This is a genomic window from Pseudoalteromonas sp. G5_S1_14_S5 (assembly GCF_054968605.1).
Window position 1 is genome coordinate 1 of record NZ_JBQKUM010000014.1, and the last position, 57,671, is coordinate 57,671.

A 57,671-nucleotide genomic window follows, 5' to 3' on the forward strand; every position below is an offset into this window, starting at 1 on the left:
TAAAACCTTCACAGGTTGAATTCTTACCCGTGGCATTTTCTAGCTCGAAAATGCCCCTTTATGATTTAGAGTCGAAGCTCATACACTTCCTGTTAATGTGCATTTGCCCTACTAAATGTTATGCGATGGCGTAAATTTTTGCTTGACCTCAAGTTAAGTTGAGGTATTAAGCTAATTTGTGTTGATACTTTAGATCATTGATAAAAAGGATACTTGAATATGACAAGGATCGAGCACTTAAATATTACAGTTCCAGATATTGACGCTGCATTGGCATTTTTAGTTATTGTAGCTCCGGACTTTAATGTACGAAAAGATGTTAAATCTCCAGATAGACATCGTTGGGTTCATGTGGGCAACAAACAAAGCTATTTTGCACTTCAAGAGCCTCATCTAGACTCACTTGTTCCCCAAAGTTTTCAAAGAACGTATAAAAACTATGGTCTAAACCATATTGGCTTGGTTGTGGATGATCTTGAAGCTACAGAGGAGCGGCTGATTGAACAAGGCTATGATAGGGGTATTTTGGCTCCCGAAGAGACATATCGTAAAAGGGCATACTTTTTCGACAAAGCTGGCTTCGAGTGGGAACTAACAGAGTTTTTGTCTGACGTAGAAGATGAAATGTACCTATATGAGTAAGTTGCGAAAATCGCATAAATGTACGAGAGTAAACAAGTCTCATATTGAGTATTAAAGTGTCATACTAAGGATTAAAGTATCATACTCAAAAGGCAGCGAAGATTTGATCTCGCTGCCTTTTTGCTGCTTTCTCTAGCACATTTTTGCCCCGAAATGCGTTAGACCAAATACTCTACGAAATAAAGGGCCGTGCGTTTTCCCTACCAAATCTAATCCGATGAAAGAGAGTCAGACCGAGCTTATTTTAGGCGTATGTAGGTTGAAAATCGTATTGCTCCGAAGCCGCCGGAGTTATACGGAAACTTTCGGCAATTTCTGAAGTTCACATCCTAGACGCTAGGCAATACGGGCATTAGATTGAGCGAGAGTATAATTAGCGTTAATATTGGTTGCATATGATTTCGGAATAAATCCGTCTAATAAGCGTTATATGCTGAAGAGGTAAATATATACAATGGGTCGATACCTAAGAGATGAATCAATAAAGAATGTAACGATTGACGAAGGTGTACTCAAAGACATTAGCGATGAGTTTTTATCAAGAGCTTTAAAAATCAATGAGACCATACCCGAAAGTGAAAGGGCTACATCACCGAAAACTCAACTGGTAAGTTACGTAATACGATTTGACCGAAAAGGTTATCGTTTTTATAGCATTGAAGAATTATTGAAATTCTATAAGAGTGCGGGCCAAGTAGAGAGAGTTATTATTTGTATGGAGTCTCAGGAGAGTAGGCATACTAATAGAGAATTTGGCTGTCATAGTGAGCTCAGGTTCGATTCCAATGATCCCCAAAATTGCTGGCTATCCGTATCGAATGAAGAGAAAGACTGGGTTGAATCAACGTACTCAGCATATCGAGACATCATTTCAGCCATTAAGAATAAAAACGGGCTAATACGTACATCTTGGACACCATTGGTAGTACAAGTTGGGGGAGTTATAGTAGGGTTTTTGCTTAGTTTGGTAATTGCTGAAAACGTAAGTCTTTTGCTGTCAGTCGATAGCCCTTTTGTGGTTAGCTTTTTATTTGTATTGTTAATATATTCGAACCTATGGATGTATCTGAACCAATTAGTACTGAAAGGTATTGATTTCTCATTCCCTAATGTTAGGTTTCAGCGAAAGAATTCGTATGTTTTACACTGGACAGTCCAAGCAGTCGTAGGCGGTGTAATTGCTGCTTTTATTCTGTATATAATAGGTCTCGGAATGGAACAGGTTGCTGATATCTTGAAGTCTCTGCTAGTGGAGCGCATATAACGAATAAGGATTGAGCTTTGCGTAACCAACGTTAAATCCCAATTGTTGAACAAGCCGAGCCTCTACTCTATATAAGTAAACTGTGTGATTTGCTCTCGAAGGGGGGCAGCGTCAGTTTTTCATCAGGTTGGCTCAGCCATTGCAAGCAATGAGTACAGAGCGTTTTTAGCTAATCGCTGCCCCATTCCAAACTAGAACTGTTCTGTACCTCATCACGATAAGAGGTTGTTTGACCAACTTTTTCTTATGCATGTAATCTATCTGCACTCAGCAAACGATAAGGATTGATTAATGGGAATCTTTGACATTATCTTTGGTAAAAAAAAATCTACAGAGCAAGTTAAAAACGATGAAACTAACAAAGTTTCATCAGAGGTAAAGCAAGCCCCTGAGCAATATAAAACATTAGCCCCACAGAATGCAGACTTAATAGAGGGAATGCAGTTTCATGCAACATGCCAACTGCGCACTCCTATAGCTGTATTAGAAAGGCATGGAGAAGTCTATTTAGGTGAAGGTGAGCCTCCAAAATATGGCAGTCCTCAAGATGGAGTATGGATTGCAAAGTTAGATAGTGCTTATGACTTTCTTGCCGAAAGCAGGACTTGTTCGTCAGATGCAGGGGAAGTAAAAGCTGAAGAATATATAGCTTATGCTATCGGGCTTCTGCGTATTTTTGAATCAGATAAAACCATTTCAGAAAAAATGGCTGAAGCAGTATCTTATGCTGAAAATAGCGAAGAAAAAAAACAGATAGAACAAGGTATTTTGACGTGTTATCGGGAGTCAAGCATCGTTGATGTGATGGCCCGTTATATCACGGAGTCAGAACGTTTTGAATATTATCTAGATAAGCCTGAAAAACTTACTCTTGTAAACGGAGTTAACGATAAAATTGCATCCTCTTTAAAAGAGTCAGGCATCCAAACAATCAAAGAGCTATCGTACCTTACAGAAGATGACTTGATTAACATCAAGGGTATTGGAAGAGTAAGAGCACAGAAAATCATAGCACAGTTTAGTCGAGTGCGTTGAACGTCTACGAATATGAGGTACTTATGACAAAAAGTTGGCCCCCATGTGGGAGAATTGCACACCTTGCAGGTGGTCTGACTGCTCAAGTCGAACCTATGAGCGACCAAGTTATCTTGTGGCCCCAAAGTATCGATGGCAAAGAGGTACAAATATCGATCCCGACTTTTGGACGATTATATTATGCGCTGGAGAAATACGACCTTTGTATCGTTGGTGTTGAGTTTATGACTGATCAAAGTGAGTATTTAGGAGAGGCTCCTACACAGTTTCGAGGTTATGCTAAGCAGCAGAAAATCTGGCCAAATTGGGATGCATTTCAGTTATGGCGCAGCCTAGCACTTTCTTCTTTTGAGGCCAAAGATGGACTTGGTTACGACTTATCAAATCGCATTTCATATCAATTAAATGCCCTCAACGATAAGCTTAAGAATCTATCAATTAAGTATCGAGATCAGCTTAATGCAATTGTCTTAAAGAATGACTTTATCGATGGACAAAGATTCCATGATGGCTTTACCAATCTTGTGTATCAAGAGTTCCATTCATTCCTGTTTGAAGCAGGAATATTAAGAGATTACCTGTGCGAGTATGTTTACAATTTTTCTTCAACCGCTGGTTTAAAATTGACGCATAAGAACTCTGACAAAATAAAAGAGATTACAACTGCAAACGGTTTGCTGAAAGCGTTAAATAATGCCCCTGAACTGTCAGAGTTGGAAGAGCAACTTAAGGTAAGTATGGCACCTGATGGGTGGTTATTCGAGCTAGGAATATACAGGGATCTAGTCATGCATACTGCTCCCATTAGCATTGCCAGCCATCAGTTGTATGCTATTCAAATTGTGCACGAGTTTCCTGATGGAAAGCAGCTCCCCTCGGTAAGGTTTCCTCTACCAGATAACATTGAATCGGTTTACAAAGATCGGTGTCGTAGAGGGGACTTTCGCAAGTACATTGAACAGTTTGATGCGCTATGTGAAAAGTCGCTTGATGAATATGGGAAATATGATTGCCTAGAATATGCAAACAAAATACATGGTTTGCTATCTAATTTAGCCCTTTCAATTGGGGGATTGTCTCCAAATGAACCCAAACGAATGGTATTTACTAAAACTCATGAAGGTACAAATGCTCGGACTAAGTTTATGGGAACAACTGATGAATTTTAGACGGCTGACTTCTCAAGTTTAACTAATATAAACAAATGATTCAGAGTGAGTGTCCTAAAACACTTTGTCCAAACTCGTGTCAAGCCACCAGTTTGTCTAGCACCACCAGTTCTAGCACGAGCTTGCCCCGAAATCACTTAGACCAAATGCTCTACAAAATTTAGGGGCGTGCGTTTGTCCTACTAAATCTAATCAGACGAAAGAAGATAAGTCCATGCTCATTTGGAGTGCAATCAGGGTGAAAATTGTATTGCTCGGAGTCCGCCGGAGTTATACGGAAACTTTCGGCAATTTCTGAAGTTCACATCCTAGACGCTAGGCAATATGGGGGTGAGATTGAACGTGAGTATAATTAGCGTTACTATCGGTTACATATAATTACGGAAAAAATCCGTCTAATAAGCGTTATGCCTCTTTCCTTGAGGCATCTTTAATCAAGACATCTTGTCCTTGAAATAGTATCCAATAATGAATCCAAGTGATGTACCGAAGCTGTTAATTATCAAGGATAGGACACTCTCAAGCTCTAAGGGTTTGACCATCCCTTCTTTAATCTCAATTCCACTGTACTTTAGAGTTAGTAGCCATTGCATTGATAAGTGGTTGTAATATAAAACAAAAACCCCAGCTAGAATCAACAATAGAAACAGCCCAACAAGAAAGTATGTTGTGAGGTTACTACGAGTTTTAATATCGTTTTGTTTCTTCAGTGCTTCGACGAGCTTTTCTTCTGCTTGGCTAACAGATGATTGACTTGAAGAAGATTGATTTTCCTTTTTTACCTCATTGTACTGTTTTACTAGCTCATCAATGTTCAAATCATCAGCCATTAGTATCTCCCTCGGAGAGAATATCTATTACTGAGGCATACTCCTGACTATGCTTACGCATTCTTGGCAGTGTCTTATTTGTGAGGGTACTAATGTGGTCAATAAATGTTTTGGTTGATGTTCGGACATCACCACTTTTTTTCATGTTTGGATCAAGTTCAATCATCAAATCCACCATCTTCTGAATCATATCGAGCGCGGAAGAAATTGCTTCATCGAGTTCTTCTCTAGAAGTCTCTGTGTCGCTTTCAATTTTTTTCAGGTGAGTAAAAACATCACTAATTTGCGATTTTGAATACTTCATGGCTTACCATTTAGGAACAACGTATGTCGTAAATTATAAAGCAATATGAGCGTTGTGGAAGAGGTTTGTATGTGAAAACAAGCGGCATAACAAATAAGGATTAAGCGTTGCGTAGCCAACGTTAAATCCCAAGTGTTGAACAAGCCCGAGCCTCTATATAAGTAAATTGTGCGATCTGCTCTAGAAGGGTGGCGGCCTTGATGCTTTTCTCAAGGAGAGCGCGGTCTCCGAAGGGCAGAGGTTTCGATACGTAATCTGATACGACCTGCACGTCAGTTTTCCTATTTGCCATACCTGTAGTTATTCATGACTTGCTAATGTTCGATTTTACGAAACTGATTTTTGTCCAAAAATCAGTTTTACAGGCTGGTTTTTCACCCGTGATATTCTTATCTAGGATTATTCTAGTTGACGCATATGAAAAAACTTATTAGATTAAGTTTATCGGACTGTAGCGCAGCTTGGTAGCGCACCGTCATGGGGTGTCGGAGGTCGCTGGTTCAAATCCAGTCAGTCCGACCAAAAACCTTTGAGATAAAGTGGGAAGTTCCTAAGAACTTTCCCCTTTCAAGTTGCTCAGCAACATCCGCAGAGTTCTAACAGTCATGATATGTACCTGAACTTATCGCTATCAAACTCCCTGCTTGTGATCTCGTTTAATTTTTTCTGAAGTTGCCTCTATTGATACCCAACATTCTTGCCGCCTTAGATTGGTTACCGCGAGTGTGCGTTATCAACTCGGAAAATAATACATCAAGTACCGTCTTGTGATTATTCGTAGTTTTCTAATTTAGCAAAAACGCTGGCACATTTGTGTCCATCAACGAGTCAGTAGAGCTGTGCTGACTCTGTGATGAGTTGTAACACACCTTTGCCCCAAAACGTCATGTCAGCACCGCTTCTTACTTGGGTTTGAATTCGAGAGTTTTGTAATATTTGTACTAATGACAGGCAAAAAGCAAGACCTGAACTTGATTTAGGGCGACCAGTTCACCACTCTACTAGATAAGTTTATAGAACAACTTATCTAGTAGAGAACAGCAAAAAGTCACTCGGGTTAGTAGCTTTCTTTAACTAATTAATCGCCTAATCTTTCTGATTTTACTTGAGATAAAACGCTAATTACTTCAGTTTGAAACTGTTCGATTGAGCATTCGAAATGATGGAACTCATCATAGCACCGGTTGAATGCCCGGCCCTGAAAGCTTTTATACCAACTGATATCGGTTAACCTATATTCTTCGATATGAGGTTGTATTACATCTATACAGTTCATTTGGAGTAGCATCAAAGATAGTTTTTCTAGAATCATAGAACCAAAGAAATGTTTGGATATATAAGCTTTAAGTTCTTTCTCATCCATTTTATTTACGTAAATGATATGTTCTTCAACTAACCGGTCATAAATCTCGATATATTTTGATTCTGAGTAACACTCAAGTAGTGCTGTAGACTCAGCGATTTGTTCTCTAGTTAAATACCCAAAGAGTTTCTCTCTTAATTCAGCTCGTTTTTGTATCTCATGTTTCATTTTATCGAAGTCGGGTTTATATACTCTGATTTCAGTTTTGGTTTCAGCTCGTTTATAGTCCGTTCGATATTCATCTACAGGTTTATAGTCAAAATATACTTCAAATATAACGCCGATAGCTTCCGCACTTAGATGCTTTGGTTCATTAATCATATTGAGACTATGGTTTAAGTAGGGATTGCATTTGATAGCGGAAATCGTTTTGCTATATATGCCGCCTGATAATCCATATTTATCTCTAACTACTTCTTTTGCTTGTGCTGCTATTGGTTCACCTTCTTTATCTTCATACTCAGCCAACACCAACGATATTGATTGTAGATCGTGGTATGAAAGTTGATTTGGTGTGTTAACCCAAGAGTACTCATATTTCATTTCCTGAGTTATTTGATCCTGAAAATCAAAAAGCTTAAACAACATAGTAAATCTGAGTTCAAGTATTCTGATGTTAATAAGCGGTGTTTCAGCTAAGTGAACTTGGCTATCGTTGCTGGCTGGGTATCTGAAAGTTTGGCCTGTAGGATCAATATCGGCAATATCTTGGATGTAAGGGTCTAACAATGGAATGAGCTTGCTGAAACGCGAGTCTATTACTGATGCATATTCGGTTACCAGATTCCACAGTTTAGATAGATCGTGTGTGGATGCCTCATCTATTGTAGGAAAGGGGTCTAGCTTTCCCCTTAATGAACGATCTTTTGCAACTTTGGCGTCTCTATGCTGTTTTAGCTTAACCTCTCTTTTTGAGGCTAACATTCCTAAGTCTTTCCACCATTTTTTCAGCCGTAATTCCACAGCATGTCTCATGTTGAAACAAATAGGATAAACCAAAAAGTCGAGGTGAGTTCTAAACTCAGAAGATTCTTTCGCTGATCTAATCAGTTCGAGTGCGGCGCTTGAAAAACCAAGAGCATAATCTGTATTTGAACGGGCTTCTCCTTCCGGAGCAAAGCTGCCATTATTACCAACAGTTGCATTCAGGTGAGTCGTTTCACCTCCCGAGAAAGTATCGTTTTCAATTCTTTGGTTCATTATTATATCCTGCAATATGGCCAACATACCATTCAATGAATAGCATATTACCACGATTGGTAATTAGATGATATTTAAATGAAATATGCGTTGGCTTGTGAACCAATGGGGGCAGGTCTTGCTTTTTGTTAGTTAATTTTTGCCATACGCTAACTAATCCGACTTTTACTAAATAAGCAAAACTACTAACTTACTTTTGTCCAGAGGCTTGTTAGACCTGAGGTTTTACTCATGGCACTTTTCTAAAAAGTGCCAGCTAACCCAGATCTGCCCCATTCCTCGTTAGCACAACAGAATAGTGATATTCCTTAGCAGAAAGTTGCGCGATTTTTCTAATGGTTGACCATGTAGAATCGATGTATGGTTTCCCCTGCTCACATAGGTGGTGATTTTTTTTCCATGAAATCGGTTCGGCCAACTGATAAATTGAGTCCATAGAACAAAAAACGCAAAAAAAGAAATAGCCATGATGGCATTTTTCTAAGTCAATAAGATGTGAATAATATGGTGAAGTTGGTCAAGTTTATTTCTCAATTTTCATTTAGTGATGCTTTGTTTAAGGTTGTGCTTGGGAGCGGGCATGAGAGGATATCAGATAAAAGAACTCTCGATAACATGCAAAAATATTACGCAGGTGAAGAAGGCCAACTCGAAACTGTAGTCCAGATTTTACTTGGTAATAGCAATAGTGAAGAGGTGATCTCGGATCTAATTAAGGGCTTTCAAGTTATAAATATTCTATTACAGGAATTGAGTAGCGAAGAGTACCGTACAAAGGCTACTTTTGAGGTTGGACAATGGTCTTTTATCTCAAATATCATGATCCCTCAGTCTACTTGTTTGTACTCAGAGTTCATTGATAGAGTGAACAAATCCTCACCTTTAGCACATTTTGATGCTTATTTACCGTCCATGGTACGTGGATTTACACCATCTCAAATTTTAAAACAATATATGATGGGTAAATGCCATAATAAACTAGATCTAAAGGAAGAAGTTAATGCTATTAAGCCAAACTCTGCACTAACACATAAAAGCATAAAGAAATTATTGAAACAGGTAAAAGAACAATGTGAATTGACAGGGCACAGTGTTGAGTCGATATTCCTGTTAACCATTGAAGAATTAGAAGCATTCATAAACTGCTCAAGATATTTACAATGTGTACATAATGAATGGTCTAAAGAGTTCAGCAACGAGCAAGTATCAGAGTTATATCAATATATAATTCAATGCTATGATTACGCAAAAATAGTCTCATGCGAAGAAAGTTATAAAGATATAAATTCCGTAGGTATCTCTTTATATCCGAGAATGTTTATACACTTCCATAAAAAGCTATTTAATTTTCTATATTTTATCAATGATGACAAGCTAATTTCTGGTTCGGTTTCAAATATAGGATTATATAAAGCCATTAGAGATTCCTTGAGAAGTAATTTATATAATAACCCCGCTCATATTTTGCCCGTAGACCTAATCAATCCGTTTGGGTGTGTTATTGAAGAAATATTTAACAATTGGAATAGTAAAGAATGGAATAGAACTGAGTTCCCTTCAACTAAATCAGGAAGAGTATTAAAGTATCTTAGTCTAAATCTAAATTTCGAATCGATAAACTGTAATTTGCCAGAACTGCTAAATGATGAAGATCATATCTATCATAAACATGAAATTCTTTACTATCAGTCTTTGCATTTTCTTATGACAAGAGAATATGAAAAATCACTAGAGATAGCTCGTAAAAGCCTTGAGTTATGCCAGTCGATAACAGCAGGGAAGATCTCGATTCAATGCGTTGAATTAATCATTATGTTGCAACTGCTACAAAATAAACCTCTTAATGGTGGCTGGTATCAGAAATACATGAAACCACTGATGTTTAGTGTTCCGAATGAAACATATTTCGTTATTAATAACAGTGAAGAAGTAGACCATAAAATCGATAATATGTATATTGAATATCATATGTTGTACTCCATAGTAAATAAATTCAACCAGATGAATATTTGTGATTGCAATGGAGATATTATTAAATATAACCCACTTGAAAAGTTTAATAACTTAGTTGATGATATTTATCAAAAAATAGACGGAGATAATTCAGAATCAAGTATTGTTCATGCTATAAAACAGAGTGTCAAAGGTTCTGATTTATCACGCTATATTTCTCAACCAATCCCATTCACATTCGAAATGGGGATTAGCGGATTTATGTTTATACTCGCTATATTTAATATCAACCACGAAAATGCTTCTGATGGAATGAAATGGCTACTAAACAGAAAGGCTGATGAATTAGATTTTATAGCCGATACATTATCTAATTTACGAACTGAAAAACAGCGTATAGAACATGAAAAAAACAGCAGAGTTGACTTATTTAGATTAGCTCAGCTTGTTCGAATGGACAATCTCGAACTTTGATATAACCAAAACAATCAACCAGCCAGAAACAAGGAGGGCATATATGCCAAGATCAGCTTATACAAGTATTGATGAGGGCGGAGATTACGTCACTGTGGCTCCAAGAAGTCAGAGAGAAGTGGAATTATTAAATCGACAACTAAGGAGAATTCAATCATTTATTCCTGACCAGAAACACAGAGTCACACCAACAAAATTGGCGAAGCGCTTGATATTAGAACAAGCAGAGAGAGATGCCTAGAATGAAAAAAGCTGAATACCAAAAAGTCTTTGCATTGAATGCTGAGATTACCTTTAAGCCCAATTGTCGTCAAAAAAAACTACTAATTAAGGTCGCTAAAAAAAACGAAACAAGTGTAAATGAATACTCTTGTAACGCTTTGACCAAAAGCCTGATAGAAGAAGATGACTCTTGATTGCACACACCTTCAAAACACGGCCAATCCAAATACAAATGTGTGTGGATTAGTCGTGTAATGGACTAGCAAATTTAGCCAGAGCAAAGGACGCTCCCCATAGAAATAGTAATTCATAAGCATCTAATTTAGCAAAATCATTGACATATCTCTGCCCCATTATGGCTCAGACTAAATACCCCACACAGTCTAGGGAGCGTACATTTCCCCTACCAAATCTAGTCCGATTGATTTGATAACTATTCACTCCTGCCATTAGGCCACATCTTTCAGTCTAATTTCCCTTCATGTGGCGTAATTTATTGATTATCAGTTGAGTTAATATAAAAATGACTGCATTTTGAAGGATGAAAAACGACTATTTTTCGTTTAATAAGCGTTGTAACGCTTAAGGAGTACTGAGTGAAAATCGGCATTGTTCAGATGCAAATGAGATGGACTGTTGCACAAAACCTTTCGACAATATCTGGGTGCATTAAAAGGCTAGGTGCACTAGATGTCCTAATTTTCCCTGAACTCGCATTAAGTGGTTTTCATAGAAATATACAAGCTGAGTGTAAAGAACTCTTAATTCAAAATGCCGTAGTCGAACTACAGAATTTAGCGAAAAAGTACCGAACAAGTCTGTTTTTTGGTGCACCTAAAGTAGTTGGGTCAAAAGTGTTCAATAGTTATTTTTGCATCAGTAAAACTGGTCAGGTCATAGCACAATGGGACAAGACTGGATTAACTGAAAGTGAGTCCAAGTTTTTTTCTAAAGGTGATAATAGAAGTGTATTTGATCTTGATGGCGCTCGCTGTACCACGGTAATTTGTAGAGAGGTCGAGGATACCGACTGGTTTATCTCTCAAGTTCGTTCCTGCTCTCCAGAAATCATAGTTTGGCCTAGCTATATCAGGCAGAATGGCAATGACAAGACCTTAACGGGCTATTTTTCAGCGGCTTCTGAAATAGCTAAGGAACTCAATGCGTTGGTTTTACAGTGCAACTGGCCACAAGCACTCAACGATCAGAACATTCGTGGATTAGGTGGTAGCCGTATATTCGGAACCGATGGTAAATGTCTTTTTACCATGCCTATAGACCAACTTGCGATAAGTATCTTGGAGTTTTCTAACGGGGCGTTGAGGTCAGTTGAGACTATGAGTACACTGAAAACCGCGTAATAACAGATAAGGATTAAGAGTTGCATAGCCAACGTTAAATCCCAAGAGTTGAACAAGCCCGAGCGTCTACATAAGTAAATTGTACGATCTGTTCTAGAGGGGTGGCGACCTTGATACTTTTCTAAAGGCGAATGCGGTCTTCGTAAAGCTGAGGTTTCGACACATCATCCTGTGAGTCCTACACGTCAGTTTTGCTATTTGCCATACCTGTATTTATTCATCGTTTGCTAATATTCGATTTCCCGAAACTGATTTTTGTCCAGAGACGTGCTAGGTCTCTATTGTGGCAGCACACATTGGGACAAGAGCGCCTTAGTGCGACTGCTCTAAAACACTTCTACCCCAAAATTGGTTTCGCTAAAAAGTCCAGAATCACAGTTGATTGGTTTTTGACCTAAAAGAACTAGTCTGAAACCCCAACTCATAAAGAACTAAAAATGGGTATCAGAGTGCAGTTCTTAGTTCAAAGAAACTCAATGACTTTTGCTCTACAAACTACTCTTAAACAGTTTGATTCTCTTTTTTAGTCACAAGTTGCTTAAACCTTTATGCTCTTTTCTGAGACTGTTAACCATTAAACCAAAAACCTCAGGTATTTCAGTGATCTCTATATAAGGCGCGATATAGGTTGTCCGGCTATTGCCTAAAGCAAACTTAGATACATTTTCATTAGAACGTATAGGGTTATAAAAAATCTCAAAGTAAAACCCTAAAAATATCATGATGATGGAGCTATAAAGCTGACCTCTAACTTCATATTTCCTAGGGAATGGTGAAACAACAAAATTTCTCAGATGACTTTCGTCAAAACCTCCATCTGTTGTATCAACCAATCTCTGCACAATAACAGTACATGAATTCTTTGAAACATTATCCTTCCTAACCAAGCTAGATCGGATTAGCTCTAAAAATCGTGGGTCAACTTTAATTGTTTTATAGTTTTCATGTTATGAAACAGCACCCCTCCAGAAAATAGATAACACGAAGCTTTTAAATTTTAGAGTTTCAATATCGGTAAAATGGACGCCGTCATCATGTCGAGTAACTTTTCCAACCTTGCCCCTTAATAAGTTCAAACTATATTGCTCATAGGTAATGTTTAACTTTACCTCACATCCACTACACAATTGCTCAGTAGCCCAACTGTCCTGAGACTTTCTATTGGGAATTAATTCACCAGAAGAAAGTTCGATAGCCTGACCATTTCCTCTCTTAAACAAAGATCTAAATACTGAATCAGGTATTGCATGTGAATTACATAACTCAGACTTACAAAGACACAGCTGACACTTTTTCAATGAATACCTCCTGAGTGCTAACGCTTTCTATACGGCGAGAGGCAGTATTTATACGTTTGTTTATGACTATTTGATTTTTTATGATAACAATGAATTCAGAGACTTAAAACGAAAGTTTTCATGTTAGAGCGCAACATGTAGTTTAATGTGAAGAATTGAATTTTACGTAACGGCTCTTAGAATGGACCCAATTCAAGACATCATTTTACTGTTGAATCTTATCCGATTTCCGTTCATTTCCTTTATTTTTATTATGTCCTCTTTGCAATTTAACATTGCAGGGTAAATCATCGCATCGAATGTCGGTGTTTCTTTCTTCAAGCGTTCAACTTCATTGTTATGTATGCCGTATTTGGTTGTAGGTCTCCCCCCTCTTTTTATTTTATAAAATGATCTTGTTTTTCCTTTATTATCTTGGATGTCTGTTTTTTGTAGACAGAAGTTTAAGCTATACCAACGATTAACTTTGATATGGCTGTCGACACCAAAATTTTTCCAACCATGATTGTATGTGCTTGATTGAATTTTGGTGTTTTCGCACCAATTCATCATCTCTGTAAAAAGCTTTTTAGATAAAGAAACTTCGTCTACTGTGCTGGTTTTTATCATTTTGTTTAGGGTCTCTTCTTAATCGTATAGATCATAAATATGATGATACTCGTGAGTTACCTCTAGATTAATATATTTCCACGGGGCAACCTTTGTTTATAAAGACTTTTATACATTTTTTAGTTTGTGATTTAACGTAACTCTACTTAGTGCGCACCTAAACAAATACCTTTGCTAGTGCGATGCTACTCATCGCATTAGCACTTCACAAGTAAATTTGCCATACCTTTTCCTAATACTTGTAGTATCTATGGACGCAGCAGTAACAGTAGTGGAACTAATTCGATGAGAGCACCATTCCGGGTACTTATATTCCCATACAAATTTGAAATGACAAACTCCCATATTTATAATTGCTTGCCGAACAGACATTGGTGAATGGCAGGCAATTTCTGGTGGTGGTGAAGATAATGAGTCTTTGCTTGAGACTGAAAAAGAGAATTATATGAAGAAACCTCGTTAACAGGTATTGAGTGAGTTCAACTAGATTCTATGTGTATGTTACCGTGAGTGTTTTATTCTGGTTCTGAAGAATGGAGCCTTCACCCTTATGAGATACCAGAACCCTCATTCTCAGTGCAGGTTTCGAATGAGCCACTGTTATCTTCGGAACACACTGAGTTTCGTTGGTGTAACGCATCTGAGTTGAACGAGCTCCTCAAATATGATTCTAATCGAATAACTTTATGGGAGTTATCCGAACGACTTAAGCGCCATCCCATAAATAGTAAAAATCGAGTCTGCCCAAACAGTGCTAACTTAGGCGACTAACAAGAAAATACTCCATTCTTCAGGCACCTACAAAGCATTCTTCGGTCAGATACCCACCATCCTAAAAGGTGTTCATAGCTTACGAATACACGTAGCAACATATTACTTATGATGACAAGCAATCTCATCTCTCTTTGAAGAAATCTGGCAAATTATCTTCATTAAAAAGATCACTCTCATTTAGTAAATCAATTACTTTACCATTCTTAATTTCGTAAGACCCTTCACTGTTTTCATTAGTCTTCAGCTCAAATCGTAATAGTGTATCTATCACTTCAAGCGCTTTGTTAAGCTGAGCCCTGTCCCGCTGAAGCGAATCTTTTAGCGATGTAAATTCCGTTTGTGTATATGTTGAGGCTTGGGGAGGAGCAATAGAAGCGGTTGCCTTTTTCCGTTGATCTTGTGCTTCTACTAATAAAAGGCAAATTTCTTGCTCTTTATTCTTAAGCTCATTCTCCATGGTTTCCAAACGCGATCTTATATCCTGAGTTTCTGTATCTTTCGCTCTGATTTTCAAATCACATCTTGTTTTAATATCGGCTCGTTCATTTTGGTTTCCTATATAGGTATCAATGAGTTCCCAATAGGGAGACTTTTTTCTTCTAAATGTTGAGCTATCTACAGGCTGACCACTTTCTCCCATTTTTTGAGCTAAATATTCAGACAGCTTACGCGATGAAGGAAAAGTCGAATTAGATTCTTTCAACTCATCAAGGGTTTTCTGAATAAACACTGTCCTTTCATTCAATAGTGCTTTTTTCTTTTCGATTAAAGTTACCATTATACCGCCCCTATTAGTATTCAGTGCTTACTAGAGCCACTGTTTGCTCATTCGTTAACCCATTGAGATCTGCTTTTGTTCTTACTACCATCGCTAAGAACTCTAGATCAGACAGTTCATTATTAAGCTGGTTTGCTCGCTCTTTAGCTTTAATTTCAATCCTTCTCCTAAGCCTTGAAGCTTGCATCTTTAGTTTCTCGCTGTGCAAAAGTGGAATACCTTCCGTTTCTTTCAATCTTAACATTAGCATTTCTTGTTCAGTTGCACCTTTGGCTTTAATTGTCTCCATTAGCTGCATCCCGTCATCTGAAACATAGTAAATACCGTTGTGATTAGAGTCTTCGATAACTTGCTTTCGCACTTCCCAATATGATGCTTCAACAATATAGTCCATCTTACTTGCCTTGAGTGCTTTCACCTCTTCCTCTAGCATCTCAAAATTTTCTAACTTCGTATTAATCGTTTTTATTTCATCACACAAAGAGCGAATTGTTGCGGTCAATGATGGAAGATGGTTGTTTGTCGTTACGGTTAGCGGGCACGCAAAACATTTTTTCTCGCCAAACGTATCAACTATTTCTTTTGGGCATTCTCCGCCCACTGGACACATGTGAGTACGGAAATAGGAGATATTGCCAGAGCTGCCTTTTCCTAGCTCATGAAGTCCATTGATTTGAATATTACTGTCTCCCAGATCAAAATTTATTGACTGAGCGTTATATTTATCAAGTGTTTGGCGTGGTTTATCGTGCAGTTCGTTTTCAAACATTTTCTGGTTAATTTCTGAATCACGCACTGAAATTAAAGTTTTATCGCCCTTTTCATCCGTACCCATGATTGTAACAATCTGATTGATTAATTCCTTTGATGCGCTATTTGGAAGTGCTTTTGTATAAAAGTCTACCGTTGATTCCGACTGACCTGTCAAATACTTACCTACAACATCAGACCCTAAGATAGGAGCAAATACACTGGCCGTCATTGTCCGTAATGAATGTGGTGTTACGCGAGTTTTTCTGGTTACTGGAGTAAATGGAACCTCTTTATGACGATCGTGATAAGAAATTGAGACATCGCATAGTTTTGTATCAAATTCACCAATAGAGTTAAGGTGAATAAACTCATTCAGTGAATAGTGAAATATAGGAGTAAAAAGTGTCGTAGGCTCGAAGTCAACACCATTTCGGATAAGAAAGGCTTCATATTCATTGATAATTTCACTAAATAAATGTGGACACGCATTATCATTGTGCTTGTTTTTCAGCCTAAATAGAGGCGATATGTTCCCCCACTTTGAGTCCTCATGCCCATAATATGGTATTTCCCCACCAATAGCTGGGTTGGATTCCATTGCCATTTTTTTTATTTCATGAACCTTTTTCAGCATTTTCATCGTATCCGTAGATACTACAACTGTGTATGAATGATCTTTAGCTTTATCTGTTGTAACAATAAGTCTTTGGAAACCACTATCAGCACTAGAGAATAAATTAAAACACTCTTTATCATCCAGCCAAATCGCGTTTGCCCTTCTCAATCCAGAGTGAAGACCCAAGTTCATTAAAGACCATGCTATGTGGTTATGAATATAAACATTCTCGTCTTTAGTGCCTTTTTTAAATCGGACATCATCATGTTTTATCAGCTTTATTTGTGGGATATGCTCTAGAGACACTCGACCGATTTTCATAGGAAAGCTTCCATCGATATTAACGTCTCGATTCACTATGATGTAACTATTGCAGTCCCGACCACTTTCTATAGATCTCATTGATTCATCGAGCATCTGACTAGTTACTTCATTACAAAAGCTGCGCAAGCCTAGCCAATATTCTAAACCAAATACATACTTGGTATTTTTTACATACCTTTTGCCTTTTCTCTCCTTAGCCTTACCAGTAAGAGGGTTTTTGAAGTTCTGTACTAACCCAGAATCTAAGCCAACCAAGTAATCGAAGAAGTTACTGATGATAAGTAAGGCATCTCTTCCACTGTTGTTGCCTTTTGTATCCTCTCTATGTACAGCGGAAGTCATGTCGTAAACAAACTGCTGAAGTGTCACAGGATACTGAAAACCTTCACTGAACTTGTCTCGATTCTCCATTTCAAACACATTACTTCTTTGGATGTACAGGCTGTGAATTAAGTCTTCTGGTTGATCGGGATAAACAAACCTACCTGATAATCCTGCCTTGAAGTAAGCAGGTAAATATGAGAATAGATACTTGTTGAGAAAACTGAGACGCATTTTCTTCTGTTTGACCGTACCAGATTCATTTGAGGTTCCTCGTATATAGTCAAGTTGCGCAGCTATCCAAATGTTGTTCTGGTCGAGTTCATCAGGAAAAAATGCTGAATCAGAGCCAGCTTTGCCTGACCAGTATCCGTAATCTAAGTTGGTGTTTCGATCTCTTACTGGAACTGTTACTTCCTTGATACCCTGAACACTTTTACCTACTAAGCTCTCTAGTTTTCTGGAGCCTTCAGTGTACACTACGCAATTAGGTACTGTTTTTGCGCCATATTGTATCTTTGCCCTTAAGATAGTGAACTCTGCATAGATATTGTTATCATTCATAAGCCCAGCACGAACAAGTAAATCCATCGCTGGCTTAATATTGTATGCCGCAGGGCTGTTACCATAATGTTCCATGAGGTCATTGTGATAACTAAGCAAAATATCTACGGTAATGTCATTTGGATCAGTAATTCCATTAGCCACAATGATGTCCGCTAGTCTTTTGAAAGACTGATTGAGCTTATCAGTTGATAACTTTTCCATCTGAACATGCTTTCGGTACCACTCTTTGAATACTGGCACCTGAATAGACTCAATAAATTTACCAAATCGCTTTAAAGTCGCCCCAAGCCAAAAATCACTAGCTAAAGGGGGGATAAACTTATTCATAGCAGTAGTGCTTAGGCGTTCAGCAGCGTTTGTAGATTTGGGATGGGATCCAACCATTGAATTCAGTATTACAAGCTTGTTTAAGGCTAAATAGGAAACAAAACAACGCATGTTGTGCATGCGGTTAAATATGTCGTTTTGTCGTACTTTTCCTGATGACGGAATAAGGTCTTCTAAGACGGGAAGATACTTATCCTTAGTGTCGCCTCTAGCCTCCATCTTAAGCAAAGCTTCCACCTCGGCTAAAAAAGACTTTATTTCATCTAGCTGCATTCCTGAAACTTTTTTCAATATGGCAATACAGCTATCACTGCCATCGTCAGCTCCTCTAATTTTTCGTCTGTATGAGGCAGGGAATGCACTATCGCAGCATTCTTTTAATGTGACATTGAAAGAAACAACAAGCGTTCTAAAACTATCTTTTGTGAAGGCGTCAAGGAAGATCATAACTATTTACTCTAGATTTCAATCATATTGGACTTGCTAATAAGGTTGCCTTCGTAAAAGATGGCTTCTTGTTCGAGCAGTGCTTTATTGGTCTCTTCAATACGTTTAGCCATCTTTTCAAAAGTTTCTTTGGCATAAATCTTTGTACTTTTTAATGAGGAATGCCGCATAAAGTATTGAACATCATAATCTGAATACCCCTGACTGCCATCATACCTAGGAGCAAAATTTCGCAAGTAGACAGCATAGAAATGACGCATCGAATGTGTCCCTAGTTCATCATATATTTGGTCAGTCAATCCTGCTCTTATAAGGTTTTTCTTCCACACGCCACTGATCGTGCTCCCTTTTGAGTGATAACAAGGGTGATAGACCATTTCTTTAGTGAGCTTACTTTTCCTCCCACGCTTCTGCAGAAAGACATATTCAGAACCTGATTCCGCTCTCTCATTTTCTAAGTACCTTGTTAACTCATCAAAAAAGAATGTCTTAAATGGCTCGACTAGATGGACTGAGTAGTGATCAATAGACTTACCTGTCCGATTAATGTAGTCAACAGACTCTAAATAACTAATAGTACCTTTGTCATGTAACCTAACTTGCTCATGGACTATATCAATGTCTCGAAATCTAATGGATGACGCCTCAGATATTCGCAAGCCACCACCAAAGCAGAGTGCATACATAGCCTTATCGCGATGAGATTTGACACTGAGTAGAAATTGCCCAACTTTTTCAAATGGAAAATGCTTATCACGATCAGGTTTCGGAGAGCAAGGAAGCTTGAAAAAGTTCTTAATTGATGTGACCTTTGCCCCACCTGAAATACAAGAGGCCATATATGAGTTTTCGATTAAAGCTGCTCTTTCCCTCTGTGTTAGGTTTCTTACATTACCAAGATCGTTACCAACAGCTGTTAAACTTTGCTCAACGTCTATGAATCCATCTCTCGTACGCTGACGTTGCAAGCTATGCTCAAGAGCGTTTGATGCAGACACAAAGCTACATAAACTAGATATCATTCGACTAACAGAGCTCCTCGCTAATGCACGTGAGTTTAGATTCTCGGCACAAATTCTGGCCAAGGGGTTTTTAGATCTTTTCCCATCAAGCAAAAAAGAAGCATATGCACTGAAGATGAGTGTTAGAGCACTACGGAGCTCATGACTTGCCGCGATAACCCGGTTTTGATTGATTGCTAGTGCATATTCCTTGGAGTGTATAACATTCGAAGCCTCTATATAATAATCATAAAATCTGACTAGATCTGAAGCTTTAGACTTGACGTTGTTATATGGAACGCTATTTAGAATCATTGAATTTATGTACTCTTCTGCCTCAATAATTCTGCCTGTAACATTAGACGTATACGAATAAAAGATAACTCCATCGGAGTCCCTTAGTTCTCTCTTGAGGACATTTTTCGTTTTTCTAGACAAAACTCTATTTCACCACACATCAGCCTTAAAACTGACATATACTCTACCAACAATGAATTTTTGGTGCAATTGAGAAGAATATTATGACAACCATATCTTACTGATTCAATTAGATATTAAATCAGGTTCACCATTACACCAAAGCATCCTATATCCCAAAAATATGTACTACAGTTTTAGTACATCTTCTGACAACTATTGAACTCACAACCATCAACTTTTACTCCAACGGTGGGTCCTAGAACGACGTCTACAGTTCGACAAGAGCTTACCCCGTATAACTTGGAAGATATTATTTCCGGGAATTACGGGGTAACTGTAGGCATTGGGTTAGATTCTAACTATGAGCAATTTAGAGGAAGAGTGTAAAGTAACAAAATTGATAATTTGTGCTTGCAATAATGACTCTCGAGATAGAAATAACATTGCAAAGTCAGTAGTCAAAACACCTATTATTCGTGGGAAAGAAAGGAGAGGCTTTCCCACTAGACAGTCCTTTTTCAACCAAAAGCATCACCAAGAATAAACGGCCTATCACTACTTTTGGCTTAAACTCATTTTTTAACGATATTTCCAGTCGTATTATCCATACGATAAAGCGAAATAGTCCCATCGAGAATGAATTTGATCACCTCTAACACAGTATTCAGTGGAACATGAAGCCACTCTTTTGGGTTGTATGTCTGTCCTGAGTGACCTTTGAGAGTGATGTTAAATCTTCTATGCCCTAAGAAGCCATGAATTAGCGTTTCTAGCTTATGCGCATCAATGTTGTAGCACTCCGTAGTCATAACTACTCGGACGGGTGCTTCTAAGAACGTCCTGCCATTTTCTGCGTAATTAATACGATCTTCGACTTTACCATCAGTAAATCCAACCTTGTATAGGTTTGATTTGTATTTCGCTAAAGCTGCATCTGTGCTATTTGTTGCTAACACATAGACGAGTCCGGTTGGAACAGGGGTATTATCAGGAATAAGAGGGGTACCTTCTCTTATAACCTTAGAGCCTTGCTCATCACGAACTATGCCATGTGTCAGTGACTGAAATAACATGTTCATTTCAGTTCCGATGGCAAATATCAGGTGCAGTCGAGCATTGTAAGAGTTATAGCCCTCTAAACGTTTTCCTGCTGAATGTACGTAACCCATCACACCATTGAGGATGAATGTGTCCCCAACATTGATTTTTAGCTCATAGCGGAATCGTTCTAGCGATGCAGAACCAGACTTCAACTCTTGTTGTACAAGGTCAAATATTGGAGAGTAGCGATGGAAGTCTGCACAAGGCTGACGTTTTGCAATCTCGTCTGGTTGCTCTTTTCTTTCCACTGTTACATGGCGCATTGGGAAAATTTCAGGCGCATCAAACTCTAATAAGTCGTCGTCATCATCGAAGATATCATCAAGCGATGTGACTAGTTCTGCTTTGTCTAGCTCAGGCTTAGGTTGTTCGCTGATAAGGTCATCTGATATATCAATCTGAGCGACTAAATCGCCCTGCAACAAACTATAAGGGTCATATTCAGCTAATGCTTTACATTGTTCTGGATTAGCTTTTATTGCTTTATAAAGTGTCACCCACTTACTTAGCGCTCCTTGAACATAGAAGCCTTACATATATCTATACAAAAGAACCACCGTTCTTGACACTCTAACTTCATACTGAGCCGATTGATGTTGTTACACATAGATTTTATCGGAAACATAAGCATCATTGTTTTAATATAAAGATTATGAAGCAAGGACTAAAGGACAGTGCGTCTTTTTGAAGACTGGTAGAGTATCTACAGTTTGTGGTGAAAGCGCCATTCTCAATAATCAATCTTATATGCTCATCAATACAGACAGTCTTACCGAATAGATATTCGAAAAAAGCACATAACGGCAATTTAGCGAGAGCCTTTTGTTCTCACTTTATATCATTTTTAGTTTGTGTAGGTATGGCTCCATTGCACCACAAAATTAACCTCAGCATTCATATATAAAGAAGTAGCAGTCACAAACTGGTGCAATGGATAAACGAAACTAAAGGCTTATGTTTCAATGAAGAAATGTAGGTAGATCCCAACTGATATACGAAAAAAAGCCAGCATCTAAACTAATAGATACTGGCTTTTTGAAAGTGGCACGCCCTGTAGGATTCGAACCTACGACCACATCCTTCATCACACTATAGCTTTCGCTACCACCTATAAAAGGCTTTGTGCGCTGGACTATCCCTTTACCATAGCTTTAAAAGCCTTAGGTAGACGCCGTCTAGTCTCTACACCTTCCCAGTATAAACTGGGCTTGGCTCGGGATTGCCAACTCGTTAAAGTAAGGTTTCCCCGAATTTGACGTCTTACACTCTTATTGTTTCCAAAAAGAGGCCCAACTTGAATGCTAGAAAATCTAGCCAATTAGAAGGGACGTGCTCTATCCAGCTGAGCTAAGGGCGCTTTATTTTGTTCTCTAACTATATCTAGCTAAAAAACTAAATTCAAATTTTAAGTAACGCTTTATTGCACCATTGAAGACTATAATAATCTTTTTCAGTCTGCTTAGTTCTCTACACCAGAATTAACCTAATATAAGAACCTACGACCACATCCTTAGAAGGGACGTGCTCTATCCAGCTGAGCTAAGGGCGCGCTACAGGAGGGAATTATACGAATTCGAATCATGAAAGCAACGGCTTTATGTAACATTCTGTTCTAAGTGAGTAAAAAAAGGTCAACAAACATATAAGTGTTGGAAAATAGAGCAAAGCAATCGTTTGCTTGATGGTAATCAAAAAGATTTTCTGGAATAATGCGCCAAAAACATCAGCCACTAACTTGAATATCAATACTAAGGAAATTCATGACTGCTCAAAATATTGATGGAAAGCTAATTTCTCAAACGGTTCGCTCCGAAGTTGCTGCACGTGTAAAAGCTCGTACTGAAGCTGGATTACGCGCTCCGGGCCTAGCGGTTGTTTTAGTGGGTGAAGACCCTGCTTCTCAGGTTTACGTTGGTAGTAAGCGTAAAGCGTGTGAAGAAGTTGGCTTCGTATCTAAATCTTACGATTTGCCAGCCACTGCAACAGAAGATGAACTGTTAAACCTAGTAGACCAATTGAACCAAGATCCAGAGATCGACGGTATTCTGGTTCAACTGCCTCTACCTGCTGGCATCGATAGCACTCACGTTCTTGAGCGCATCACACCAGAGAAAGACGTTGATGGCTTCCACCCATACAATGTCGGCCGTTTGGCTCAGCGTATGCCAAAGCTTCGCTCTTGTACGCCAAAAGGTATCATCACCCTACTTGACCGTTACAACATCGATTTACGTGGCAAACATGCAGTTGTTGTTGGCGCTTCAAACATCGTAGGTCGCCCAATGACCCTAGAACTGCTTCTAGCGGGTTGTACAACGACGACATGTCACCGTTTCACTAAAGACCTTGAAGGCCACGTACGCCAAGCAGACGTTGTAGTGGTTGCTGTAGGTAAGCCTAACTTCATTCCTGGTGCATGGATTAAGAAAGGTGCAGTTGTGGTCGATGTTGGTATCAACCGCTTGGACTCTGGCAAGCTCGTCGGTGACGTTGAATACGATGTCGCGAAAGAGAGCGCAAGCTTCATCACACCTGTACCGGGTGGTGTAGGTCCAATGACAGTCGCTAGCCTGATTGAGAACACAATGATCGCTTGTGAGCAATTTCACTCGAAGTAATCTATCAGCGCCGTATAAATAGAATTAGAAAGCCGCAGCGTTATATACGCTGCGGCTTTTTTATAGAGAACACTTACTACTTGTCTGGAGTCTCCACTTTCTCGACCTGTTCTGAAGGTGGCAACAAACTAATGATCTCACATTCTGTCGATATCAGCTTTTCTAAGTCAGCCCCTTGAGTAATTAAACGGAAATCCCCGTCATTGATGACTCCAAGCAAAATCGCTTTAGGATACAGCGCGTTAAACTCATTCAGATCAAATGCCTCAGTCAAGCCTGTACTCTTAATTTGGCTGCCTTGCGCCATTAATGAGTTGAGCTTGGAATAGGTCACACCTTCCTCAAATATACTTCGATTGCCATCTCGACTCACTTGATGTCTCTCGTGCTTGCTCTCTGGTGACTCGAGCTCAAAAACCTTATTGGCGCCAAACTCGTCTTGATAGTGCATGCTGACTAACGGGTTAGTTTGACGATAAGGCGAGACAATCATCGCTCGCCCTATCCCATCGAGCTCCAAATTGTTTTCCGCATGACTAGAAGCTGGGTTACCAAAGTAGACATTCAAGCTATCCATGCGCGCCAAGCGAATGCTTTCCCAGTTGGTATCCGCAAGCACACTATTGATATTGTGAGTCGCGAGCACCTTGGCAAACTGTCTTGCGAAGTGGGTGGCACCAAAGAAGATAACCCCTTGCGCTTTCTCTTGAGTGACACCTAGCCTTCTCGCCCACCAGCTTGCAGTTAAGCTCTGAATAACAACCGTACCTATGATGACCAAGAACACCATAGGCACCAACAGGTCTGCGCCCTCGATCAATTGCTTCTCTTGAAGTTTGATCGCAAACAGAGAAGAAACCGCTGCCGCCACGATCCCGCGTGGTGCCATCCAACTTAAAAACCATTTATCTGAAGAACTAAGATCCGTGCCGATCCCGCTGATCCACACACTTAACGGGCGAGCCACCAGCATAACCATCGCTAATAACCCGATACCGCCCCAACCTATCGACAAAAACGCGCCTGAATCGAGCCGACTGGCTAACAAAATAAACAACGCAGAAATGAGTAATACAGTCAGAGTTTCTTTGAATTCGATGATGTCTTCGATATCCAAGCCTTTCACATTGGCAAGCCAGATCCCCATGATGGTCACGGTTAACAAGCCCGATTCTTCGCTCAAGTCATTAGAGAAGGAGAACGCCGCTAACATAAGCGTCAGTACCGCTATATTTCGTAAATAATGAGGCACCCAATGCCCTTGCAGCATCTTGGCAATCAAATGGCCACCGATAATCCCTAAGCCTAAACCAATAGCTAAGGTTAATCCCAGAGCTGAAAGGACATGTCCAGTAGGATCTGCTGAAGAGACAATGTATTCATAAACCAGAACGGCAAACAGAGCGCCTATTGGGTCAATCACAATTCCTTCCCATCGCAAAATGCTACCAAGAGAGGCTTTAGGCTGAATACTACGCAGCATAGGCACAATTACTGTCGGGCCTGTCACCACCAAAGCACCGAATAACGCCGCTAATGGCCAACTAAAGTTAACAAAGTAGTAAGCACCGACCACAATGCACGCCCATGTAATCAGCATGCCTACACTCACTAGATGAGTCACCATGCGACCATGACCTCTGATCTCCTTGAAGTTAAGCGTCAATGCGCCTTCGAACAGAATGATGGCAACACCTAATGAAATCATTGGGAATAAAACTTCACCAAAAATGGCGTCGGGATTAAGGACATTTAAGCCGGGGCCCAATAGCAAGCCGACAATAAGAAGAGGGAGAATCGCGGGAAGACGCAATCGCCAGCCGAGTAGCTGACAAGCTAGAGACAAGAGCCCAATTAGCGCTAAAGAAGAAGTAATCGACAAATCCATTTGTGCCCCTAAATAATGGGTGCCACACCCTGTGGCCCAAATCTATTTACTGAAACAAGAAAGCCTACGTCATTAAACTATAGGCTGTCTTTTTCATGCTAACCGAATATTATTGTGATTAATCAGTCACTTTACTATAGGGGAAATAAAGTGACTGACCCGTTCACTCGGTACTTATCATCTAGCTAGAGTGAAAGTACCACGCCAGCAATCGCAGCACTCATTAAGTTAGCAAACACACCAGCACAAATCGCTTTAAAGCCGTATTGTGAGATGAAAGAGCGACGCTCTGGTACCAAGCTACCTAGGCCACCAATCAAAATCGCCATTGTTGAGATGTTAGCAAAGCCACACAGTGCAAAGGTTACAATCGCTTGTGAATGCTCGCTAAGAACCTCTTTCGCATCCATTAACTGAATGAAAGCGACAAATTCGTTCACAACAATCTTGTTACCGATCAGTGAACCTGCCACAACAGCTTCAGACCACGGCACACCGATCAGCCATGCAACGGGTGCGAACACATAACCTAGGAGAAGTTCGAAGCTTAGGTTTACGCCAAACCAACCACCAACAATACCTAGCAAGCCATTCAGCATTGCAATCACACTGATAAAGGCAAGAAGTGTCGCACCCACCGCAACGGCAATACGAAGTCCAGACATAGCCCCATCTGCCATTGCCTCAACTACGTTTGTTGCTCGTGGAATTTCAACATCAGACTCAATGTTTTCTTGAACATCGTCAGCACTGCCAGGCACTAGGATTTTAGCCATTAACAGACCTGCCGGTGCAGACATAAATGCCGCTGCAATCAGGTAGTTTAGGTCTACACCTAGCGATGCATAACCAACAAGCGTGCCACCCGCTACAGACGCCAAGCCACACACCATCACTGCGAACAGTTGCGAGTCCGTCATATGTTTCAGGTAAGGCTTAACCACTAATGGTGCTTCAATCATGCCAACGAAGATATTTGCTGTCGCAGACAGTGATTCAGCACGACCTGTGCCCAAGAACTTCTGCAGCGCACCACCGATAAGGTTGATCACTTTTGGCATAAAGCCGATGTGGTACAAACCAGAGATAAGCGCAGAGAAAAAGATAATGATGCCCAGAACATTAATCGCGAAAACGAAACCGTTGTTCGTAAGGCCACCAAATAGGAAGTTAATCCCTTCTTGACCGTAGTTGATCAAGCTAGATACCGCACCTGTGGCTGCATTCAACGCTTCTTTACCCATTGGTACATACAGAACCAATAGCGCGAATGAGATTTGTAGTAAGAAAGCCAAAGAGACTGTTCTTAGTGGAATATTTTTTCTGTCCGTAGATAGTAACCAAGCGGCAACTAAAATAGTAATAATTCCAAGTAGCGAAGCCATGTGCGTCAACCTAAAAGTTGTAGTTAGGAAAGGCGACGCATTCTATAGAGGAAATCGTTTGCGGCAAGCGGCGGTTGTTAATGTGATGTTGGGGTAATCACTTTTGAGTAATGGTTTTAATTAAGTCATTGAATTTTAGTAATTAACTTTGATTAAAAAGCATACTTTTTCCATATGGAAATTATATTTATAGATTTGGAAACAGTTAACGATGCAGTTCGACGCACGTTTTTAGGTTTTCATCCCAGTACGTCGGCGATCCAATATGATCTTTGATGAACTCAATCACCGCAGAAAGCTTCTTCGGCATGTTCTTTCGACTCGGATATACAGCATAGAACGGCATCAGCTGACTCGCTCTCCATTCCGGCAAAACTTGGATTAATTTACCCGTTCTGAACTCTTCCTTCACTAAGTAAGTGGCTAAGTAAGCTACGCCCCACCCTGATACCGCTGCGTCTCGAACTGCCTCAGCTAAATCCACCGAGTAATCTCCAGCTACTTTTACACTGAGGTTCTCTTGCCCATTATCAAACGCCCACGATGTGTAGTCTCGCTCTCGGCTACGATAGATAAGGCAGTTGTGGTCAATCAGATCCGACGGTACGTGCGGTGTCCCGGCTTTAATCAGGTAATCAGGCGATGCGGCTACCACAAACTGACTATCTGCTAATCGCTGCGCAATGTACCCCTCAGGCAGGTCTTCGTTATTGGTGATCCAAAGATCCAGACGCTCTTCAATCATGTCCACTTTGTAATCGAACAGGTGGACTTCGATTCTCAACTGAGGATACAACTGTCTAAGCTCATCAATCGCAGGAATGATATGTAAGGTGCCAAATGACTGCGACAGCCCAACACGCAGTATTCCAGAGATATCGTCACGCTGGCTGTCCATATCCATTTGAGCCGCTTTTACCGTGTTAAACAGTTGCTCACAGTGCTGATAGAAGACTTCCCCTGCTTCCGTTAGCGTGAGGCTACGTGTGGTGCGTTGTACCAACTTGATACCAATAGAGTCTTCAAGCAAAGCAACTTGTTTACTGATATGAGACACCGAGACGTTCAAGCTTTTCGCAGCACTGGTAAAGCCATCGTGCTTAATTAATGCATGGAATATCACCATCTGTGCAGCTCTATCTGTTAGCACAAGACCACCTTCTTAAAACTCAAAAATATAAAATCAAAAAGGACTCCGAAGAGTCCTTTAGTTCGTTCTGCCTATGGTAGGCCAAAGCTATCAAAGCAAGCTCTACCGATTAATACCATTAGGTCTACTAATCAAACTTGATTCTGTCTGCTAGATGGCTAACAGCCAAAGCAAAGTAGTAAGAACGATTCCACTTCATTAACACATTGTAGTTGTTGTACACGAGGTAAGAACGGCCCGCTTCGTCATCTGGCATGATTAACCAAGCTTTAATGTCTTCATCAAGGTTTGGCAGTGGGCGGTCGTCATAACGCTTAATACCAAGTTCAGACCACTCTTTTAGGTATTTCGCTTTGTCTTCAGATCGACCTTGTAAATCAATAGACACCGTTGATGGTACGTGAACCTGACGGCCCCAAGTGTACTTGTCATCCCAACCGGATTGGCTCAGATAATTCGCCGCCGAGGCAAATACATCTTCTTCAGTACCCCAGATATCTTTCTTACCATCGCCATTACCATCAGCGGCATACGCTAAAAATGAACTAGGCATAAACTGAGGTTGGCCCATAGCGCCAGCCCAAGAGCCTTTCATCTCTTTCGGGGTGATATGTCCTTGGTCAAGAATAGCCAACGCCGCCATCGCTTCACTGCGGAAAAACGCTTCTCTGCGCCCTTCGTAAGCCATCGTCGTTAAAGCATCGATAACGCTGTAATTACCGGTGAATTTACCGAAGTTACTCTCAACGCCCCATAAAGCGACAATGAATCGAGGCTGAACGCCATACTCATCACCAATGCGCTTTAAGGCTTTGTAATGCTTCTTATACAGTGATCTTGCTTGCTTCACTTTCCAATCTGGCACTGCTCGTGGAATGTACTCATCCAGAGTCAGTTTCTTTTCAGGTTGGTTTTTATCCGCTTTGACCGCTCTTGGCTTAAACGTCACACCATCAAAGGCTTCATCAATGATCGCTTCAGAAATGCCTTCTTCACGACCTTGTTGCTTTAGCTTTTCTACATATTGCTCGAAACTCAGTTCTTGAGCCTGTACTGAGCCAATGGTCAGGCTATTACCTAAAAGTAATGCCGACACCGCCAATATGCTTTTCGAAAATTTACTCAACGATCACTCCTCCCTGAATTGAGATAGTTATCACTCTTCGTCTTGATTGTTTTGCTGAGCTTTGCGCTCTTTATACAGCTCAAGTTCGTTTACTGGTGGAGGCGGAACCTGTAAAAAGAAACCATCGGTGTTCAGTGATTCTCTCACTTTATCGATGTTCACTTGAGCCAGTTTGCGACCGTCCATTTTAATTACCATTACAAAACTAGGTTTACCAAACATTTGCATCAGTGCGTCAGGAACTTGTGAGAAATCATCCTTCTTAGGGATATAAAGGTATGTTCCTTCTTTCTTTGAGCTTTTATATATAGAACACAGCATGACAAACCTTTTTAATTGATTATGACTACAAAACTCTCACTTGCGAGATCAAGAGTTTATGTTAGGGAAATATTGGGAACAAAACGTTCATTTGACAACAAGATTACTTGCTGTGCTTGGTCTGGGAATATAACATGATAAACCTAGTTTCAGGCAATGCCCTTTATTTTATTAATAAAGAAATTGTACCAATTCGCTATTGAGGTCCTGTAGTTTTTCGATGTCTAGTAATCCAGATCTAAAAGGTAGCAGCTTTACGCTATCTGTTTTGCACTTATCCGATGATCAAGTCGAAAATGCAGTCTCTTTTCTTCAAGAGAAGGTAGACCAAGCGCCCACTTTTTTTGCTGCCGCACCTGTGGTTATAAACATCAGCAAAGTGGCTGGCGATATCGACTTCGTAAAGCTAAAAGATGGTATCTCTCAAGCAGGTATGATTCCGGTTGGCGTCGCTGGCTGTTCTGACAAACGCATGCAAAATCTTGCTAGAGAAGCTGGCTTTGCGGTCATGACGGCAAGTAAATCCCCATCGCAAGCGCCTGCAAAAATGGCACCGATTAAAGTGATTAGAACCCCGATTCGTTCTGGGCAGCAGGTATACGCAAAAGATGGCGACCTATTAATCCTAAGCCACGTAAGTGCTGGTGCAGAAGTAATTGCCGATGGCAGCATCCATATTCATGGCACATTACGCGGCCGTGCGATTGCCGGTGCAAGTGGTCAAACTGAAGCAAAAATAATTTGTAATGATTTACAAGCCGAGCTGGTTTCTATTGCAGGAAATTACTGGCTCAGCGATCAAATTGAAAGCGAGTACTGGCAGAAGAAAACCATGTTCAGTATGGCAAACGATGTATTACACGTTGACGTCCTCGCAATATAAGAGAAATAAAAGGAAAAAATAATGGCACGCATTATCGTTATAACGTCAGGTAAAGGCGGGGTAGGCAAAACGACCTCTAGTGCAGCTATTGCCTCTGGCCTAGCTTTAAAAGGGAAGAAAACCGCAGTTATCGACTTTGATATCGGTCTGCGCAACCTTGATTTAATTATGGGTTGTGAGCGTCGTGTTGTTTACGATTTCGTTAATGTTATCAATGGTGAAGCAACGCTTAACCAAGCGATGATCAAAGACAAGCGCACAGACAACCTATTCATTCTTCCAGCTTCTCAAACTCGTGATAAAGACGCACTGACTAAAGATGGTGTTCGTCGCGTATTTGATGAACTGGATGAGATGGGCTTTGACTTCATCATCTGTGATTCACCTGCAGGTATCGAGCAAGGCGCGCTAATGGCGTTGTACTTTGCTGATGAAGCGATTGTAACAACTAACCCAGAAGTATCTTCTGTACGCGACTCAGACCGTATTCTAGGTATTCTTGACTCTAAATCTCGTCGTTCAGAAGAGGGCTTAGAGCCAGTGAAAACTCACCTTCTACTGACTCGCTACAACCCTGCTCGTGTAAATCAAGGCGAGATGCTAAGCGTACAAGATGTAGAAGAAATTCTTCACATTTCGCTGCTGGGTGTCATTCCTGAGAGCCAAGCAGTACTTAACGCATCGAACAAAGGTGTTCCAGTGATCTTTGACGAAGCAACCGATGCGGGTATGGCTTACAATGATACTGTAGAGCGACTACTAGGCAGCCAAGTTGACTTCCGCTTCTTAACGGAACAGAAGAAAGGCATCTTCAAACGACTGTTCGGGGGCTAATACACAATGTCATTACTAGAGTTTTTCAAACCACAGAAGAAGACCACTGCAAACCTAGCCAAAGAGCGTTTGCAAATCATTGTTGCAGAACGACGCAGCCATGACGACCCAGCGCCGTCTTACCTGCCGCAACTAAAAGAAGACATCTTGAAGTGTATTGCTAAATACGTAGAAGTAGACCCATCAATGGTTGACCTTACGTTCGAACACAAAGATGACGATATCTCAGTATTAGAGCTGAACGTTAAGCTGCCTGAAGACGATAAGTAATCATTACTATCTCGTCAGCAGATTAAATAAAAAGAGAGCCTAGGCTCTCTTTTTTGTTTGCGTTTTGTTCTTAAACAATCTGGCTATTTGATTGCTTTATTTAGCCTCTCGCCAACCAGATCTAAACGCCAACCTTGCATCACATCCGGAAGTTTTTCTGGATTACGATCGTGTTTCCAAACCCAGCTCAACATTTGGTTTAGCTGTTTCTTCGATGCCAAAAATTCAGTCGCTAGGCCACTGTATTGCGAAGCGGTTTTCACTTCATCTTTCAATACTTTAAATACTTGCTTATAGCCCGGGTAGTCCATTAGACGTTCAACTGGTGCTGGGTACTCTTCTTCTGGCGTGTGTTCCGCTAACTTAACGATTGAGCTGATCTTCGCGCCATGACGACGTACAGAGCGAAAATCAAAACCTTCCTCTTCCATACGTTTTGGATTCTTAATTGCAAAACGCGCGACAGCCCAAAGATCTTGTTCTTTAAAGATAAAGTTCAATGCGAGATCGCGCTTAATCGCTTCTTTCAAACGCCATGTCGCAAGTGGTCTCAAGATAGCAAGTTGCTGTGGCTTAAGTTGCCATGCGCCTTTGATATCAAGGTAAGCCGTATCTGGGTTTACTTTACGGATACGCTTCGCCACCTGTAGATCAGACTCTTGTTGCGCCGCTTCCCACCAGCCTGCTGCCATCACTTTCTCAAGAAGCTTGTTGTACATTGGCATTAAGTAGTGAACATCTGCTGCCGCGTAGTCGAGTTGCTTTTGAGAAAGCGGACGCGCCAGCCAATCGGTGCGAGATTCACTCTTATCTAGATCCACACCAACAAACTCTGAAACCAAAGCAGCAAAGCCCGTTGATAAGCCATGCCCTAAGAACGCCGCCATGATTTGAGTATCGACCATTGGGGTAGGTGTACAATCAAACGCATTCTGGAATACTTCTAAATCTTCACCGCATGCGTGTAGCACTTTCAGTACTGAAGCGTCTTTCAATAGCCCAACGAACGGTGTCATTTCATCAAGAGCAATAGGGTCAATCAGAGACAGCGTTTCACCGTCAAATAACTGAATCAAGCCTAATTGAGGGTAATAGGTTCTTGTACGAACAAACTCCGTATCAAGCATAACGACATCGGCTTCACGTGCTTGTTGGCAAACTCGCTCAAGGTCTTTCAATTGGGTAATGATTTGATAGTCCACAAAAACTCTCACTGGTTTCTATTTGATCGCCGGATACAAAAATGCCGACATTAACTGTCGGCATTCTAACACCATTTTACCACGCCCGCTTAAATTAAGCGTTTCAATGGTTTCAAGTGGAACCGCTTGTCATTCACTTTCGCGTTTAGCAAGCTCAGCATCGTTCTCTTCACGTAGTACGCGACGTAAGATCTTACCTACGTTGGTCTTTGGAAGATCTTCTCTAAACTCTACCAGTTTAGGCACTTTGTAACCCGTTAGGTGTTCACGACAGTGCGCGATGATGTCTTCTTTAGTTAGGCTAGGATCACGCTTAACCACGTAGATTTTCACCAGTTCACCAGACACTTCATGAGGTTGACCAATCGCCGCTACTTCTAGCACTTGGCCATGCAGTGCAACGACATCTTCAATCTCATTCGGGTAAACGTTAAAGCCAGACACAAGAATCATATCTTTTTTACGGTCAACAATGTGCAGCAAGCCTTCGTCATCAAACTTAACGATGTCACCTGTCGACAACCAACCGTCTTGGTCAATCACTTCTTTGGTCGCTTCTGGACGTTGCCAGTAACCCTGCATCACTTGAGGACCACGAACTTGCAGCTCACCCACTTGGTCATTATCAACCACGTTACCTTCATCATCAATGATGCGAACATCGGTTGACGGTACGGGTAAACCAATAGCACCCGTGTAATCTTTTAGGTCATATGGGTTACCCGTTACCAGCGGTGAACACTCGGTTAAACCATAACCTTCTAACAGATGGATACCCGTTACTTTCTTCCATTGTTCAGCAACAGCGCGTTGAACCGCCATACCACCACCAACAGATAGGCGTAGGTTACTGAAGTCTAATTCATGGAAATCTTCGTTGTTTACTAGCGCATTAAACAGTGTATTTACACCGGTAATTGCGGTAAACGGAACCTTTTGCAGCTCTTTGATAAAACCAGGAATATCACGAGGGTTAGTAATAAGAAGATTACGACCACCCATTTCTACGAATAGCAAGCAGTTTACTGTCAGTGCAAATACGTGATACAGCGGCAATGCTGTTACCACTAACTCTCGGCCTTCATGCAGAACCGGACCATACGCCCCTTTCGCTTGAAGTACGTTCGCGATCATATTGCGATGCGTTAGGATTGCACCCTTCGCAACACCCGTAGTACCACCAGTGTACTGAAGGAATGCAATATCATCCCCAGTCATAAATGGTTTTACATACTGAAGGCGACGACCTTTATGCAGCGCTTTTCTGAACGAGATAGCACCCGGTAGGTCATACTTAGGAACCATACCCTTCACGTATTTCACGACGAAATCGACAATGGTACCTTTTGCGCGTGGCAACATTTGCCCTAGGCTGGTGAGTACAACGTGTTTAACTGGCGTGTTATCAACGACTTTCTCTAGCGTGCTCGCAAAATTTGAAACAATAACGATTGCCTTTGCACCAGAATCGTTCAGTTGATGCTCTAACTCACGAGGTGTGTACAGTGGATTGACGTTCACTGCTATCATACCAGCGCGCAATACACCAAAGAGTGCAATTGGGTATTGCAGCAAGTTTGGCATCATCAGTGCAACGCGATCGCCCTTCTTGAGCTTCAAATCATTCTGCAGGTAAGCAGCAAAAGCACGACTACGCTCTTCAAGCTTACGGAATGTCATTACTGAGCCCATGTTCTCAAAAGCAGGTTGGTCTGCGTATTTCTGTACAGACTGCTCGAACATTTCGATAAGAGATGGGTATTGATCTGGGTTGATCGTTTCTGGTACGTCACTTGGATAACGTGAAAGCCAAGGTTTATCCACTATGTTACTCCTCGTTTATCAGCTGACGACTGCTTCGCCGCTTTTATCATTACGGTATTACAGCACAGCTTTAGTGCATGAGCACTAAAAGGCTCAAACACTTGTTTAAATTTTGTTAACTAAACCAAGAATTAGCTGTGAAACTAGCTCTGGGCTCTCTAAATGACAATGATGTCCGCCGGGAACAGTCTCAATTTGTAAAGGACTATGGGCTGATTTGTAGCGATTACGCTGCAAATGTCTAAATCCATCATTACCTAATATTATGAGTTGAGGGCATTCAATAGCCGCCATAATCGCTTCAGCGTGCGCCAGTGACATTCGGTATAACGAGTCACATTTTAGATTAGGGTCGCATCGCCATTGCCAGGAGTCGTCTAACTCGGCAATCCCACGCTCTACAATAGGGGCAATGAGTTCTGCATTGATTTGATTGGCGTGTGCTCTCAGCTTAATAGCATCCTCTAGGCTTGCTAAAGGACGTGAAGGTTTTCTCCGCTGTCGAAGGCGACTGAGTACCCCATCTCTTAGACGAGAGACCGTTTCTTGGGGAGCTTCAGAAAGAGGTCCGTGACCTTCAATTTGAATTAATCCTGACACCTTTTCAGGAAAGGCGGCACTATAGCAACTTGCTATCAATGCACCAAGTGAATGTCCTACTAGGACCAGTCTGTTTGACGATAATTTAGTCACAAGCTGATGTAAATCATCGATATAGTCATGAAATGGGTAGTAACTTCCCGACTTATGCGACGAAAGACCATGACCAAAGAGGTCAATCGCAATCAGATGACAATCGGGTAATCTGGTTTTTAGGCTGGCAATAACAGAAGAAAAACTCGCAGAGTTATCTAACCACCCATGAATAAAAACGACCGTCGTGACGGTCGTTTCTGGGTTGCCCATCTGTTGTGTGGCAAGCGTCCCGCTCGCAAGTGAATATGATTTGTCAATCATCAAGCTTTAGTAACCTCTAATCCTTGCTTGGTGTAGCAATCAACATCTAATAACTAGCGTTAATTACTCGACATCCTGTATAACTCGGCCTTGTCTTGGCATAGTTTGAAAACTGCGGCAATGTAAGCTTCTGCACGAATAGTAGGTTGGTGCGAAGTCATTAACAACGACACGCTCCGTAATGTTCCACAGTCGTTGGTTATCTACCTTCATTACCGGGAAGGTGTAAGGGTACTCGCCGATTTTGCCATCTTCACTACCGTTTGATTGACCAACTAGCGTAATCAAACGGCCTTCAGCAAAGCTCAAAGGCTCAACGTATCCTTCAATATAACCAACAAAGCGTCCACTCGGCTCTGCATCGAGATCAGGCTTACCATTGCTTGAAATTGGCATGTTAGCAACTTCAATTCGAGTTCTATCCTTTAGGTTGGTCACTTTAGAAATCACGCCACCTAACCGAACACTTTTAGCGCCTGGTAATTGGTCAACCCATTGTTGGTAGTCACTGATAACAGGCTCTGATTTTGCTTCGAGTTCGCTAGGTAGTGATGAGCACCCTGCTAGCACCAAGATACCAAGAGAAAAGGCAATTAAGCGTATTTTAGATAAGTAATTAGACATGGTTCTGGTCCCTAAACAGGCATTAATAATTCGCTTCAGATGTAAATATCGACACCAATAAGCTTTGCAAGTTCTTCTTTTTTCGCCTGGTTCATTACATCCATGTATTCTTCCATAGCCTTACGTCCTCGGCCCTCTGGAAGATCATACTGGATTTGAGCCTTATGTAGCTCAGACTCTTTAACTTGACGAATAGAATGAGAGACAGCATTAGCCACTTTGGTTGGTTGCCCAACCGCAGTACTAGCATCAGATTTTTTTGCCTGCTCCTTCTTTTTTACTCGATTCGGCTTAGACGTATTGCCTATCGAAGAAGGAGGTAAGTTATTAATTGATACCATGACTAAATATCCGCCCTCTCAAATCTAAATAATACGCATTTAGATCTAATTTACATCAGAACCTTGTAAAAAATTACTCGCGACCTGGTAGCTTCTTCCACGTCACTTTATCACGCAGATACACAGGCTCAGATTCTTCAGCAGGTACGGCTTTGCCTTCTGCATAAGCAAATTGAGCAAGGAACGCCATATCTTGAGCTTCTGGGAATAACACGTCACACGCTTTGGTGTTGATCGCTAGTGTATCCATATGCTCTACGTAAGCTTCCCAACCGGTGCCCACTTGTGCCCATATCTCAGAATCTGCTTCTAACTGCGCAGCCAATTCACTTGGCGGTGTTACACATTCAGCATCAACCGCAGTCCAACGACCGTCTTGTTCACGGCTGTAACGAGCCCAGTACACTTCACTCATACGCGCATCAATCGCTGTCGCAACATGAGTTTCACCAAATTTACGGTAGCTGCCTTGCGCCATTGCAGCCAGTGTAGAGACACCGATCATTGGTAAATCCGCACCAAAAGCCAAACCTTGAGCAATACCAATACCAATACGTACACCCGTGAAACTGCCTGGGCCTTGACCAAACGCGATAGCATCAATATCGGTTAAAGCGACATTCGCTTCTTTCAGTACTTCATCAACCATAGGTAGAATTTTTTTCGTATGGTCTCGAGGTGCCTCTTCGCTACGAGCGAACACCTGGTCACCAATTACTAATGCAACTGAACAGTTTTCAGTTGCGGTATCTACTGCAAGAATTTTCGCGCTCATTTGTGTCTCAAATATTCGTTATCTAATCTAAAAATAATGGCTAAACTCAACAATGCCAGTTATTCGGCAGCGGTTGAATGGTCTTTAGCTAAGAATTCTTTAATGACCCCTAAGTCACGTGTACGAGGGATAGGCGGTAAACTCGCCAAAAAGATGCCACCGTAATCGCGAGTCACCAATCGGTTATCGCAAATAATCAAAGCACCATTGTCACGCTTATCACGTATCAATCGGCCCACACCTTGTTTCAAGGTAATCACGGCATCTGGCAATTGAACCTGTGCAAAAGGGTCGCCCCCTTTTAACTTACAGTCCTCAATGCGAGCCTTAAGTAAAGGATCATCAGGGGCTGTAAAGGGCAATTTGTCGATGATAACACAGCTTAATGCATCGCCCCTAACATCTATCCCTTCCCAGAAAGCGCCAGTCGCCACCAGTAATGCATTACCCAACTCCATAAACTCAGCCAAAGTTTTTTGCTTGCTTGTCTCACCTTGCAATAACACCGGCACGGTCAAGGTTTCACGGAATCGCTCTCCTAACTCTTTCATCATGCTGTGTGAAGTGCACAAGAAGAAACAACGACCTTGGTTTTGCTCAATCACAGGCGTCAACATACGAACCAACTTATCAGCTAAGCCCGGGCTATTCGGTTCTGGAAGATAACGTGGCACACACAAACGCGCTTGATTGGGATAATCGAATGGGCTCGGCAGTGAAAACTGAGCCGAGGGCTTTAAGCCTAGTCGCGAAGTGAAGTGGTCGAAATCGTCCGATACCGCCAAGGTGGCTGAGGTAAACACCCAAGCGCCCGGTTTAAGCTCGATCTGTTCGTGAAATTTATCAGCAACTGAAAGCGGCGTAATGTGCAAAGCAAAGTGGCGCGGTGTGGTGTCATACCAATACGAATAACCCGTAATCGACACATCACATACACGCTCAATGCGTGACTTAATCATGTTTGCACGCTCGAAAGCGGTATCCAATAGTTGGCTTCGTCCGAGTGCTAGTTTCAATACATCTACAGCCAGTTGTAATGCATCTTGCAGGCGAACTAACTCCCTAGCGATCGACTCTGATTTTAGCGCCTCGCGCCAGTTACCACGAAAACCGGTATCACCCAGCACAATTCTTAAATCAGATGAGGACTGAACAAGCCTGTCACCAACCTTTTGCAGTTGGCGCATGTCTTTCGCTTCGGTGCGATAGCCAATTTCAATGTCTTTGGCGAGTTCGTGAATTTGTCGACTTGATACAGACTGACCAAAATATTGGCTAGCAATGTCGGGAAGTTGATGCGCTTCATCGAAGATAAATACATCAGCCTCTGGGATGAGCTCACCGAATCCGGTCTCTTTAATCGCGAGATCGGCTAGGAAAAGGTGATGGTTCACTACGACCACATCCGAATCCATCGCTTTTTTACGCGCTTTCAATACAAAGCAATCGGTATAACTTGGACACTCTTTGCCCAAGCAATTGTCGTTGGTCGAGGTAATCGTTGGGATTACAGGACTATCTTCCGCAATATCATCACAATCACCCAAATCACCAGTTTGCGTGGATGAAGACCAGCTACGAACTTTGACTAACTGAGCGAGTAGCGTTGGATCCGTATGAGTACCATGACTTTCGATCATTTGGCGGCTCAATCTATCCAAACACAAATAGTTTGAACGCCCCTTAAGCAGCGCAACTTGACCATGAAAACCAAGGGCATCAGTCATTAAAGGCAGGTCACGGTGGAACAGTTGTTCTTGAAGGTTTTTGGACCCCGTACTAATGATGGTTTTCTTACCACTAAGCAGTGCCGGCACAAGATAAGCAAATGTCTTACCGGTACCCGTCCCAGCTTCTACCACCAATTGGCTCTGTTGCTGAATGGCCTGTGAAACTGCTTCAGCCATGTCTAACTGAGCTTGTCTTGGTTGAAAGCCTGGGATTGCTTTACCCAGTGCGCCATCAGCAGAAAACGTTGTAGATATCATAGAGTACGAAGTTTAGAAAAAGTGAAGGCGAATTATGGCAGGTTTAGTGAGCCGGCGCGAATCAAGAATGACTTCGCACCGGAGGTGTCTGGGTTATTTCAAATTACCAAGAGAACGAGAATGAAAATCGAGATTGCTGTTTTAGCTTAAAGGTTAATTGCTTATTTTCGATTGAGATAACGAGATAGCCAAGGAGCGCCTTCAAATTCATTATCATTTGGCTGTATGGCTTTTACTGCATCGCTTAGCGAGGTTTTGCTTTCCCACATTTCATCGAGAACGTTTCCATCTAGCTCTGTGCTGCCAGCCAATGAACTCACGCGTTTGCAGTACAGCTTTTTTGCTAGTAACTCTTTATCCATAAGTATCACCTCTATTTTTGGCCAAGGCGAAAATGTCTCGGTGAAGTTCAAATGCGTACTAGGGTCAAAACTTTAAAAATGAAGCTTCTGCCTGTTTTTCCATCTGAAAACTGATATTTCGATATCAAACAATTTATCAAAGCGATAAATGAGCAGCAGAATTTGTTGAAACCAACTTGATAATAGATTAATTATAACGGTGATATAGCGGCTCAGTTCACCGTTCGACGGCCTGTATTTAATTTAAAGAATAAAAAATATTTCATGGAAGTAAGATGCAAATGGAAAGAAAAACATTACTAACACATTGTACTGATGCCCCAGGCCTCATCTCAAAAATCACCAACATTTGTTACAAACATCAACTCAATATTGTTCACAACAACGAGTTCGTAGATAACACTAGTGGTCACTTCTTTATGCGCACTGAGCTAGAAGGTTATTTCAATGATGAAACCTTTCTAGCAGACCTAGACCAAGCCCTGCCAGAAAACGCGAAACGCAAGCTAGTCGACTCTTCTCGCAAGCGTATTGTTATTCTCGTGACAAAAGAAGCACACTGTCTTGGCGATATTCTGATGAAGAACTTCGATGGCAGTTTAGATGTTGAAATCGCAGCGGTTGTCGGTAACTACGACATTCTACAAAGCCTAACCGAGCGTTTTGATATCCCTTATCATCATGTTTCACACGAAGGTCTGAACCGTGAAGAGCATGAGCAAAAAATGCTGGAAGTGATTGACCAATACGAGGCTGATTACCTTGTTTTGGCTAAATACATGCGAGTACTGACTCCGGGATTTGTTGAAAAGTACAACCACAAGATCATCAATATTCATCACAGCTTCTTGCCAGCATTCATTGGTGCGAAACCCTACCAACAAGCGTATGAGCGCGGCGTAAAGATCATTGGTGCAACAGCGCACTTCGTGACTAACGATTTGGATGAAGGCCCAATCATTAAGCAAGACGTTATCCCTGTCGATCACAACTTCAGTGCGAAAGACATGGCGCAAGCGGGTCGTGACGTAGAGAAGAATGTTCTAAGTAAAGCGCTAAACAAAGTCATCAATGACCATGTGTTTGTTTACGGCAACAAGACTGTGATCCTGTAAGTTCGACACCTTTAGAACCCAATAAAAAACGCGTAATAAGATTTCCCCATTACGCGTTTTTTGTATTTGGTTATCGAGTCCGTTGTTAGAGATTCCCGACAACGCTCCTTCGTAGCTATCGGGAATGACGGTGTTCTTTTGCTAGTAAAAACGATGACTCAGAAGAGATAAAGTCAAACCGAATGATGGTAAGGCACAACCACAGCACACATCCGCACTCTATCTGAAAATTTTAATATCAAATCAAGCGTTCAATACAATTGGTAGACCAACACATCCACTAATCGACAGCCTCGTCATTCCGACGAGTCTAGGCGAGATCAGGAACCTATCTTGTTAACTCTGGCTAAGCTTGCTCTGACTCAACAATCTTCTGCAACGAATGTGGGTGCAGCTTGATACAAATCTCTTGATGCTTGAATGCAACGGTTGGGTTGTTCAAACGCTCCCCTTCACCTTTCGGGCTAGACAGTTTGATCTTAACACCTTGCTCAGACAGAGTTTCAAAATTAGCAGCGAATGGCGGGTAAGTACCTTTCAGATCCGCTAGGTAGTCATCGGCCGTTTGCGCGTGAGACGGAATGACGAACTCAACATGCTCCCAATCTTGGCTCGGATAAATCTTGCCCTCTGCAGGGTATGGCAACTCCAAACACTCAATGCTCCAGCCACGGCTTTGCAAAGGCTCATCAAAAGCGATCACAACAATTGGACGACCATTGATCATCGCTTGTGAAATCGTAGAGCCGTATTCAGACCATGCTTGATGTGCAGCTTTCGCTAATTCCGTTTCATTGATTCTTAGCGCGATATGATCCGCTTGAGCAAAGCTCAAATCTAAACCCAGTAAGTTACCTAGGTTTTCAATCTTCGCCATAAACGCATCAAGGCGGGCAATCATTTGTTGTGGTTCTAATTCAGCTTGCTTGAGGCTCATCGTCATTGTCTGTGTTCTCCAAATATTAGCTGCATGGTATCAGTTTTGCTTTGTTCAACAAACGCTGCGAATACAAAAAGACAGCCGATAAGCACGTTGGCTCACATTCCTAAATACACAAACGCTGCATGGCGAAAATTGATTGTCAAAAACCCCTCAGGAAATGTTAATTTTCTATCAATTCGACCTATAAGAAACCGCACAAAATTGGTATGATTACTGCTATTTTTGTGAACTTAAACAGTGTCTGTTGTTCATTTCGGCATTAAATCGTTAACTAGACTCATAATTAACCAAATTTGATGACCTCGAAGTAATGGCCACTCTTATCATCCTTGAATTGAAGGAAACGCGTGTGAATATCCAAGCACTTATTAATGACAAAGTATCTCAGGCTCTAGAAGCCGCTGGCGCACCTGCAGGCTCTCCTGCTGCTGTTCGCCAATCTGCAAAACCACAATTTGGTGACTACCAAGCAAACGGCGTGATGGGCGTTGCTAAGCGACTAGGTACTAACCCGCGAGAATTTGCTCAGAAAGTATTGGACGTTCTAAACCTAGACGGTATCGCTTCTAAAGTTGAAATCGCAGGTCCAGGTTTCCTTAACATCTTCCTAGATGAAGCTTTCCTAGCAAAACAAGCAGACGCAGCGCTTGCTGATTCTCGCCTTGGTGTTGCAGCAGCTGAAGCACAAACAATTGTTGCTGACTACTCGGCGCCAAACGTTGCAAAAGAAATGCACGTTGGTCACCTGCGTTCAACAATCATCGGTGATGCCGTTGTTCGTACACTTGAATTCCTAGGCCACAAAGTTATCCGTGCTAACCACATCGGTGACTGGGGTACTCAATTCGGTATGCTTATCGCAAACCTTGAGCGCGTTCAGGCTGAGTCAGGTGAAGTTTCAATGGAACTTGCTGACCTTGAAGGCTTCTACCGTGAGTCTAAAAAGCTTTACGACGAAGACGAAGAGTTCGCAGTTAAAGCACGTGGCTACGTAGTGAAACTACAAAGCGGCGACGAGTTCTGTGCAGAGATGTGGAAGAAGCTTGTTGACGTAACAATGATTCAAAACCAACGCAACTACGATCGTCTAAACGTATCACTAACGCGTGATGACGTAATGGGCGAAAGCATGTACAACCACATGCTTCCAGGCATCGTTGCTGATCTTAAAGAGCAAGGTCTTGCTAAAGAAGATGACGGCGCACAAGTTGTATTCCTAGATGAATACAAAAACAAAGATGGCGACCCAATGGGCGTTATCATCCAGAAGCGCGATGGCGGCTTCCTTTACACAACAACTGATATCGCTTGTGCAAAATACCGTTTTGAAGAGCTAGGCGCAGACCGCGTTCTTTACTTCATCGACTCTCGTCAGCACCAACACCTAATGCAAGCTTGGACTATCGTTCGTAAAGCAGGTTACATCCCAGAATCTGTTTCTCTTGAGCACCACGCGTTCGGCATGATGCTAGGTAAAGACGGTAAGCCATTCAAGACTCGTGCCGGCGGTACGGTTCGTCTAGCTGACCTTCTTGATGAAGCTGAAGTTCGTGCAGCACAACTGATCGAATCTAAGAACCCAGAACTCGCTGAAGACGAGAAGAAAGCGATCGCTAACACAGTTGCAATGGCAGCGGTTAAGTACGCAGACCTTTCTAAGCACCGTACGACTGACTACGTGTTCGATTGGGACAACATGCTTGCGTTCGAAGGTAACACAGCACCTTACATGCAATACGCATACACTCGTGTTGCTTCTGTATTTGCTAAAGCCGGCGTTTCTATGGACTCTCTTGAAGGTGAAATCAAAATCACTGAAGCGAAAGAGAAAGCGCTTATCGCTAAACTTCTACAGTTTGAAGAAGCGGTTCAATCTGTTGCTCGTGAAGGTCAACCACACATCATGTGTAGCTACCTGTTCGAACTAGCAGGTCAGTTCTCTAGCTTCTACGAAGCATGCCCTATCCTAGTAGCAGAAGACGAAGCTGTTAAGCAGAGCCGTCTGAAGCTTGCTGCCCTAACAGCGAAGACAATCAAACAAGGTCTGTCGCTTCTAGGCATCGAGACTCTAGAACGTATGTAAGCGATTCGAGATTCGAGATTCGAGATTCGAGATTCGAGATTCGAGATTCGAGATTCGAGATTCGAGATAATTAGAAAGGTTGACGCGAAAGCGTCAACCTTTTGTTTTATATAGAAATTATATCTACTAAACTATCGAGCTACCCGCAGACTTCCGTCGCAGAGATCTCCTACTACGCTCCTTCGTCGCTCTAGGAGATGACGGCAGTAGATGCCGTGAATCCAAGACAGGATCAATGGCGCGTGACCACTATCCTTCCCCCGCCATCCCCTTCATTGATGAGAGAGCGTGATAGGGAACCTTCTAAAGCACGTAACAGCAGTAAACCAATTCGCTATTCCTCTCCTTCACGCTATTCCCCACAGTGAAATACGAGCGTGTTGGAGAATCTCCTAAAACATACTACTACTGAAAACCAATTCGTCATCCTTCTCCTTCACCGTCATTCCCTTCAGTGAGGTACGAACGTGATAGGGCATCTGCTTATTGAGGTCGTAAGCGCTAGCCACATTTCCATTCCAACCTTATACTTCACTAAAACAATTAATTGGAAAGATCATGAGCTTCGAACTTCATCCTCAATTGGCAAAAGACACCACGGTTATTGGCGAATTCCCGCTTAGCCTCGCACTACTGCACAAAGACAATGCTGTACCTTGGGTTATTCTGGTCCCAAAACGTGCCAACCTAAAAGAGCTGCATCACTTACCAATGAAAGAGCAACAGCAGTTCTTACATGAATCTCAAGCTGTAAGCCAGGCCCTAGAAGCTACGTTCCAACCGGATAAGCTCAACCTAGGCGCGCTAGGTAACATGGTGCCACAACTTCACATTCACCATATCGCACGTTTCAAAGATGATGTTGCATGGCCTGGCCCTGTGTGGGGCAACACCACAGGTGAACAGCGCAGTGAAGAAGAGCAAGCAGCTATCCTAACTCGCATTCAAAATGTGCTGTCACTAAGTTCTATCTTTAAGAAAGCTTAACCTTGTGACACAGGTGATGCCTCTTAGCTAGGCATTACCATTATTACCAATTTGTAATAATGATTCACAAAAACAGCCCATTATCACAACAAAGACTCCCGCGTATACTCTCTTGCACACAACATAGAGAGAGCATCATGAAACAAACCTTCAACTTATTTCGTCATATCAGCTGGATCGCCATCATCTGTTCTATGCTTGCTTCCCTACTCTTATTCTTTATGGGAGCAACCAAGACTTACTCTGCTTTTGCGATCTTCATGCTCAATCAGGTGCCACCAGAATCGCTCGCGCATTTAGACACAACAGATATCGCGATCTCGTACTTGATTAAGTCTCTGGATACATTCTTGATTGCTTTTGTACTCTTCATCTTTTCTCACGGTGTGTTCACTTTATTCATCTCGGATAAAAGTAATGCCGCGAAAAGTGACCAACAAACCAATAAAAGCACAGTACTAAGTTGGATAAAAACACCCAACATTGGTCACCTGAAAAACATTTTGGCTGAAGTGATTATCATCATTCTCTTCGTGAAATTTTTGGAGCTTGTGCTCGTCAATTTCGACAGTATTGGATGGGATATTTTGGTTCTTCCAGTATCCATACTGTTGCTGAGTATCGGCCTTAAAGTTCTTGGGTTAGGTGAAACCAAAGAGTCTTAAGTCGAGAAGCACAAACAAAAAAACCGCAGCTCATAGGCTGCGGTTTTTTATTAGATATTGACCAAACTACATCATCACATTCAGCGACAGACCATCTTGCTTGCTGATGGTGTAGCGAACACGCGTTGTATGACCATGTTTGTTGGTGTCGACCAAACGAGATACTTTGCCTTTCTTGACCCACACGCTCAACATCGCATCCACGCCGTCCTCACTCATACCAAATTTCGCTGCAATCTCTTTACGATCTGCGACACCTTGGCTGTCAATGTACTGATGAAGTTCAGTTAAAATCATACGGCTTGCACCTCTAATGCTTTTTGCTTGCTGCCAACTTTCTTAAATACACGGTAGGTAATCACAAAGCCACCAGCAATCGCGACCATCCACACAGCACTAGTCACAGGGTGTGCTGCAAAGTTTGCCGCTTGGTAGTAGAAAGTTGCACCAAAGTAGCCAAGCGCCATTGTCCAAACTGCAATAAAGCGTGCAAACATTTGACCAAATTCACGAACGTAAGCACCCATTGCAGCCACACAAGGTGTGTAAAGCAAGATAAGGATTAAGTAAGCAAACGCAGCGTGACCAGAAACAAATTTGTCTTTCAGGTTACCAAAGATAGACGAGTCAACCTCTTGTTCTTCGGCAGCGGCACCGGAATCACTTAAGTCACCAACCTCAATACCTAGGGGATCTGAGTAGCTCAAACCGGCTAAATTCTCAGGGATCGTCATCACCGCTTCTTCTAAGCTCGCCGCTAGGTCAAACTCAGCCGCTTCTTCATCAGAAGGCGTTGTGTAAAGGCTGTTCAACGTACCAACTACCGCTTCTTTTGCGAAGATACCAGTAATGATACCTACCGTTGCTGGCCAGTTTTCCTCTGTAATCCCAATTGGTTGGAATACAGGAGTCACAACTTGCGCTGCCTTTGAAAGTACTGAATTTTCGCTGTCTTCGTTACCGAAGCTGCCGTCCATACCCAGAGAGTTCAAAAAGCTTAAGATTGCTACCACAACCACAATCGTTTTACCTGCACCAAGTACGAATCGCTTCAGTTTCTGCCACGTTTTCAACATCACGTTCTGTAAGGTTGGCAGCTCGTAGTCTGGCATTTCCATTACTAAGCTGTCGCTGCTACCTGGGTAGATAGTGTTTTTGAGGAACAAACCGGTAAATACAGAAGCAAAAATACCCATGATATACAGAGCAAATACCACGTTTTGCCCTGCACCAGGGAAGAACGCAGCTGCAAACAGTGCGTATACAGGTAAACGAGCACCACATGACATAAATGGTGCCATAGAGGCAGCTAGCCTACGCTCACGCTCTTGGTCAAGTGTACGAGTTGCCATAATTGCTGGCACATTACAGCCAAAGCCAAGCACTAGCGGTACAAACGCCTTACCAGGTAGACCAATCTTCTGCATCACTTTATCAAGTACAAACGCAGCACGCGCCATGTAGCCTGAACTTTCAAGTACCGCTAAGAACAAGTAAAGCGCCGCGATTACTGGAATAAAGGTTGCAACAGTTTGAATACCGCCACCGATACCATCTGCAAGAATAGTAACCAGCCAAACTGGTAGGTGTCCGTCTAACAAATGGTGTCCACCATCAACCAATATTGCACCAACACCAATATCAAAGAAGTCGATAAACGCACTACCGATATTGATAGAGAACATGAACATTAGGTACATGATGACGAAGAAGAAAGGGATACCGACCCATTTGTTCAAAATGAATTGGTCAGCTTTCTCTGTGAAGTTACGGCTTAGTTTGCCTTCACTGCGGCGAACACGCTTACACAGGTCATGTAAGAAGGTGTACTTCGCATCTGCTACCGCTAGGTCGATATCAAACTCAGCGCCAAGACGCACATTGTCAATTTGAGTACGTGTTTGCGGAACTAATCCGTTTAGTACCAGGTAATCATTTTCTAGAGCTCGAATCGCAAGCGCGCGGTGAGAAACATCAGCATCATCAAAGTGTGATTCAACAGAAGGAATAAGTGCTTCTAATGCTTCGTCATAGTTAATAGAGATAGGATCAAGGCTAACACCTTGCACAAGAAGCTTATGCAGGCGCTCTTTGAAACGAGCCACTTGGCCTTTATCGTTCGCAGACAAGCTAAGAACCGGACAACCTAGCTCTTTCTCTAGCGCTTTCAGGTTAATTACCTGACGCTCACGCTTTAATACATCCATTTTGTTCAATACAACGATCATTGGGCGACCCAACTCTCGCAATTGCAATGTCATATATAAGCTTCGCTCTAAGCAACTTGCATCAACAACATTAATGATCACGTCAGCAGGGTGAGTCAGAACAGCTCGCGACGCGATAGACTCATCAATACTATTCGCATCATTACCACTATCTAGTGCGTAGATACCAGGCAAGTCGGTTAACTGAAACTGGTCACCTGCATGTGAATAGACACCCGTTTTCTTTTCAACGGTTACGCCTACCCAGTTCCCAACATGCTGCTTCGCACCTGTTAGTGCATTGAATAACGTTGTTTTACCACTATTCGGGTTACCAACGGTAAGAACTTGATAATCCATTTAGATAACCTCGATTTGTTCTGCGATGCTTTCACGAATAGCGATAGAGACCCCTCTCACCTCAACTTGAAGCGGGTCGCCCATCGGTGCGCGGCGGATTAGTGTTACCTCTGTTTTTGGCAACATACCCATGACCATTAGCTTTTTTCTAACTTCTGGTGTTAAGCCGGTTAAGGCAACTATAGAAGCCGCTTTTCCTTGCTCTAGTTGTGAGAGTTTCATAAATACCCAATTCGTGATTGATAATGAGAAAGATTGTTATTAGCGGCATGATACACATAGATGACCACAGCTCTATTGCGTGAAATCAATGTTTTCGAAAATATTCACTCGTAAGTTTCGTTAAAAACGTTTACGTCAATACCGTCACTTTCAACAACTAGTGAAAACTACCTCACTAGTACATTACAATCAAATACGTATCAAGACATTAAATATCAATAACTTATAAGAATGTCGCTTTTCTTATAGCCTTCTGTCGTTAATTTTATAAGTAAAATAAGTTACTAATTGTATAGTTACTCCATCGAAGAGAAACTCCTTCTCTTTAATATAATACCAGAGGTGATGTGGCTTACCATATCACTCCGGCAGCAAGCGAAGGTGTCATTGGCACTCGTGGTATAGTCTCCCCGGCTATACCACGATTTTTTTCTTATCTTGTTTAATCCCTACAAAACAATCTCGTATCTCGTAAAGAATAAAAAAGCCCCAACACGAATGTCGAGGCTTCAATAAAACTATCTGTCGTTAGCGTAAGACTGGCTGGTTCAAATTGTTCGCTCTAGTCTTCACTGTTTTCAGCAAACTTAGATGGTGACATACCAAAGTGATGTCTGAACCTTTGGCTGAAATAAGACGGATCATTAAAGCCAGAGTCAAAAGCAACATCTGATATCTTCTCTCCAGCTAGTAACCGCTCACACGCATGCTCCAAGCGAACCTCATTCAAATGTTCTTTAAAGGTCTTATTATAAGCCAACTTAAATCGCCTTTGTAAGCTTCTCTCTGACATGAATAGATACTTAGCGGCAGTCGCAGTACCAAACTCAGCATCAGCGTAGTGTTCACTAACAATCTGAGTCACTCTATTCTTCCATTCTTGCTCTACACTGAGCTTTAACTGCTCAGGTGAGGTATTAGCGAGCTTGATAGTCTCAATCTGCTCTATTGTATTGGTTTCGAGATTATCTAATACCTGAAAGTCAATTGGCCAAGTAAGCTGCACCTTATTCTGAGAGTCAGACACAAAAGCATTGAGCTCTCCACCACTCTGATTCACCAGCAATGGTAACTTTTCTATATTTAAGTCGGTCGACTTTCCACTATTATCACTAATGCTAGAGGTTAGTTTAGGGAAAGGCATTCCATGGTCTAAAATCGTCACGACTAAGTGCTCTTTTAGCTCTTCAACCGTAACCATCATGCTCTGCGACTTAAAGTTGCGCTTGATAATGCTCGCAATCAGGCTATTGAAGATAATATCGAGATTAAAATACAGTAAAGATACATGTCTATGTTTCGTCTCTACTTTTATCTCTAGCTCAATACCCGCTTTAGCTAAATCTTCTTGCCACGCCTTAAGCACCGACTCCAAGATTAAGATCATATCGTAACCAACCGCGCCGACATCCTGCCGGCTATTACTCAATTGCGCCAAACCATTCTTTAACGCAAGAATCGGTGATTTACCTTGTTCATCATTCCAATTAGGGAGCATGGCTACAACTTGGTTGACCTCTGAGGACAGTTCATCGGCGGTATGAGACACGAGCGCATTCTTAACCGATAACTGCTTCTTAAGCTGCTGATTAGTCGTCAGCAATATCCGGCTTTGGTGTCTCAACTGATCGGTTTTTAAAGCCACTTGCGCCTTTAGGTGTCGGTTAGCAAAGGTGACATAACGCGAACGCCAAAAAACCAAGATAGTGACGACACAAATAAGTAAGATCAGAGAACTTGCTGCAGCCCAGTTACTGAGGTACCAAGGTTCGGCTATTGAGAAACTTTGATTGGTGGACACAAAACGGTAGTGAGAGTCCTTAACAGGCTTAACCTCAAGTGTGTAATCGCCGGGCAGCAAGTGATCTAGGGTTAACAAGCTCCCTTCAAACTCGCTCCAAGACTCATCACCATTGAGCCTATACTCCATCGCAGGTGCAAACGTACCAGGTAAAATACCTAGCTTGAACCCAATCGAGGATCCATAAGGTACCTCGGCTAGATCTGCAGCCTTGCCGCCAAGAGACACGGTCTTTTGATTGACACTTATTTTGCTCAGTAAGGCACGGCTATGAGGCGTAGTCGACACCAATAACTCATTCGCTAACGCGCTCACCACCCCATATTTAGAACCCAATACTAGCTTTGAAGATTGGTTATGTTCACAGTAGAATAGCTCACATGCACCAGCCGCGAGTTCATTGGTGATCAAACCAAAAGGTGAACCGATATGTTTATGAAGCTGTCCGTCTAGCCCATAATAGCTAAGCCCTTTTGAAGAGCCTAACCAAACGCCATTTTCATCGCTGATTAAACAACTAGGACTAATGTTCTCCTCAACAAGGGGAATCTCTTCAATGACTGGACGATCGTAAGGGATCCGATAGACACCATAGCTGCTCGCAAACCACTGAGAACCATCGTTGGCTTTCTCTATATCAACAACCTTACCAAATCGCTCACTGGAACGACTAAAGCTGATTCGCTTATCAACAAACGAATAAAAGCCATGGTCTGTGCCTATATAAACACTGTTTTGCAGGCCAATATTCAGGTCGGTGATTTTTGCAGGCAGAAATTTGTCCACGAGCCAATCCATTCCATAGCTTGTCAGCGCCATAGTATCTATCGATAAGGAGTAAAGACTTTGCCCTGAAGACATCCAAAGTGTGTTATCACCTTGAAGCACCAAGTTCTCAATATGAACACCTTCAATAGCTCTTGGTAGATTCAGAGCTTCGCGCTCTAATGTCTCGGTGTTGAGGCTAACGATACCCTCTTCAGTAGCTAACCAAATAGATGAACCAAAAACCTGAAAATCTCGGACCGGTTTAGGGTATACACGATTAGGTCGCTCTTCAGTTTCAGAATCAACGAGATAAAGCCCCATCGAAGAAGCCACCCAAGATAAGTGCTCGCTGATTGGCTCGACTTTATTGATCACCTTGCTGCTAGAATGCATGCCTATTCCGGTGAGTGGCGTTCTCGAAAATGTCTTGCTGAACAAAGAGAAATATCGAATACCGTTGTTGGTCGCGACCCACATACCACCAGTATGGTCGTTAATTAATGAATAAATCTTCTCGCCCGGTAATGAAAAGTCTTGGTTAGAGGGCTGTTCAAAACGAATGGTTTCTCCTGTAATAAAGTTATAGCTAATCAGGCCATGCTCGGTGCCAATCCAATATTGATCTGTTGTTTCAGCAAGAGAGAGAACATGCGAACCACTGATCTTGGTCTCTTTCTCTGAATTAGCCAAATCGACAATCACCACACCATTTAATGTACCAATCAGTAATTCGCGTCTTGCTTTCGAAAAGTAGATCGTCTCGATATAATGTTTATCTGATGCGGCCACATGGGTAAACTCGTGATTTTCAAGAAGGTAGGTGCCCGAACCGGTTGCCAGTACCCATTTCGATAGCACCCATTCCGCATCATTGATCGTAATGTCGCTGCTGTTGTTGTATCGATACAGCTTGAGGAGTGAGTAAGTATTAAATTCCAATGACTGGGTGTTGTAGGTATAGAAGTTGTTGCCGTCTGTCACCCAAATATAATCAGCCGATGCACCAATATTAATGATCTCTGCACCAGGACTCAGACTAAAGGCCAACTCATTGCCTATCCCTGGAGTGTGTCGATACACTTCATTATCGAAGAACGTCCAAAATTCATCGTTCAGGAAAGCGACGCGTTCCGATGAGAAATGTAGCAGACTGCCTTTTCGTGGTAGCAAAGCTTGCCCATCATAAAACAGCACTTTTCCATGCACATCATGAATCCAAAGCCCACCACCGGCGCCTAGATAGAGATTTTTAGCCGCGAGAAAATTCCCTTGCGCTTGAACAGGCAAAGGATAAAAGACAGACGGTGATCTATTTACCGCGAGAGCGCTAAATGAAATGCTCATTAATATGAACATTCGGAAGACAATTCGATACAACTTCTGATCCTGAACAGCAACAACGTATGAAGTTCCGGTCGTCACAATGTCTTGTCATTGCTCAACCAGAAACTGAGTTTTTTTGTGCTTATTATTATCTTTCCATTTTAGCGGAAATTAACCAAGGAGAAAGAAGGTTTGCTATTTGTTGGGAGGTTTTATCTTAGCGATCACGAAAATGCCGCAAAAAGCGGCATTATTCATAAAATATCGAGAGCAATGTGAAGTAAAAGATATTTCCTATGAATTATTTTGCGTTTAGGCAGCTTGTGTAACTATCGGTAAGTTGCTGAAGAAAATCGAAATAACTTCCGCTCTTCACTTCAACTGTAGAGCCAATTGGGTCCAATTGACCTTGTTTCGCATTACTTCCACGAGTCACTGATTCAATTACTGCAGGTGTAAATTGAGGCTCAGAAAACACACATTGAACGTTTTCACGTGCTATGGTTTTCTTAATCGCAATCAAGCTTTTTGCACCCGGTTTGCGTTCTGGACTTACGGTGAAATGACCTAAGTTATTCAAGCCAAATTCTTCCTCGTAATAACCATATGCATCATGGAAAACGTAGTAACCTTTGTCTTTTACTGGCGCCAGTTGCTCACGAATCGACTGTTTTTTCTCTTCCAATGCAATCAAGAATGAATCTAGATTCTCTTGATAAGCCATTGCGTTATCTGGGTCAGTTTCGATTAGCTTATCTGAAATATATTTCGCAGCAACTGCAACCTGATCGATCCCCAACCAAAAATGTGGGTCGTGACTGCCGTGGTGGTGACCCTCATGTGCATCGTGATCATGCTCATCGTGGCCGTGCTCTCGTAAGTTGATACCAGGGATTTTACCGATTTCGATAACGTTATCATTCGATTCAATCACCTTAGTCAGAAACGCTTCTAAATCAGGACCAAACCAAACAACCATGTCTGCACCGTGAACTTTTTTGACATCAGACGGTTTAAGCGCATAATCGTGCGGCGAAGCATTGCTGTTCATCAACACATCCGGTTCACTAACGCCTTGCGTTAGTTCTGTCACAATCATTTGAATTGGTTTGAAGCTTGTTAGAATAGTATTGGCACTTGCAACACTTGGCGCTAAAAGCAAAGTAGCAAGTATATAAGATGAACGTGACATAATTCCTCGATAATAGAAAAGTAGCTTAGGCTTGAGGTAAATGTTACATTATAACAATAGCGAATTGCAAATGAGTTTTATTCATGGATAACTTAATCCAACTAGATTCTGTGAGCGTCGAGTTTGACGGTCGAAAAGTCCTGGACAATATCTCTCTAAATTTAGAGCGTGGCAGAATCACTACCCTAATTGGGCCAAACGGTGCAGGTAAATCAACCCTAGTAAAAGTGCTACTTGGACTCCAGCACAAATACTCCGGAAAGATTACCAAATCAAAAAAACTAAAAATTGGTTATGTTCCTCAAAAGCTGAAGCTGAATGATTCTCTACCTCTTAATGTAGAGCGTTTCCTTAAGCTCACCGGCAAATTCAGTAAACAAGAGATCTTAGAAGCACTAAAACTCGTCGGAGCTGAACACCTGATGAAAAGCAACATGCATCAGCTATCAGGTGGTGAAAACCAACGCGTACTGATTGCTCGGTCTCTCTTGAGAAGACCCGACCTATTGGTTCTTGATGAACCTGCACAAGGCGTTGATGTACAAGGTCAAATTGATCTCTACGAACTGATTGACTCTATTCGTCATCGATTTGGTTGCGCTGTATTTATGGTGTCACATGACTTGCATTTGGTGATGGCAAAAACAGATGACGTGATCTGTCTACACCACCATATCTGCTGTTCAGGTGCGCCTGCTGATATCAAACATCACCCCTCTTACATCGCCCTCTTCGGTACCGCGGTGCAAGAAAGCTTGGCATTCTACCATCACCAACATGACCACCATCACCATGACTTAGCAGGCCAACCTGTATCTGGAGATGTACACAACTGTTCTAGCCACAAACACGGACATCAACACTAATGCTTGAGTTTCTTTTACCTTCTATTCTCGCTGGCTTAGGCATTGCACTTATTGCTGGCCCATTGGGTTCGTTCGTAGTGTGGCGCAAAATGGCGTACTTTGGTGACACACTGGCACACGCCTCTTTGATGGGTTTAGCACTTGGTTTTCTGTTCAATATTAACTTGTACCTCGCACTGCTGATCTGCTGCTTGATGCTGGCAGTACTACTTGTGACTTTACAAAAGCAAAAGCTGGTCGCGACTGATACGTTGCTCGGCATATTAGCCCACAGTGCACTGTCACTCGGCTTAGTGGCAGTCAGCTTTCTCGATAATGTTCGTGTAGACCTGATGAGCTACCTATTCGGTGATTTGCTTGCCGTTTCTCCTACTGATTTAGTGTTCATCTATACGGGCGCTGGTGTTATTGGTTTGGTTTTGGCTACCTTCTGGCGACCGCTGTTATCGACAACGGTGAACGAAGATCTTGCCGCTGTTGATGGTACCAACATTGATTTAATGCGTCTGATTCTAATGTTACTGGTCGGCATCGTGATTGCCGTTGGTATGAAGTTTGTTGGTGCGTTAATCATGACATCATTACTGATTATCCCTGCAGCAACAGCGAGAAAGTTCTCAAGTACACCTGAGCAGATGGCGTTATTTGCTTCAATTATTGGCTCAATCGCAGTATGTGGCGGGCTGAGCCTATCTTGGTTCTACGACACGCCTGCAGGCCCATCTGTTGTGATTAGTGCTGCTGCGATGTTTATGTTGTCTCAGATGGTTAAGAGCCGAGCTTAACGTTACGTACTCGTATCCTGCACTAAAAACCATACAAAAAAGGCTTGGTCATTGACCAAGCCTTTCTATTATTTATCGCTTAAAGCGCAGATTACCAACCAGTAATCTCACGTAGACCTTTACCGATGTCAGCCAGAGACTTAACTGTCTTAACGCCTGCAGCTTCTAGAGCTGCGAATTTGTCTTCAGCAGTACCTTTACCGCCAGAGATGATTGCGCCAGCGTGGCCCATACGTTTACCTGGAGGAGCAGTAACACCTGCGATGTAAGAAACAACTGGCTTAGTTACGTTCTCTTTGATGAACGCTGCAGCTTCTTCTTCCGCAGTACCACCGATCTCACCAATCATTACGATTGCTTCAGTCTCAGGGTCTTCCTGGAACAGTTTTAGGATATCAATGAAGTTTGAACCTGGAATTGGGTCACCACCGATACCAACACACGTAGACTGACCAAAGCCTTCATCTGTTGTTTGCTTAACTGCCTCATAAGTAAGAGTACCTGAACGAGATACGATACCTACTTTACCTTTCTTGTGGATGTGCCCAGGCATGATACCAATCTTACACTCGTCTGGAGTGATAAGACCTGGACAGTTAGGACCGATCATACGAACGCCAGTTTCTTCTAGCTTCACTTTAACATCGATCATATCTGTTGTTGGGATACCTTCAGTGATCGTTACGATCAGTTCGATACCTGCGTCAATCGCTTCAAGGATTGCATCTTTACAGAAAGGTGCTGGTACGTAGATAACTGTTGCTGTTGCGCCAGTTACTTCTACTGCTTCACGTACTGTGTTGAATACTGGAAGACCAAGGTGAGTTTGACCACCTTTACCAGGAGATACACCACCAACCATTTTCGTACCGTATGCGATAGCTTGCTCTGAGTGGAATGTACCTTGACCGCCAGTGAAACCCTGACAGATTACTTTAGTGTCTTTGTTAATTAATACAGACATTATTTCGCCTCCGCAGCAGCAACAACTTTCTGAGCAGCATCTGTTAGAGATTCAGCTGCAATGATATCAACATCAGAATTAGCAAGTACTTCGCGACCTAGGTCTGCGTTTGTACCTTCTAGACGAACAACAACAGGTACTGTTACGCCTACTTCTTTAACCGCACCGATAATACCTTCAGCGATCATGTCACAACGTACGATGCCACCGAAGATATTTACTAGTACTGCGCTAACATTGTCATCAGAAAGGATGATCTTGAATGCTTCAGCTACACGCTCTTTAGTTGCGCCGCCGCCTACATCAAGGAAATTTGCTGGTTTGCCGCCGTGTAGGTTAACGATATCCATCGTACCCATTGCTAGACCTGCACCGTTAACCATACAGCCAACGTTACCATCTAGTGCTACGTAGTTTAGTTCCCACTGTGCTGCGTGTGCTTCGCGCTCATCTTCTTGAGATGGATCGTGCATTTCACGTAGCTTAGGCTGACGGTACATCGCGTTTGAGTCGATGTTGATCTTGCCATCTAGACAAAGAAGGTTACCTTCGCCAGTAATTACTAGTGGGTTGATTTCTAGTAGAGCTAGGTCGTACTGAGCGAACATTTCACCAAGACCCATGAAGATCTTTACGAACTGTTTGATTTGATCGCCAACTAAGCCAAGTTTGAAAGCCAGTTCACGGCCTTGGTAAGCTTGAGGACCTACTAGAGGATCGATCGCAGATTGGTGAATCAACTCTGGAGTTTCTTCAGCGATTTTCTCGATGTCCACACCGCCTTCAGTTGACGCCATGAATACAATTTTACGAGTTGCGCGGTCAACAACAGCGCCTAGGTAAAGTTCGTTAGCGATGTTAGACGCTTCTTCAACTAGGATCTTGGTTACAGGCTGACCATTTGCGTCTGTTTGGTAAGTCACTAGGTTTTTACCTAGCCACTTTTGTGCAAACTCTTTAACGCCTTCTTTTGTATCGTGTAGCTCTACGCCGCCCGCTTTACCACGGCCACCAGCGTGTACTTGACACTTAACAACTTTTTTCTCAGTTGAGATACGACCAGCAGCCTCGAAAGCTTCCTGTGCTGTATCACATGCGAAGCCTTCTGGTACAGGCAAACCGAATTCTGCAAACAGCTGTTTGGCTTGGTATTCATGCAAATTCATTTTGATATTCCGTTTATTTTCCCTTAAGGGATTATTATTTCCATAACGACACAGTTACCTGTGTTACGTCTGTAGGGTCTTCTCAAATCAACTGCTGTCCATTTTGTAACGGCTTAACAGCTCAAGTGAAGGCCAGGTATTGAGCAGCCTAGCCTTTGAAACTTTTTACGTCTAGCTAACTGGGTTAACTAGACGTTTTAGCGAAACTAAACGTCTAATAGCAGACGTGCAGGATCTTCTAGAAGCTCTTTGATGGTCACTAGGAAGCCAACTGATTCACGACCATCGATTAGACGGTGGTCGTAAGAAAGCGCTAGGTACATCATTGGTAGAATTTCTACTTTGCCGTCAACTGCCATTGGGCGCTCTTGGATTTTGTGCATACCCAGAATTGCCGCTTGAGGCGGGTTAATGATTGGCGTAGACATTAGAGAGCCAAATACACCACCGTTTGTGATAGTGAAGTTACCACCCATTAGCTCATCAACAGTTAGCTTGCCGTCACGGCCTTTGATCGCTAGCT

At 42.0% G+C, this 57,671-nt stretch carries 50 protein-coding genes and 1 tRNA gene (1 of these 51 running past the window's edge); 19 read left to right on the top strand and 32 right to left on the bottom strand.

Annotated elements, in window-relative coordinates:
• Window positions 1–219 precede the first annotated feature (219 nt).
• From ACTRWI_RS06205 to ACTRWI_RS06220, 4 genes are all read left to right on the top strand, one after another.
• Window positions 220–642, top strand: coding sequence for a VOC family protein (locus ACTRWI_RS06205; protein WP_499129915.1), 423 nt, complete (start codon window positions 220–222; stop codon window positions 640–642).
• 454 nt (window positions 643–1,096) lie between these two features.
• Window positions 1,097–1,906, top strand: coding sequence for a hypothetical protein (locus ACTRWI_RS06210; RefSeq protein ID WP_499129916.1), 810 nt, complete (start codon window positions 1,097–1,099; stop codon window positions 1,904–1,906).
• 291 nt (window positions 1,907–2,197) lie between these two features.
• Window positions 2,198–2,941, top strand: coding sequence for a helix-hairpin-helix domain-containing protein (locus ACTRWI_RS06215; protein ID WP_499129917.1), 744 nt, complete (start codon window positions 2,198–2,200; stop codon window positions 2,939–2,941).
• Between the two features lie 23 nt (window positions 2,942–2,964).
• Entirely contained in the window at window positions 2,965–4,110 is a 1,146-nt protein-coding gene (locus ACTRWI_RS06220; RefSeq protein ID WP_499129918.1) for a hypothetical protein, read from the top strand.
• Between the two features lie 434 nt (window positions 4,111–4,544).
• Here ACTRWI_RS06220 and ACTRWI_RS06225 read toward each other — a convergent pair whose 3' ends face one another.
• Both ACTRWI_RS06225 and ACTRWI_RS06230 read right to left on the bottom strand, forming a co-directional pair.
• Window positions 4,545–4,940, bottom strand: coding sequence for a hypothetical protein (locus ACTRWI_RS06225; protein WP_499129919.1), 396 nt, complete (start codon window positions 4,938–4,940; stop codon window positions 4,545–4,547).
• Window positions 4,933–5,244, bottom strand: a complete 312-nt coding sequence (locus ACTRWI_RS06230) for a hypothetical protein (protein ID WP_499129920.1) — start codon at window positions 5,242–5,244, stop codon at window positions 4,933–4,935. The genes ACTRWI_RS06225 and ACTRWI_RS06230 overlap by 8 nt, the downstream gene beginning before the upstream one ends.
• A gap of 445 nt (window positions 5,245–5,689) precedes the next feature.
• On the opposite strand from ACTRWI_RS06230, the gene ACTRWI_RS06235 reads away from it, so the two are divergent.
• Window positions 5,690–5,766, top strand: a tRNA-Pro gene (locus tag ACTRWI_RS06235).
• A gap of 134 nt (window positions 5,767–5,900) precedes the next feature.
• Here ACTRWI_RS06235 and ACTRWI_RS06240 read toward each other — a convergent pair.
• Window positions 5,901–5,981, bottom strand: a complete 81-nt coding sequence (locus ACTRWI_RS06240) for a helix-turn-helix domain-containing protein (protein WP_499129960.1) — start codon at window positions 5,979–5,981, stop codon at window positions 5,901–5,903.
• Window positions 5,982–6,322: 341 nt separating this feature from the next.
• Window positions 6,323–7,807 carry a hypothetical protein gene (locus ACTRWI_RS06245; protein ID WP_499129921.1) on the bottom strand — a complete coding sequence of 495 codons (1,485 nt, stop codon included), beginning with the start codon at window positions 7,805–7,807 and terminating at the stop codon, window positions 6,323–6,325.
• Window positions 7,808–8,311: 504 nt separating this feature from the next.
• Between ACTRWI_RS06245 and ACTRWI_RS06250 the strand changes: the two genes are divergently transcribed.
• The 4 genes from ACTRWI_RS06250 to ACTRWI_RS06265 all read left to right on the top strand — a co-directional run bounded on the left by ACTRWI_RS06250 (window position 8,312) and on the right by ACTRWI_RS06265 (window position 11,817).
• The gene (locus tag ACTRWI_RS06250) at window positions 8,312–10,234 is read left to right on the top strand and encodes a hypothetical protein (protein ID WP_499129922.1); all 1,923 of its coding nucleotides are present in this window, start codon (window positions 8,312–8,314) and stop codon (window positions 10,232–10,234) included.
• Between the two features lie 43 nt (window positions 10,235–10,277).
• Entirely contained in the window at window positions 10,278–10,475 is a 198-nt protein-coding gene (locus ACTRWI_RS06255; RefSeq protein ID WP_499129923.1) for a hypothetical protein, read from the top strand.
• Window position 10,476: 1 nt separating this feature from the next.
• A complete protein-coding gene (locus ACTRWI_RS06260) occupies window positions 10,477–10,650 on the top strand; it encodes a hypothetical protein (RefSeq protein ID WP_499129924.1) in 174 nt (57 codons plus the stop codon).
• A 402-nt stretch (window positions 10,651–11,052) separates the two neighbouring features.
• The gene (locus ACTRWI_RS06265) at window positions 11,053–11,817 is read left to right on the top strand and encodes a carbon-nitrogen hydrolase family protein (RefSeq protein WP_499129925.1); all 765 of its coding nucleotides are present in this window, start codon (window positions 11,053–11,055) and stop codon (window positions 11,815–11,817) included.
• Between the two features lie 527 nt (window positions 11,818–12,344).
• Here ACTRWI_RS06265 and ACTRWI_RS06270 read toward each other — a convergent pair.
• The 6 genes from ACTRWI_RS06270 to ACTRWI_RS06295 all read right to left on the bottom strand — a co-directional run bounded on the left by ACTRWI_RS06270 (window position 12,345) and on the right by ACTRWI_RS06295 (window position 21,650).
• A complete protein-coding gene (locus tag ACTRWI_RS06270; RefSeq protein ID WP_499129926.1) occupies window positions 12,345–12,650 on the bottom strand; it encodes a hypothetical protein in 306 nt (101 codons plus the stop codon).
• Window positions 12,651–13,307: 657 nt separating this feature from the next.
• Complete coding sequence (locus tag ACTRWI_RS06275; protein WP_499129927.1) at window positions 13,308–13,724, bottom strand: hypothetical protein; 417 nt, start codon at window positions 13,722–13,724, stop codon at window positions 13,308–13,310.
• Between the two features lie 895 nt (window positions 13,725–14,619).
• Window positions 14,620–15,276: a hypothetical protein gene (locus tag ACTRWI_RS06280; RefSeq protein WP_499129928.1), complete on the bottom strand. Its 657-nt coding sequence runs from the start codon at window positions 15,274–15,276 to the stop codon at window positions 14,620–14,622.
• 13 nt (window positions 15,277–15,289) lie between these two features.
• Window positions 15,290–18,631 (bottom strand): hypothetical protein, encoded by a 3,342-nt coding sequence (locus ACTRWI_RS06285; protein ID WP_499129929.1) that lies wholly within the window; start codon window positions 18,629–18,631, stop codon window positions 15,290–15,292.
• A gap of 11 nt (window positions 18,632–18,642) precedes the next feature.
• Window positions 18,643–19,629, bottom strand: coding sequence for a tyrosine-type recombinase/integrase (locus ACTRWI_RS06290; RefSeq protein WP_499129930.1), 987 nt, complete (start codon window positions 19,627–19,629; stop codon window positions 18,643–18,645).
• A 995-nt stretch (window positions 19,630–20,624) separates the two neighbouring features.
• Window positions 20,625–21,650, bottom strand: a complete 1,026-nt coding sequence (locus ACTRWI_RS06295) for a GIY-YIG nuclease family protein (protein WP_499129931.1) — start codon at window positions 21,648–21,650, stop codon at window positions 20,625–20,627.
• A 1,263-nt stretch (window positions 21,651–22,913) separates the two neighbouring features.
• Here ACTRWI_RS06295 and folD point away from each other — a divergent pair.
• On the top strand, window positions 22,914–23,771 hold the full coding sequence (gene folD / locus ACTRWI_RS06300; protein WP_004737959.1) for a bifunctional methylenetetrahydrofolate dehydrogenase/methenyltetrahydrofolate cyclohydrolase FolD: 858 nt from the start codon (window positions 22,914–22,916) through the stop codon (window positions 23,769–23,771).
• 76 nt (window positions 23,772–23,847) lie between these two features.
• On the opposite strand, the gene ACTRWI_RS06305 is transcribed toward folD, so the two are convergent.
• The 5 genes from ACTRWI_RS06305 to ACTRWI_RS06325 all read right to left on the bottom strand — a co-directional run bounded on the left by ACTRWI_RS06305 (window position 23,848) and on the right by ACTRWI_RS06325 (window position 29,641).
• Window positions 23,848–25,659, bottom strand: a complete 1,812-nt coding sequence (locus ACTRWI_RS06305) for a cation:proton antiporter (protein WP_499129932.1) — start codon at window positions 25,657–25,659, stop codon at window positions 23,848–23,850.
• 185 nt (window positions 25,660–25,844) lie between these two features.
• Entirely contained in the window at window positions 25,845–27,044 is a 1,200-nt protein-coding gene (locus ACTRWI_RS06310; protein ID WP_102423742.1) for a NupC/NupG family nucleoside CNT transporter, read from the bottom strand.
• 205 nt (window positions 27,045–27,249) lie between these two features.
• On the bottom strand, window positions 27,250–28,194 hold the full coding sequence (locus ACTRWI_RS06315; RefSeq protein ID WP_004737955.1) for a LysR family transcriptional regulator: 945 nt from the start codon (window positions 28,192–28,194) through the stop codon (window positions 27,250–27,252).
• 127 nt (window positions 28,195–28,321) lie between these two features.
• Entirely contained in the window at window positions 28,322–29,320 is a 999-nt protein-coding gene (locus ACTRWI_RS06320) for a lytic murein transglycosylase (RefSeq protein ID WP_105025370.1), read from the bottom strand.
• 30 nt (window positions 29,321–29,350) lie between these two features.
• The gene (locus ACTRWI_RS06325) at window positions 29,351–29,641 is read right to left on the bottom strand and encodes a YcgL domain-containing protein (protein WP_004737952.1); all 291 of its coding nucleotides are present in this window, start codon (window positions 29,639–29,641) and stop codon (window positions 29,351–29,353) included.
• 220 nt (window positions 29,642–29,861) lie between these two features.
• On the opposite strand from ACTRWI_RS06325, the gene minC reads away from it, so the two are divergent.
• The 3 genes from minC to minE are packed head-to-tail and all read left to right on the top strand — an operon-like array spanning window position 29,862 to window position 31,628.
• Window positions 29,862–30,524, top strand: coding sequence for a septum site-determining protein MinC (gene minC, locus ACTRWI_RS06330; protein WP_063523955.1), 663 nt, complete (start codon window positions 29,862–29,864; stop codon window positions 30,522–30,524).
• Between the two features lie 21 nt (window positions 30,525–30,545).
• Window positions 30,546–31,358, top strand: coding sequence for a septum site-determining protein MinD (gene minD / locus ACTRWI_RS06335; RefSeq protein WP_499129933.1), 813 nt, complete (start codon window positions 30,546–30,548; stop codon window positions 31,356–31,358).
• Window positions 31,359–31,364: 6 nt separating this feature from the next.
• The gene (gene minE / locus ACTRWI_RS06340; protein WP_499129934.1) at window positions 31,365–31,628 is read left to right on the top strand and encodes a cell division topological specificity factor MinE; all 264 of its coding nucleotides are present in this window, start codon (window positions 31,365–31,367) and stop codon (window positions 31,626–31,628) included.
• An 83-nt stretch (window positions 31,629–31,711) separates the two neighbouring features.
• Here minE and rnd read toward each other — a convergent pair whose 3' ends face one another.
• The 8 genes from rnd to ACTRWI_RS06380 form a co-directional block, all read right to left on the bottom strand.
• Window positions 31,712–32,830: a ribonuclease D gene (rnd, locus tag ACTRWI_RS06345; RefSeq protein ID WP_499129935.1), complete on the bottom strand. Its 1,119-nt coding sequence runs from the start codon at window positions 32,828–32,830 to the stop codon at window positions 31,712–31,714.
• A 129-nt stretch (window positions 32,831–32,959) separates the two neighbouring features.
• The gene (gene fadD / locus ACTRWI_RS06350; protein WP_499129936.1) at window positions 32,960–34,654 is read right to left on the bottom strand and encodes a long-chain-fatty-acid--CoA ligase FadD; all 1,695 of its coding nucleotides are present in this window, start codon (window positions 34,652–34,654) and stop codon (window positions 32,960–32,962) included.
• 105 nt (window positions 34,655–34,759) lie between these two features.
• A complete protein-coding gene (locus tag ACTRWI_RS06355; RefSeq protein ID WP_499129937.1) occupies window positions 34,760–35,611 on the bottom strand; it encodes an alpha/beta fold hydrolase in 852 nt (283 codons plus the stop codon).
• A gap of 63 nt (window positions 35,612–35,674) precedes the next feature.
• Complete coding sequence (locus ACTRWI_RS06360; RefSeq protein WP_499129938.1) at window positions 35,675–36,235, bottom strand: Slp family lipoprotein; 561 nt, start codon at window positions 36,233–36,235, stop codon at window positions 35,675–35,677.
• 35 nt (window positions 36,236–36,270) lie between these two features.
• On the bottom strand, window positions 36,271–36,576 hold the full coding sequence (locus ACTRWI_RS06365) for a hypothetical protein (protein ID WP_004737940.1): 306 nt from the start codon (window positions 36,574–36,576) through the stop codon (window positions 36,271–36,273).
• A 73-nt stretch (window positions 36,577–36,649) separates the two neighbouring features.
• Complete coding sequence (gene tsaB / locus ACTRWI_RS06370) at window positions 36,650–37,351, bottom strand: tRNA (adenosine(37)-N6)-threonylcarbamoyltransferase complex dimerization subunit type 1 TsaB (protein ID WP_499129939.1); 702 nt, start codon at window positions 37,349–37,351, stop codon at window positions 36,650–36,652.
• 59 nt (window positions 37,352–37,410) lie between these two features.
• Window positions 37,411–39,339 carry a DNA repair helicase YoaA gene (gene yoaA, locus ACTRWI_RS06375; RefSeq protein ID WP_499129940.1) on the bottom strand — a complete coding sequence of 643 codons (1,929 nt, stop codon included), beginning with the start codon at window positions 39,337–39,339 and terminating at the stop codon, window positions 37,411–37,413.
• Between the two features lie 161 nt (window positions 39,340–39,500).
• Window positions 39,501–39,701 carry a hypothetical protein gene (locus ACTRWI_RS06380; RefSeq protein ID WP_499129941.1) on the bottom strand — a complete coding sequence of 67 codons (201 nt, stop codon included), beginning with the start codon at window positions 39,699–39,701 and terminating at the stop codon, window positions 39,501–39,503.
• A 281-nt stretch (window positions 39,702–39,982) separates the two neighbouring features.
• On the opposite strand from ACTRWI_RS06380, the gene purU reads away from it, so the two are divergent.
• Window positions 39,983–40,816, top strand: coding sequence for a formyltetrahydrofolate deformylase (gene purU, locus ACTRWI_RS06385; RefSeq protein WP_105025616.1), 834 nt, complete (start codon window positions 39,983–39,985; stop codon window positions 40,814–40,816).
• A 346-nt stretch (window positions 40,817–41,162) separates the two neighbouring features.
• Here the strand turns inward: purU and ACTRWI_RS06390 are convergent, their stop codons facing one another.
• Window positions 41,163–41,759, bottom strand: a complete 597-nt coding sequence (locus tag ACTRWI_RS06390; protein ID WP_499129942.1) for a VOC family protein — start codon at window positions 41,757–41,759, stop codon at window positions 41,163–41,165.
• A gap of 349 nt (window positions 41,760–42,108) precedes the next feature.
• On the opposite strand from ACTRWI_RS06390, the gene argS reads away from it, so the two are divergent.
• The 3 genes from argS to ACTRWI_RS06405 all read left to right on the top strand — a co-directional run bounded on the left by argS (window position 42,109) and on the right by ACTRWI_RS06405 (window position 45,494).
• Window positions 42,109–43,842, top strand: a complete 1,734-nt coding sequence (gene argS / locus ACTRWI_RS06395; RefSeq protein ID WP_499129943.1) for an arginine--tRNA ligase — start codon at window positions 42,109–42,111, stop codon at window positions 43,840–43,842.
• Window positions 43,843–44,400: 558 nt separating this feature from the next.
• Window positions 44,401–44,829, top strand: coding sequence for an HIT family protein (locus ACTRWI_RS06400; protein WP_061033709.1), 429 nt, complete (start codon window positions 44,401–44,403; stop codon window positions 44,827–44,829).
• A 137-nt stretch (window positions 44,830–44,966) separates the two neighbouring features.
• The gene (locus ACTRWI_RS06405) at window positions 44,967–45,494 is read left to right on the top strand and encodes a YqhA family protein (protein ID WP_499129944.1); all 528 of its coding nucleotides are present in this window, start codon (window positions 44,967–44,969) and stop codon (window positions 45,492–45,494) included.
• Between the two features lie 66 nt (window positions 45,495–45,560).
• On the opposite strand, the gene ACTRWI_RS06410 is transcribed toward ACTRWI_RS06405, so the two are convergent.
• From ACTRWI_RS06410 to znuA, 5 genes are all read right to left on the bottom strand, one after another.
• Window positions 45,561–45,791, bottom strand: a complete 231-nt coding sequence (locus ACTRWI_RS06410) for a FeoC-like transcriptional regulator (RefSeq protein WP_499129945.1) — start codon at window positions 45,789–45,791, stop codon at window positions 45,561–45,563.
• A complete protein-coding gene (feoB, locus tag ACTRWI_RS06415; RefSeq protein WP_499129946.1) occupies window positions 45,788–48,061 on the bottom strand; it encodes a Fe(2+) transporter permease subunit FeoB in 2,274 nt (757 codons plus the stop codon). The genes ACTRWI_RS06410 and feoB overlap by 4 nt, the downstream gene beginning before the upstream one ends.
• Window positions 48,062–48,283 carry a FeoA family protein gene (locus ACTRWI_RS06420; RefSeq protein WP_008221191.1) on the bottom strand — a complete coding sequence of 74 codons (222 nt, stop codon included), beginning with the start codon at window positions 48,281–48,283 and terminating at the stop codon, window positions 48,062–48,064.
• A 562-nt stretch (window positions 48,284–48,845) separates the two neighbouring features.
• A complete protein-coding gene (locus tag ACTRWI_RS06425) occupies window positions 48,846–52,196 on the bottom strand; it encodes a helix-turn-helix domain-containing protein (RefSeq protein WP_499129947.1) in 3,351 nt (1,116 codons plus the stop codon).
• A gap of 280 nt (window positions 52,197–52,476) precedes the next feature.
• Window positions 52,477–53,367: a zinc ABC transporter substrate-binding protein ZnuA gene (gene znuA, locus ACTRWI_RS06430; protein WP_499129948.1), complete on the bottom strand. Its 891-nt coding sequence runs from the start codon at window positions 53,365–53,367 to the stop codon at window positions 52,477–52,479.
• Window positions 53,368–53,450: 83 nt separating this feature from the next.
• Between znuA and znuC the strand changes: the two genes are divergently transcribed.
• A complete protein-coding gene (gene znuC, locus ACTRWI_RS06435; protein WP_499129949.1) occupies window positions 53,451–54,233 on the top strand; it encodes a zinc ABC transporter ATP-binding protein ZnuC in 783 nt (260 codons plus the stop codon).
• Complete coding sequence (gene znuB / locus ACTRWI_RS06440; RefSeq protein WP_499129950.1) at window positions 54,233–55,018, top strand: zinc ABC transporter permease subunit ZnuB; 786 nt, start codon at window positions 54,233–54,235, stop codon at window positions 55,016–55,018. The genes znuC and znuB overlap by 1 nt, the downstream gene beginning before the upstream one ends.
• A gap of 91 nt (window positions 55,019–55,109) precedes the next feature.
• Here the strand turns inward: znuB and sucD are convergent, their stop codons facing one another.
• From sucD to odhB, 3 genes are all read right to left on the bottom strand, one after another.
• On the bottom strand, window positions 55,110–55,982 hold the full coding sequence (sucD, locus tag ACTRWI_RS06445) for a succinate--CoA ligase subunit alpha (protein WP_063523938.1): 873 nt from the start codon (window positions 55,980–55,982) through the stop codon (window positions 55,110–55,112).
• Window positions 55,982–57,148, bottom strand: coding sequence for an ADP-forming succinate--CoA ligase subunit beta (gene sucC, locus ACTRWI_RS06450; protein ID WP_004737918.1), 1,167 nt, complete (start codon window positions 57,146–57,148; stop codon window positions 55,982–55,984). Before sucC ends, sucD begins: the two co-directional genes overlap by 1 nt.
• 206 nt (window positions 57,149–57,354) lie before the next feature.
• On the bottom strand, window positions 57,355–57,671 hold the final stretch of the coding sequence (gene odhB, locus ACTRWI_RS06455) for a 2-oxoglutarate dehydrogenase complex dihydrolipoyllysine-residue succinyltransferase (protein ID WP_499129951.1). The gene runs 877 nt beyond the window's last position; only the last 317 of its 1,194 coding nucleotides appear in the window; its start codon lies off the right edge, out of view; its stop codon occupies window positions 57,355–57,357.

Excerpts from the sequence above, each read along its gene's own strand:
- ACTRWI_RS06325 (WP_004737952.1), bottom strand. The coding sequence starts at position 29,641 with ATGCTGTGTTCTATATATAAAAGCTCAAAGAAAGAAGGAACATACCTT.
- ACTRWI_RS06210 (WP_499129916.1), top strand. The coding sequence starts at position 1,097 with ATGGGTCGATACCTAAGAGATGAATCAATAAAGAATGTAACGATTGAC.
- feoB (WP_499129946.1), bottom strand. The coding sequence starts at position 48,061 with ATGGATTATCAAGTTCTTACCGTTGGTAACCCGAATAGTGGTAAAACA.
- minE (WP_499129934.1), top strand. The coding sequence starts at position 31,365 with ATGTCATTACTAGAGTTTTTCAAACCACAGAAGAAGACCACTGCAAAC.
- ACTRWI_RS06310 (WP_102423742.1), bottom strand. The coding sequence starts at position 27,044 with ATGGCTTCGCTACTTGGAATTATTACTATTTTAGTTGCCGCTTGGTTA.
- ACTRWI_RS06420 (WP_008221191.1), bottom strand. The coding sequence starts at position 48,283 with ATGAAACTCTCACAACTAGAGCAAGGAAAAGCGGCTTCTATAGTTGCC.
- sucD (WP_063523938.1), bottom strand. The coding sequence starts at position 55,982 with ATGTCTGTATTAATTAACAAAGACACTAAAGTAATCTGTCAGGGTTTC.
- ACTRWI_RS06405 (WP_499129944.1), top strand. The coding sequence starts at position 44,967 with ATGAAACAAACCTTCAACTTATTTCGTCATATCAGCTGGATCGCCATC.
- ACTRWI_RS06215 (WP_499129917.1), top strand. The coding sequence starts at position 2,198 with ATGGGAATCTTTGACATTATCTTTGGTAAAAAAAAATCTACAGAGCAA.
- ACTRWI_RS06250 (WP_499129922.1), top strand. The coding sequence starts at position 8,312 with ATGGTGAAGTTGGTCAAGTTTATTTCTCAATTTTCATTTAGTGATGCT.
- ACTRWI_RS06255 (WP_499129923.1), top strand. The coding sequence starts at position 10,278 with ATGCCAAGATCAGCTTATACAAGTATTGATGAGGGCGGAGATTACGTC.
- ACTRWI_RS06205 (WP_499129915.1), top strand. The coding sequence starts at position 220 with ATGACAAGGATCGAGCACTTAAATATTACAGTTCCAGATATTGACGCT.
- sucC (WP_004737918.1), bottom strand. The coding sequence starts at position 57,148 with ATGAATTTGCATGAATACCAAGCCAAACAGCTGTTTGCAGAATTCGGT.
- ACTRWI_RS06355 (WP_499129937.1), bottom strand. The coding sequence starts at position 35,611 with ATGATTGACAAATCATATTCACTTGCGAGCGGGACGCTTGCCACACAA.
- purU (WP_105025616.1), top strand. The coding sequence starts at position 39,983 with ATGGAAAGAAAAACATTACTAACACATTGTACTGATGCCCCAGGCCTC.
- ACTRWI_RS06305 (WP_499129932.1), bottom strand. The coding sequence starts at position 25,659 with ATGGATTTGTCGATTACTTCTTCTTTAGCGCTAATTGGGCTCTTGTCT.
- folD (WP_004737959.1), top strand. The coding sequence starts at position 22,914 with ATGACTGCTCAAAATATTGATGGAAAGCTAATTTCTCAAACGGTTCGC.
- minC (WP_063523955.1), top strand. The coding sequence starts at position 29,862 with ATGTCTAGTAATCCAGATCTAAAAGGTAGCAGCTTTACGCTATCTGTT.
- ACTRWI_RS06230 (WP_499129920.1), bottom strand. The coding sequence starts at position 5,244 with ATGAAGTATTCAAAATCGCAAATTAGTGATGTTTTTACTCACCTGAAA.
- ACTRWI_RS06360 (WP_499129938.1), bottom strand. The coding sequence starts at position 36,235 with ATGTCTAATTACTTATCTAAAATACGCTTAATTGCCTTTTCTCTTGGT.
- ACTRWI_RS06225 (WP_499129919.1), bottom strand. The coding sequence starts at position 4,940 with ATGGCTGATGATTTGAACATTGATGAGCTAGTAAAACAGTACAATGAG.
- ACTRWI_RS06285 (WP_499129929.1), bottom strand. The coding sequence starts at position 18,631 with ATGATCTTCCTTGACGCCTTCACAAAAGATAGTTTTAGAACGCTTGTT.
- minD (WP_499129933.1), top strand. The coding sequence starts at position 30,546 with ATGGCACGCATTATCGTTATAACGTCAGGTAAAGGCGGGGTAGGCAAA.
- ACTRWI_RS06390 (WP_499129942.1), bottom strand. The coding sequence starts at position 41,759 with ATGACGATGAGCCTCAAGCAAGCTGAATTAGAACCACAACAAATGATT.
- ACTRWI_RS06220 (WP_499129918.1), top strand. The coding sequence starts at position 2,965 with ATGACAAAAAGTTGGCCCCCATGTGGGAGAATTGCACACCTTGCAGGT.
- ACTRWI_RS06275 (WP_499129927.1), bottom strand. The coding sequence starts at position 13,724 with ATGATAAAAACCAGCACAGTAGACGAAGTTTCTTTATCTAAAAAGCTT.
- ACTRWI_RS06245 (WP_499129921.1), bottom strand. The coding sequence starts at position 7,807 with ATGAACCAAAGAATTGAAAACGATACTTTCTCGGGAGGTGAAACGACT.
- yoaA (WP_499129940.1), bottom strand. The coding sequence starts at position 39,339 with ATGATATCTACAACGTTTTCTGCTGATGGCGCACTGGGTAAAGCAATC.
- tsaB (WP_499129939.1), bottom strand. The coding sequence starts at position 37,351 with ATGAGCGCGAAAATTCTTGCAGTAGATACCGCAACTGAAAACTGTTCA.
- ACTRWI_RS06260 (WP_499129924.1), top strand. The coding sequence starts at position 10,477 with ATGAAAAAAGCTGAATACCAAAAAGTCTTTGCATTGAATGCTGAGATT.
- ACTRWI_RS06365 (WP_004737940.1), bottom strand. The coding sequence starts at position 36,576 with ATGGTATCAATTAATAACTTACCTCCTTCTTCGATAGGCAATACGTCT.
- znuC (WP_499129949.1), top strand. The coding sequence starts at position 53,451 with ATGGATAACTTAATCCAACTAGATTCTGTGAGCGTCGAGTTTGACGGT.
- ACTRWI_RS06380 (WP_499129941.1), bottom strand. The coding sequence starts at position 39,701 with ATGGATAAAGAGTTACTAGCAAAAAAGCTGTACTGCAAACGCGTGAGT.
- ACTRWI_RS06410 (WP_499129945.1), bottom strand. The coding sequence starts at position 45,791 with ATGATTTTAACTGAACTTCATCAGTACATTGACAGCCAAGGTGTCGCA.
- znuB (WP_499129950.1), top strand. The coding sequence starts at position 54,233 with ATGCTTGAGTTTCTTTTACCTTCTATTCTCGCTGGCTTAGGCATTGCA.
- ACTRWI_RS06425 (WP_499129947.1), bottom strand. The coding sequence starts at position 52,196 with ATGAGCATTTCATTTAGCGCTCTCGCGGTAAATAGATCACCGTCTGTC.
- ACTRWI_RS06280 (WP_499129928.1), bottom strand. The coding sequence starts at position 15,276 with ATGGTAACTTTAATCGAAAAGAAAAAAGCACTATTGAATGAAAGGACA.
- znuA (WP_499129948.1), bottom strand. The coding sequence starts at position 53,367 with ATGTCACGTTCATCTTATATACTTGCTACTTTGCTTTTAGCGCCAAGT.
- ACTRWI_RS06400 (WP_061033709.1), top strand. The coding sequence starts at position 44,401 with ATGAGCTTCGAACTTCATCCTCAATTGGCAAAAGACACCACGGTTATT.